We start from the raw sequence: 50,703 nt of genomic DNA, 5'->3' as shown, positions 1-50,703 counted from the left end.
TCGCGTCATCCGATGCTGGCCTCCACTCCAGCCAGCATCTTGAATCACAAAACCGACTGATCCGGAATCCCCTTCGATTCCGTCAAATCAGGAACCGCTCTAGCCATTTGAAATCGCGACGCCGGCCGGAGCGGCAATGACATTATGGTCCAGGGGCACCGTCTGCTTGCAACCTGGGTTTTCCGGTCGGCCGTTCCCGCATAGTATTGGCGGACGGCCCGCTTGACGCTTGACCCCGCTTGACGCTTGACCCCGCTTGACGCTTGACCCCGCTTGACGCTTGACCTTGTCGCCGAGCGTGGGATAGGCCGGGGACTGGCCCGACCACCTCCCACCGGAGTCCCACGAAAGACCTGCCATGACCGACGCGATCATAAGAGACAGCAATGGCACGGCGCTGCACGAGGGCGACTCCGTGACCCTGATCAAGGATCTCAAGGTCAAAGGCACGTCGGAGACGATCAAGCGCGGCACGTTGGTGAAGAATATTCGCCTCACCGGCAATCCCGGCGAGATCGAATGCAGCACCAGGCAGGTGAAGGGCCTGGTGCTGAAGACCGAGTTTTTGAAAAAGGCGTGATCGCCTCGGCACCCTTCGCTTCGCTTCCATATCAGTGGCTCTCGAATCGCTCGTGTGAGTGAACCGCCCACGCGAGGAACTGGAGGAGCCGCGCCCTCCCCCTATGTTGCACTGCGTTAGATTTGTTGCATTGCAATATCGTCGCATCGGGTCGAGCCTCTGCGAGGTGGGCATTCCTTGCATGAGGTGATTGTGTCGGCATCATTTCGGCCTGACATCGAAGGGCTGCGCGCGCTGGCGGTGGCGGGTGTCATCGCCTTCCATTTTGGTCTGTCCGGCCTGCCCGGCGGCTTTGCCGGCGTCGACATCTTCTTCGTCATCTCCGGCTATCTGATCACCCGCCACCTGGTTACGGAAATTACCGAGACCGGGCGGCTGAACCTCTGGCGCTTCTACGCCCGGCGCGCCCGGCGCCTGTTGCCGGCGGCACTGTTCGTCATCCTCGCCACGCTGTTCGCGGGTTACTTCATCCTGTCGCCGGAGGAACAGGCGCTTTATTCGAAAGGCGCCATGTTCGCCTCCGCCTACATGATCAACCTTTGGCTGATCCGCTGGTCGTTCGACTATTTCGCCGCCGACGCCACCAACAACCCGTTCATCCACTTCTGGTCGCTCTCGGTCGAGGAACAGTTCTATTTGGCATGGCCGGCGCTGCTTCTTGCCGCCGCCTGGCTGCGTCCCGGCAAGCGCGCCGCTATAATCGTCATCGGCGTCGCCGGCGCGGCCTCCTTCGCCGCCTGCGCCTGGCTGACGGAAGTGTCGCAGCCCTGGGCCTTCTATTTCTCGCCGCTCAGGGCCTGGGAATTCGCCGCCGGCGGCCTCGCGACCATGGCGCCGGCAAAGATCTGGCGCGACCGGCCGCTGCTGGCCACGCTCCAGGCATGCCTCGGTCTGGCGCTGATCGCCTGGGCCTATCTGATGCTGGACGAAGACTCGCCGTTTCCCGGGGTGAATGCGCTGGCGCCTGTTGCCGGCACCGTGCTGCTGCTGCTCAGCGGCAGCGGCGGCCGCAATCTGCCGAGCGCCGTGCTGGCGCTGCCGCCCATGCAATGGTTGGGCCGGCTGTCCTATTCGCTCTATCTCTGGCACTGGCCGGTCATCGTCTATGCGGCGATGGTGGTTCCCGGTCTGTCTATCCTGGACCGCCTTGCCTGCGCGGCGCTGACGCTGCTTCTGTCGATGTTCACCTATCATTTCATCGAGAACCCGATCCGCCGCAACGGCTGGCTGATGGCCGGAGCAGCGCGGGCGCTGGTGCCCGCCGTCGCGCTGACCGGCGCCGGCGTGGTCGCGGCCTATGGCAATGCGCGCTTTGCCGAGCACAATCTCAGCCCCGAACAGCACGTCATCGCCGACAGCGCCGCGCAGCTCTCTACTGTGCGCGCGAGCAATGGCGGCTGCGTGCTCGATTTCGAGACCGTCAAGCCAAAACCCTGCATGTTCGGCCGCAAGGATGCCCAGCGCTCGGTCGTGCTGTTCGGCGACTCGCATGCCGACCATTGGTCGACGCCGCTGATCAAGGCGGCCGAGAAGAACAATTTTCGCGTCGTCACCTTTCTCAAATCCTCCTGCCGGGCTTCGCGGGTGACGACCTGGAACTGGCGGCTGAAGCGCGACTACACCGAATGCGACCAATGGCGCGAGCAGTCGGTCAAGGACATCATCGCGCTCCACCCCCAACTGGTGGTGATCTCGGAGTTCTCGATCGGCAATGTGATGAAGGAATCGCCCGAGGAGTTGAGGCACGCCGATTGGCAAGCGCAGTGGCGGACGGGCCTCACCTGGACGCTTCAGGCCTTCAGCCAGGCCGGCATCAAGGTCGCGGTCATCAGGGACGTTCCCTACAATGCAAGCTACGCCGACAAATGCGTGGCGCGGGCGCTGTGGCGGGGCCAGACGCCCGCGACATGCGACACGCCGAGGATCATGGCGGCAAACGACGACATCGCCACCATCGAGCGCGATATCGTGCGCTCGACACCGAACGCTGCTTACATCGACATGACCGACCGCTTTTGCGACCAGACCACCTGCCACGTCTTCATCGACGGCAAACTAGCCTTCCGCGACCGCCACCACCTGGCGACGCCCTTCGCCGAAACGCTGGAACCGGCGGTGGAGCGGGCGCTGTTTTCGGATGTGATGGCGGCGGCTGTAAAGTAACGGTTCCGGATCTTGTCGGATCACGACTCAGCCTCTCGGCAAGCAACCATGCGGGGTCAGCTAAGGATGAGACCCGCCAGGAAAACGGTAAGGAGAAGCGACAGCGGAACTGCAAGAAGGCAGCACAACTCGAAAGTATTGGCTCGCCAAGAAGTCATTGGGCGCTTTTCCATGTTGGCCTTCTCCCTCAACGGCCAGACCGAAACGGCAGTTCCGCTTAAATGTCAGGGTGCTCGTCCGCACCGCTCTTTATGCTACTGGCGCAACTCGTTCCGCTTCCTGGTCATCCATCGTGCACGCGCCAGATGTGTCGCCCACGCCCGGAAAGCCCTCTCCGGCTCCCGCTCCGGATCAAGATGCAGGACGATGCGGGCGACCTCGCGCCAGTCCGTTCCTTCCGCCGAAGCGTCGAGCAGCCGGATATAAGTAAGCATGCGATCTTCGTCATAACCGGTCAGCACCGAAGACGTCGGCGCTGCGTTCGCGATATGAGAGTTTGGCTGCTTTGGCATTGCGACCTACCAGCAATGGCGCATCGTAGCAGCCTATGAAGAAGCCCGCGCCCTTTGATCGGAGGATGCGGATCGCGATTCGCCCCGACAGTCGACAAATGCGAACCTCGGGCGGCGGTTCCCCGCCCAGCTGGGCTCACGCCTCACCACGTCGTGATCGGGTCGAGGCAATCTATATATTTTAGTGGAACCTAATTTAGTCAACGCAATTATGCGTGCGTGAGAAAGCGTGAAATCCAGACCGTCACTGAAAGCCGGCTATCGCGGGATCAGTTGGCCGATGATCCAGTGATTGCAGTCGATTTGACGGAACGGATATTGCAGGCGGCCGACAACGACAGGATTGTCTGCCTCGTCATGGCAACGGAGGAGTTGGAAACCGACCGCATTGAGAAAGCAGAGCCTAAGGAGACCAGGATTGCCGCAAGCTTCGTCCGGGACTTTGAGGTGATGCTGCTTGTTCTTTATGCGGCCTACGCCCTCGCTGTGCTGGGTGCGACCGCGTTCGTTTTGCTGGAACTGGGCCATGTTCTGTAGGCAGACGTCGGCAAAAGACGGGACTGACGCGCGATTGCCGCTGTTTGATTGAGAGGAGCGGCCACGCTGCGTCGACGATCCGACCCCGGCGCAGCCAGCGGCGTTTTCGCGCCAGCAGGCGCTAAACTTCGGGCCCGTCCGTTCGTTACATCTTGCCAATCTATGGAACGAGGCTGCCCCTCGGGGGTTTTTCTATTAGAGGGACGTTAAAGAAGGAGGTAGCTATGAAGAAGCTCCTGCTTGCCTCGGTGATCGCCATCGCATCGGCGGCTTCCGTGATCGGCCCGGCGAATGCCGGCGGCAGCGTCACGATCGGCATCGGCAACGGCTATGACGACGACGACTATTACTATCGCCACCATCGGTATTCCGATTACGACGATGAGTACGTTCCCCGTTACCGCTATGATGTCTATAACGAGGACTACGCGCCGCGCTACCGGTACCGGTACCACCGGCGCTGCCACACCGAAGTCATCAGGCACTGGCGTCATCACCACCGGATTATCGAAAGAATCCGTGTCTGCCGTCGTTGACGGATCGATCCGGCCGGTAGTGCCGGCCGGATCGGCGGGGCTTCTCACCTCGGCTTGCGCATCAGCATCATGCCGTAATGCACGGCCAATATGTCGAGCCCGATCTTGAGTAGTTTCACCACCACGTCGCGCGGCTCGCCGGCCTGTTCGGCCAGGCTCTTGACCGTTGCGTCGGCACAGCAGACCTTTTGCACGATGCCGGCGATCTCCCAGTGGGCAAGCGCCCTGGTGGCCTCGGCATGGTCGCGGCCGGCGGACAGGATGTGTTCGGCGACGCCGCTGCCGGTGCGGCCGCCGTCGACGCGCTCGGCCCAGGCCATCGGCTTGGCGGTTGCCTCGGACGAGTTGCGGAAATCCTGGCGGTAGCGCATGCCCGCCTCGCGCTGCTGGCGCGAAAGCGAGGTGAGGCCGCTCAGCGGGTCGACGTTGCGCACCCGCACGATGCCGCCGGCCGCTGTGTGGCCGTCATTGGAGACCTCATAGAGGCGCGCTCCTTCCTGCGTCCCCTTCGCCAGCCGCTTGCGGCCGAACCGGTCGTCTTTCAGTGCGAAATCATGGCCGATCTCCTTGCGGATGCGCACCTGCTCGGCCTCGCCTTTCGGCAATCTCGGTGGCCTGGCTTTGGCCTTTTGGGCGGTTTTGGTGCTCATCGGCTCGGTCCTCCTGGGTTTTGGTCGTCGGGCTCTGGCGAACTTCCAGCCTCATTGCAGCGGGCTCAAATCGCTTCGGCCGGCAGCGTGCGCAGGAAGCGCGCAGCGTGATAGGCGCAGTAGCTTTTCGATGGGTTCGTGCGCATTCCGCAGCACAGCATGTCCAAACCTGGCCGGCTGCCGGGAGCGTCGTTTTCCGCATCCTCCTGCGGCGTCGTGTCGAGCGGCGCGCGGCAGCGCTCGAACAGGCAATCGATGAAGCGCATGGCAACGAAATGCGGCTGGCGGCCGCCGGCGGCGATCGGGCGCGGCGCCGGCATTTCGAGCGGTGCGCCATCGGTCCCGGTGATCCGAGCAGGACCCGGCTGCCAGGCCGGCGGCGCCAGCCTGGCCGACAGCCTTGCCGGGCGGCAGCGTGGCTCGGCCTTCGGAGCCGACGCCGCTTGATCAGCAGTGCTTGATGGCTCAGGCGCCGAATTTCCGAGCCGGCCGCCAGAGCGTCCGCCACACCAGCCCTTGGATCTGGCAAGGCCGATGGTGCGCAAACGGGCGGTGCGGTGGACGATGCCGATGATGGCTGCACGCGAGGCCGGGCGGCCGCGCAGCGCGGTCAACCGGGTGGCGATCTTCGCGGCCGACAGTCCGCTCGTCAGCCAGGTCTCGATTTGTTCCAGTTCCGAGGCGGAATAGCGGGCGGCCATGATGTTTCATTCCCTGCAAAAATGGTTGTGTGCGGCGCCGGCTTCGCCGGTCTCAGGCTCGAAAGCCGGTCAGCCTTCGCGTGGTCTGCTGCGATCGCGCTTCATCTCGGCCGCCTGCCTTGTTGCGCCGGACACTGCCTTGTCCGTCCGCTCGTCGAAGGCGATGACCGTGCCGTCTTCGGTGCGGATGCAGGCAGCCGCGGCTTCCGCATTGCCGGCCGGCAGGCAATTCGTGGCCGGAGCCGTGAGGGGAACGGCTCCGGCCGTTCCGGCCGCTTGCGCTGCCGGATCCGAGGCGCGAGCCTCGGGCATCGTCCCGGCCGGGGAGGAGGACAGCCGCGACGAAGGGGAAAGGGTTGGCACATGCATGGCCCCGGCGATCGGTTGCGCTACCGCCTCCAGGCGAGCGCTGCCGGCGCGCTGAACGGCGGATTCAAGGACCGAAAGCTGGCGAAGCGACTTGTGCATGCCTATATAAGAGTATAACTCAAATCGTAATGCAAGCGATTCTTGCATAGACGAAACCGAATCTTATGCCTCAGATGGAGCCATGGCGAAAACTGCACTGTCGATCAAGGTCGGAGCGGCGATCCGCCGGGCGCGCAAGCAGCGCGGCCTGGTGATGCGTCACATTGCCGAGCACAACGACACCGACGTCGCTGCCGTCGGCAATTGGGAGACCGGGCGCAACCTGCCCAAGACCGAGAACCTTTTGAAGACCGCCGCTTTCCTGCGCGTCGACCCGGTGGCGCTCGGCAAGGGCGAGGTCGTTTTCCTCGAAGATGCCGGACCGGTTGCCGATGCCGAGATCGTCACCGATCCCGGCCCCCTGCCCGCCGGGCCGGTGGACATCCAGCTTCTCGGTACCGCCGTCGGCGGCGACGATGGCGACTTCACCTTCAACGGCCAGCCGGCCGGCTATGTCCAGCGGCCGCCGGGGATCCGGCATCTGCGCAATGTGTTTGCGCTGCACGTGCTGAGCGATTCGATGGTGCCGCGCTACGAGCCCGGCGAGATGATCTATTGCGGCGGCCGCGAAGCGTTGCCCGGCGACCATGTGGTGATCGAGACCCTGCCCGAGGAGAACGAGCAAAACGGCAAGGCCTTCATCAAGAAGCTGGTCAAGCGCACCGCCGCCGAGCTGATCGTCGAACAGTACAACCCGCCCAAGACGCTGTCCTTCAACCGCTACGCCATCAAGAACGTCTTCCGCGTCATCCCGCTCAAGGAACTGCTGGGGTATTGAGGCGGGAGCTTTCCCTTCTCCCCTTGTGGGAGAAGGTGGATCGGCGCACAGCGCCGAGCCGGATGAGGGGTGCTGGAAGGAACGCGGCGTTTAAAAATATTTGGATGATTCTAGTCTAAATCCCTACGTCTTCAACTCCGCGATCCGTCCAACACCCCTCATCCGACCGAGCTTCGCTCGGCCACCTTCTCCCACAAGGGGAGAAGGAAGAACACCGTCCCCGTCCCCCTCAAGCCCGCCTCGACTGCAGCTCTCGACCGTTGAGCAGGCGCGCCTCGGCGCGGGTCCGTTGCCGGTCGTCGATGAAGGCGGCCTGGATCGAGACGGCGGCGCCCGGCAGGCCGTCGGCCCGGCAGGCCTTGCAGATCAGGCGCCCCGAAAGTGCGGCCAGCGGTGTCTCCGGCATCACCCCATGCCGCTTGAGCTCGGCCGGCTTCCACCACCTGTTGCGGCCGCAGTCGATGCATTCGACGGCAATCGAGACAACATCGGCGATCGTCGCTTCCTTGCCTGCCAATGCCATGGTTATCCCCATCATTGTTCCTGCTTTGTTCGCAACATTATCGGATTTTGGAGCGGAGTCGAGTCGGTTCCGCTTACATCAACGTGAAAGTTTCACTTGTTCGCCTATTTGAGTTATGCTTATACGTGTGAGCAACAGAACCGCAGCCGGCCGGCAGCAAGGGAATGACGATGGACCCAGCCCAGTTCGCCCATGCCTGCGGCTATAGCGGCGACAGCCCGGCCATGCTTGCCGCTTTCGCGGCCATCCGCCAGGACGGCATCCGCAAGGCACGCCAGGGTCATCGCCAGCGCAAGGCGGCGATTGACCGGATGAAGCCGAGCCGCGCTCTGTTCCTGGCGGCGATCCGCCCGGCACAGTCGGCCGAGGAGGCACTCGAGGATACCGCACGCTTCCTGTCGATGTTCCGCAACATGCCGCACTGGCGACAGGAAAGGCGCGCCGCCGACCTCACCCGCGCCAGGCAGCAGCGCCTCTTCGCCCGCTTCTTCCGCCGCCACGGCCACCGCCTCTGGGCGCTCGAGGCGACCTGAAGGCGCGCGGGCCTCCCTTGCAAAACGGATGTTGCGATCGCCGACACCGCGCCGTATGTCTCCGCGCGATGAGCGAGATCGAATTCCGTCGCGCGCAGGCGCCCGACCTGCCGGCGATCGTTGCAATGCTTGCCGACGATGTGCTCGGCGCAGACCGGGAAGACCCGTCCACGCCGCTTGCGCCATCCTATCTCGATGCCTTCAGCGCAATCGATACCGATCCCAACCAGTTGCTGGCCGTCGCGGTCAACGCCGGGCAAGTGGTCGGAACGCTGCAGCTCAGCTTCCTTCCAGGCATTTCGAGAAAAGGCGCCTGGCGCGGCCAGATCGAAGGCGTTCGCGTCGCCCGGCAATGGCGCTCGCGCGGCGTCGGCAAGCTGTTGATCGAATGGGCGATTGAAACATGCCGTTCGCGCAATTGCAGCTTCGTCCAGCTCACCACGGACAAAGGTCGACGGGAGGCGCACGCTTTTTACGAGCGCCTCGGCTTCACCGCCAGTCATCTCGGCTACAAGATGGCGCTGTAGATCAGCATTTCATCGCATTCAGCGCCGACCGCTCATCTTCGCTACCCACTCTGGATGGAGCATTGACAAGCCGGCCTTTCGCCCTGCTCCATCCGCCCATGATTTACGACCGAACCTGGCTTGAGAAAACCTTTCGCGCAAAGCCCCGGCAGAAGTTCCTGTTCTTCTGGGGCCATCAGCCGTCTAAGGACGGCCGAATAAGCACGTCGTGCTTCAGCCAGTGGTGGCATGCGCCTTTTACCGTCGATGGCCTGAGCTATCCGACTGCCGAACACTGGATGATGGCCGAGAAGGCACGACTGTTCGGTGATGCTCCGACGGCAACACAAATCCTCAGGGCGGCGAGCCCCAAGCAGGCAAAGCAGCTTGGCCGCCAGGTGAGCGGCTTCGATGGCACCAAATGGGATGCAGACAAATATCGCATCGTGACTGAAGGGAGCTTTCAGAAGTTCCGTCAGAACGCGGCGCTGCGCGAATATCTGTTGTCGACGCATGACCGGGTGCTGGTCGAGGCGAGCCCTGTCGACCGGGTGTGGGGTATCGGCCTTGCGGCGGATGACGAGAGGGCGGTGAACCCGCTGCTGTGGCGCGGCGAGAACCTGTTGGGATTCGCGCTGATGCAGGCCCGCGATCGGCTGTGCGGCTGAACATTGCCGTGCGCTCGTCAGCTGCGGCGGCCTCCGCGCTGCTTGACAAACCACCCACAATGTTCTCTTTATGTTCTCACCACAACTCGAGACAATGCGGCGTTCGAACCGCCGCGGGCGAACGGGCCGGATGGAAGCCAACATCCTCCACGCGGATCTGGATGCCTTCTATGCCTCGGTCGAACAGTTGCTCGACCCGGCCTTGCGCGGCAAGCCGATTGCCGTCGGCGGCGGGGTAGTGCTTGCCGCATCCTATGAAGCCAAGGCGTTCGGCGTGCGCGGCGGTATGCCGGGACGGCGGGCGCGGGAACTCTGCCCGCAACTCATCTTCGTCGGCGGCCATTTCAAGGACTATCAGCGGCTGGGCGATGCGGCAATCAAGGTGCTCGGCGATTTCACGCCGGTGGTCGAGCGGATTTCGATCGACGAGGCCTTTGCCGACGTCGCCGGCTGCACCCATTTGTTCGGCTCGCCGGCCGAGATCGCCGGCAAGATCCGCCGCCGCGTGCGGGCCGAGCTCGGCCTGCCGATCTCGGTCGGCGTAGCCCGCACCAAGCATCTGGCCAAGATCGCCTCACAGGTCGCAAAACCGGACGGGCTGGTGGTGGTCGATCCGCGCCACGAGCTGGAGTTCCTGCACCACCTGCCGGTCGAGCTGATGTGGGGCGTCGGCCCGGTCACCAGGCAGCGGCTGGCCGGCATCGGCGTCAACACCATCGGCGAGCTGGCGAAGACCAATGGTGGGGCGCTTGAGCGCCTGCTCGGGCCGGCGGCGGGAGAGAAACTCAACGCGCTGGCGTGGAACCGCGATCCGCGCAAGCTCGAGACGCAGCGCCGGGCGCGCTCGGCGGGTGCGCAATCGGCGCTTGGCCGAAAACCGGCCGAGGAGCAGGTCTTCGTGCCCGCTTTGCTGCATCTGGCCGACAGGGTCGCCACCAGATTGCGGGCGAAATCGCGGCCCGGTCGCACGGTGACGGTTCGCGTCCGCTTTGCCGATTTGCGCTCGGTGACGCGCTCGATCACGCTCGACCAGCCGATTTCGGCAACCGCCATGCTGGCCGAGATCGCCGAGGGGCTGGTGCGCAAGGTGCTCATCGACCATCCGCACGAAAAGACAATCTCGCTGCTGGCGATCGCCGTATCGCATCTGGAGCAGCATGCCGGCCTGCAACTGGAACTGCCGCTCGGGCTTAACGACGACCGCCGCCACCCCGGCACCAGCAAGGGCGCGGCGCGCTGGACCGCGGATCGCGCCGTCGACAAGATCCGCGACCGCTTCGGCTGGGAGGCGGTGGGCTACGCCTCCGTCGCGCTCGGGCTACAGCGGTCGGTTCCCGACGCGTTTCGCGAGCTGGCCGAAAAGGAACTGTGAGCCTCGATTACACTTTGGTTGCCAAGTCGCCGGAATGACGTTGAAGGCTGCGCCGTTGTGAATTTATCTTGGACCAGTTCGTCGTGCACCCGTTTGGGTATTAACCAGACAGGGTAGCACCCGCTCGCAAATCCTTCCGCCCTCACTTCGAACGACAGGAGATCGGCATGGGACAGAACGCCGGATATTTCGCACTCATCGTTGCCGGACTGGTGACCAATGCAACGACGCTGGCCAAGCCGCTCAACCCGGACCGGGCGATTCCATCCCTGGGCGATATCAACTCGCCGCTGGCCAGCCCGCTGTTCAAGCAGGTCAAGGCCGGGCCGCTGGCGATAAAGCTTGAGGAAACCACGCTTGCCGATGTCGAAAAAGCCTTCGGCGGAGCGATGCACGATGAAGGCGACGCCGGAGATTCACGCCACTGGCTTTGCTATGCCGGCCCCGACGCCGGCGGATCGCCGTCGATCTTCTGGTTCGTCTCCGGCGAGATGGGCGGCTCCGACCACGGTGTCCTGTCCGTCGCCCTGCAGCCGAACCCGGAAGGCAAGGTGCCGGAAGGATGCGCCGGCGCACCTGCCAGCCTGACAGCAATTGAACTCGATACGCCCGGCGTCGGAGCGCCGCTGAGCGACGTGGCCGCGAAATTTGGCGCCGCCAAGCCCGATCGTTACGGCCATTTCGGCTTCGCCGCCTCTTATCCTGCTTCGTCTCCCGACCAGAAGGACGCCACGGTCACGCAGACGCTCACCTACACAGCCGGGAACGGCAGGATAACCGGCGTGGCGGTGACGCAAGTCACCACCAACTAGGGCGTCCCCGCTCGGTTGGCGAATGGTTCACGTGTGATTGATTCTGCCGCGCCCGAGCCGGGCGGCCTGCTTGCTGGCCACCTCGGTTCTGATGTGCCGCCCGGGCCCGCCTCCTCCTGCAAATGCGACATTCGAGGCGGCCCTGGTCGTCAGACCAAAAGCGTTGCGCCGCCCCAAGCGACCAGGGCGGTGCCGGCCGCACGGCCAACCCATGGGCCGGCAGGAAACACCGGTTCGACGAGAACCTGCGAAAGTCCGGAAATGACCCAGAAACGGGCGTTCGGCAGCGATCCGAGCAGCAACGATTTTGGCAGGATCGGAAATCGGCATGGAATGCTGCAATCATCATCATGTCCCGTCCAAGTTGTGGACAGTTCCTTCTCAAAGGCGCACTCTTAGCATGCGAAACGCGAGCTAGCGTTTCGTGCAACGCTTCACATGCTTGACTTGCGTCGGTGATTATCTGACCTACCCGGATACTTCCGGGTCGGCAGACCTCACATTGTGTCGCCTATCCGTGATCAGGCTACGGCCTAAGGCACGTTGCAGCCCGTTCCGGATCAACTGGGAGGTAAACAACATGCCTGATTTTCAGCGCAGAGAACTTCTTGTTCAAGGAAGCGCGGCTCTTGCCGCAATTGCTGCTCTCTATACATCGCGCCGGGCTTACGCTTTTCCAACACGGCCGAACGAGGAAGTTATTCGATGGCTGGATCAGCCGACCGAAAATCCCGATCCGGTGGGTATCCAGAAGCAGCTTGTCTGGGAGGATTTGGATAGCTGGATAACGCCAAACGACAAGTTCTTCAGCATCTCGCATTTCAACCGACCAACGATCGACGAGAAGACATGGTCGATGGAGATCGGAGGCCTGGTCAAGAAGCCCCTGGAATTAACGCTCGCCGACATCAGGGCGCGACCGCGGCAGGAGGTCGTTTTCACGGTGGAATGCTCGGGCAACCACGGGTTTCCCTTTTTCACCGGCGGCATCGGCAATGCTCGCTGGGCAGGGACGCCGCTCGCCCCGATCCTTGAGGAAGCCGGCGTTCTGGAGAAGGGCATCGAGGTCGTCTTTTTCGGTACCGACACAGGCGAGATCCCGATACGCGACGTCAAGATGCAGCAGAACTTCGCTCGCAGCATGTCGCTCGCCGACGCGATGAACCCCGACAATCTCCTCTGCTATGAAATGAACGGGGCCGCCTTGCCGGCGCCCAATGGCTTCCCGGTACGGCTCATTGCGCCAGGCTGGTACGGGATCGCCAACGTCAAGTGGCTAAAGCGCATCGAGGTTCGCGATACGCGGTTCATGAGCCTTCTGATGGCCCGTGACTATGTCACCATCCGGGAGGAGGACCACAACGGCGAGACCGTATGGGCCGAGACGTCAGTCGGGCGAGCGCTGATAAAGTCCGCGCCTGCGAAGGTTACCCGGAAAGATTCAGATTACCGCATCGTTGGGGCAGCCTGGGGGGCGCCGATCGACCGGGTCGAAGTGCAAATCGATCAAGGGCCTTGGACACCAGCGACCATTGACCACAGTGAGGAGGCCGAACACGCCTGGAAAATTTGGTCCCTGGCTTGGCCAAATCCCTCTCCTGGAGAACACACGGTAACCTCGCGCGCGGTCAGCACCACGGGACAAATTCAACCGGCGATGGACGATCCCTTGATAGCCAAGAAACACACATACTGGGAAAGCAATGGCCAGGTGACGCGCCGCGTACGTATCGGCTAGAGGATTCTGCCGCCAAATGGAGTCATGTGGCGTCCGCATAAATGCGGCAAAACAGATAGTTAGAGCGAGTTACCGGTTCCAAGAGAACCGGAACCGCTCTAAGAACGTGCTGCCATGTGGCAATTGCGTTTGGGTCAAACAGCAGGAGGCTGCCTGATCGCCATTTCGCACCATTTCCAGCGCTCTCCTCACCCCTCCACGGCCCTGATCTCCGCGTCGACCAGGCACCAGGGCGCATAGCGGAAGTCGCGGATCTGGATGACCTGATCGTTCCGCCACTCGACCAGCATGAAGCCGCGCACCGCGCCGTCGGCCGCTTGCGGGTGGCGGATCAGGATCGCCGGCCTGCCGTCGACGAAGCCGAGCGACAATGTCCAGTCGCTGATACGGGCATAATTGCCGAAATAGGTCGACACCTCGGCCTTGCCGCGCAGGCGGACGCGGTTGACGACGTCGAGCCGCACGTCCTCGGCGATCAGTGCCCTGACCGCGTCGAAGTCGCGCGCGTTGAACAGGTCGACATAGCGCCGCAGCCGGCGCTCGTCATCGGCGTCGAGCCTCGGCGCCAGCGCCTGTTCGGGCTGCAGCGCCAGCAGCTTGAGCTGCGCCCGCCCGCGATGCAGCGCGGCCTTGGTGGCGGCAAGCGTCGTGCCGGTCACCTCGCAGGTCTCGTGCAGGCTGAGGCCGAGCACGTCGACCAGGATCACAGCGCTGCGCTGCGGCACCGAAAGCTGCATGAAGGAGCGCAGGCTGGTCTGGGCGGCGAGCCGGCTGTCGGCGCTGCCGGAGGGATCCTCGATGACGCTCATGTCGGCCTCGGTCATGCGCGACCTTTCCCGATTGCGCCGCCGCAGATGATCCTGCGCGGCATTGTGGGCGATGCGAAACAGCCATTGCTCGGGACGTTCGACGATCGCACCGCCGTCGATCGCCTGCAGCGCCTTGATCAGCACCTCCTGGACGATGTCCTCGCCATCGATCACCGAGCCGGCCATGCGTGCGCAGTAGCGATGCAGCCTTGGCCGCAACCCGACGAGCATCGCCTCCAAAGTCGCCCTGTTCATTTTCGGCGTAGCATCCCATTTCTGCGCGAGCGGCATGGCGGGCGCTACCCGGCTTTCTGATCCGCCAGCATACGATAGTTGCCGATGACTTTGACAGGCGATCGCATTGCCGGGGTCGAACGGCGCTGGGCGTGGTTTTCCGTAAACGCCTTGAAAGCCGCAAGCCCGGTCAGCGCCGACGAATCGCCGTCCTGGCCGACGATGTGGACGAACGAGCCGTCGTCCAGCTCGAGCACGAGATAACGCACCGTCGGCGGTGCCGCCTCGCCAAGCGCTTCGAACACTTTTTCGACCAGCGCGCGGTTATCTTCCAGGTCGGCTTGCTTCACACCGTATCGAATGAGCGCGTAGTTCATCACCGGCTGCGCTGAAAAGATTCTCCTTGCCGAAGAATCTTTTCGGTTGCCCGCATCGTCTTTCCCGCGTGGGCGGCTGCGCGGCAGCCATCAAGCAGGAGAGACGATCATGCATATCCAGTTTGCCGAGCTTCCGGTGTTCGAGCAGGACCGCGCCAAGGCGTTCTACACCAGGCATCTCGCCTGCCAGGTCATGGCCGACCAGAAGATGGGTGATGGCGGCTGGCGCTGGATCGAGCTGGCATTTCCGCATGCCGTGACGAACCTGCATTTTGTCAGGCGCGCCGACGACGCACCCGGCGCGGAGCCGGTATTGGTGCTGGTCGACGAAAATGTCGGGGCAATGATCGCGGCCATGAAAGCGGGCGGCGTCGAGATCATCACCGAAGCGCATGAGGCGCCGTGGCAGCCGGGGCGAACGGTGGCGGAGTTTCGCGACAGCGAAGGCAACCGCATGGTCCTCGCCAGCCGATAAGGCACCGGAGCCCTCTGTCCGGCGGGGCGTCGTACCTAAGTCCTACCTCCGGCCGGACCATCGGCCGTACTTCCTTCGTATTATTATTTCGTGACCTCTGCGCGCCGGAACCTTCCCTTGCATCGGGCGTTCGGGCGCTGTATCGCGATGCCTCATATTTAGGCAGGCGGAGGAAATACGAATAGGGCGGGTGGCAAAACAAACATGGGCCGGGGAGGAGCATCTTACCATGTCGAACCGTAAAATCGGAATGTCCGAAGCATTGGGGCTGCGCGTCGCTGACCTCAAATCCAGAATGCAAAGTGCCCAGATTACCGAGCATGAGATCAAGACGTTTCAAAAGGTTGCCGCCATCATGGGCGGCGCCAAAGGCTCACTGCGCCTCGATGCCGACGATCTGATTGCCGCGTCCTTCCTTGTCGATCCCTTGGAAGATCTCCCGCTCTCCAGTTGAAGGCGCCGAACGCAGGTCGAAATCCTATCGGGTTTGAACCTGCGATTGCCGCCGGCGGAGCATCCGCCAGCCCAAGCCGCATGCGAGGATGACGTTGGCCAGCGCCAGGCCGGAAAGCGCGGCCAACGTCCCGTGCGGGCCGAAGCGCTCCAGCAGCAATGCTCCGGCCGAGGGTGCCGCCGCCTGGGCTATCAGGCTCGGCATGGCGAGGCGGCCCATCAGTCTCGCGTAGCCGTTAGAGCCGAACAGCGCGAGCGGCAACGTCCCCCGCGCGATGGATTCCAGACCGATGCCTGCGCCGTAGAAGCCCAGCGCCAGCGGGATGATCGGCATGCCGGCCCAGAGCGTCGAAACGCCGATCGCCACAAACGTAACCGAGGCAAACTTGGTGAAAATCGGATGGTGGTAGCGCGCGATCATCATCTCGATCGCGCGCGCCGCCACCTGTGATGGACCAACCAGCACGCCGAGCCCGACGGCTACGGCAAGCGCCATGCCGCTGCCTTGCAGGATTGTGAGCAGATGCACCGATAGTGTCGACGAGATCACCGCTGCGAGTGTCAGGGTCGCGGCCAGAACGATCATGATCGACGGATCGGCTTGGTTGTCGAGAATGGGTGCCGCCTTCTTCACTCCCGGTTTGACTGCCGGTTGCGGCGGCTCCCGGGGCAGGATCACCAGATAGAGCGGAAGCGCAATTGCCAGCTGAAAGGCGGCGTAAACCAGGCAGGTGCCGCGCCAGCCGACCTCCCCCAGCAGCAAGGCTGACATCGGCCAGCAGATGGTGCTCGCAAGGCCGCCGAACAGCGTCAGCATGGTGATGGCGGAGCGCGCGCCGTGGCCGTAGTGGCGGCCAAGCGTTGCGAAAGCGGCATCGTAGAGCCCCGCCCCCATGCCCAGGCCGATGACCAGCCAGGCCGCGATATAGGCCGCAAGATTAGGGGCAACAGCCAGCCCGATCTGGCCGAGCCCGATGCATCCGGCGCTGAACGCCAGAACGTTGCGGCCGCCATGCCGCTCGATCGACGACCCGACGCGCGGAGAGATCAATCCTGCCGTGAGCAAGCCGAGGGACAGGCCGCCGACAACCCATGCCAGCGGCCAGCCGGTATCGGAGGAGACTGCCGGCGCGATGACCGCGGGAAGATAGTAGGAAGAACCCCACGCCATGATCTGCGTCAGGCCAAGCGCGGTGATAATCGCGCCGCGGCTGCGCAGGATGGCCGGCGAAGGCGGCGAAAGACTCATGCCGCGACGCTGCAGCCACAGCCGCCTTTGCCGACCGCCTTCGCCTTGGCGTCGGCGACACAGCACGCATCCACCGCTGCCGGCGCCGGACCGCCGCAGCACCCCTTGTCGGCCACGCCGATCCGCGGCACCGTGCAGACGCCGGTCTCGGGCAGCACAAGCTGGACATTGTCGGCCGCAATCATGTCGCCGGCGATCGCCGCCGCGACCGAGCGCACCTGCTCATACCCTGTCAGCAGCAGGAAGGTCGGTGCGCGGCCATAGCTCTTGATGCCGACCGTATAGAACCCGTGCTCGGGATGGCTGAGTTCGCGGTGGCCGTGCGGTGGCACGTCGCCGCAGGAGTGCTCGTTGGGATCGATCAACGGTCCCAATGCCTTGACGCTTTCCAGCCACGGATCGAGCTCGAGCCGAAGCTCGCGGGTCAGCGAGAGATCCGGGCGTTGTCCGGTCGCCGCGATGATGCGGTCGACCGGGCCAAGCGCCTGCAAACCGTCCCTGGTCTGGCCTTCGACGACCAGCCGGCCGTTGGCATCGCGGATCGAAACAGCCGCAAAGCCCGTCACCAGCCTGACGCCGCCGCTCTCGGCGAGTTCGCGCACTTCGGCGCCGAGTTCGCCGCGTGCCGGCAATTGGTCGGCATCACCGCCACCGTAGATGCGCACCAGGTCGGTGCCGCGCGTTGTCCAGATGAAAGCGGTGCCGGCCTCCACATTTGCCAGGCTGGCGAGATCCAGCACCGCATTGGCGGCCGAATGGCCGGAGCCGGCGACCAGCGTCGTATTGCCGGCATAAAGGCTGCGGTCGCGGCCGAGAATATCGGGTATGCCGTAGGCGATGCGGTCGGCAAACTCGGCTTCGCCTTCGGCATGAATTCCGCCGGCGCCGAGCGGGTTCGGCATCTGCCAGGTTCCCGAAGCATCGATGACGGCGCGGACGCTATCGCGCCTGGTGCCGCTGGCGGTTTCGACCACCAGCATGAACGGCCGGGTTTCGCGTTCCTTGCTCGAGACCTTGTCGGCGCCCCAGCGCGAAATGCCGACGACCCGGGCGCCGGTTTCGATCGACGGCGACAATTGCGGAAGCTTTGCCAGCGGCTCGAGATAATCCGCGACGAGGTCGTCCGCGGTTGGGAATGCCTCGGGCTCAGGCATCCGCCAGCCATGCGCCTCGAGCAGGTTTCTGGCCGCCTGATCGACGCAATAGCGCCAGGGCGTGAACACACGGACATGGCGCCAATCCCTGAGATTGGATGCAACCGCATTGCCGGCTTCGTAGACTTTGACAGGAATGCCCCGCGCGATCAGGTGGACCGCTGCCGCCAGACCGACCGGCCCGGCGCCGATCACCGCAACGGGGAGTTTTTCGATCATCTCCATGTCTTCCATCCTTCCGGTAATTTCGAATTATAGTGGCAAAAAAATCATGCCGCCGTCTTGGCCGTCGCTTCCGCCGATGCCGGCGCACAGGTGGCGTCGGCGCAGCATTCGTCCGCTAGGTATCCGATGAGCCCGTTCATGGCGGGATAGTTGGCCCTGCAGATCAGCGTCGTCGCCTGGCGCTCCTGTGTCACCAGGCCGGTGTCGACCAGCCGCTTGAGGTGATGCGACAGCGTTGAGGCAGCGATGCCCAATCTGTCCTGGATACGCCCGACCGGCAGCCCCTCATCGCCCGCCCGCACCAGCGTCCGATAGAGCTGCAACCGCGTCGGGCTGCCGAGGGCTTCAAGTTGCGAGGCTGCTTTTTCGAGTTTCATGGAAATAAGCTATTTCCAGAATCGCTGCACGTCAAGAGAATTTCGACAAAGATCGAAATAAGACGATATCTAGCCGACGCGCTTGCCGCTGACGTCGATGACGACCTCGCCGTCCTCCTTGGTGAACGGGCCGATATCCGGATTGGGCAGGATATCGAGCACCGCTTCGGAGGGTCGGGCGAGCATGGTGCCGAGCGGCGTCACCACGATCGGCCGGTTGATCAGGATCGGATGCGCCAGCATGAAATCGAGGATCTCGTCGTCGCTCCACTTCGGGTCGCCCAGGCCAAGTTCGGCATAGGGCGTGCCCTTTTCGCGCAGCAATTGGCGCGGCGTCATGCCCATCGCTGCGATCAGCTCGACGAGCTTTTCGCGCGACGGCGGATTTTTCAGATATTCGACCACCTCAGGCTCCTCGCCGGACTGCCTGATCATGGCCAGCGTGTTGCGCGAGGTGCCGCAATCGGGGTTGTGGTAGATGGTGACGGTCATTGCGCGGCCTTCATCTGTCCGGCTGGTTTCGGTTGGGCGAGCAGCCACCCTGCCAATGTCATGGCGAGCAATCGCTTTAGACCTAAAGTTGAATCAGCCCCTTACTTCACGGGTTTGCGCCGCCCCATGCCACCTTGCTGGCGTCGTTGTAGACGGAGCGAGGGACGCTGACAATTTCGCAAAGCGCCAACGTTGCAACCATAGCGCCAGCGTTGCGGCCGGGTCTATCTCCCCGTTTATGGCAGGGCTATCGCAGATGGAAAGCGGAGGCTTTCGCTCTACGCTTTCGCTCTACGAAGAACCCCTACCCCTAACCCTCCCCACAAGGGGGAGGGAGACCTCCGTCGGCGCCGACCTCGGCAAATTGCCTGCTTTTCGGCGCCAAGGGGAAGTAAAGGCACGCGGCAGCGTTCCCTCCCCCTTGTGGGGAGGGGTTAGGGGTGGGGGTCCCTTCTTCGTAAGAATCCATATGCGATTTGCCCTGCCCCTGCGGGAGATGCCAAGTGGGGCGAAGGAATACGAGTTTGCAATCGTTCTGAGCAGCGACCTCGGACGAGCAGGAATTCGGATTTTCTATCGCCACGGCGTATTTTGTTCTTGCTTTGTGCCGGCAGCTATGCTATTAATTTGGGCATGGTGCTAATTGGCTCCCAACGATCCGCCTCCGAGGCGGGTTTTTCGTTTCAGGCGTTGCAGCGTTCGGTAGGTGGGTCCGTCAAGTCCATATTCGATTGCCCTGCCGTTTACGGGGAGAAACGCCCGGCAGGGCCAGAGGGGCGGCGCCTACTTCGATAATTGGCCGTCTCCAACACCAACCTGGCGCAATCGCCCGTCCAAAGCGATTGCCCGCGCCGGCGACGGCCCACCCGGCTGATCAGCCAGGCACCGTGGCGGCAACGGCATCAGCGCGGCCAAGACCGGCAACCGCTTTTCTGACCCGCTGCAGATGCGCCTGGCGTCCGGCGGCCGAGACGCTGTCCATCCGGTAGAGCGCCAGGAATTTGGTCCGGCACAGCGGATGGCAGACGGAGCGGAAGCCGCGCAGCAGGGTCCGCCGGCCGGGCTGTCCCATGATCCACGACATCAGCGGCGTGGCGCCACATGTGGTCATTGCCATCACCCGGCGTATGTGCCGCAATTTGGGCCGCGGGCCGCGTCGTGCCGTCGGCATCTCGAAAGCGAAGCCCGGCACCAGCACACGCTCCAGCCAGCCTTTCAGCATCGCCGGCAGGCCATACCACCAGGTCGGATAGATGAAGACGACCGCCTCCGCCCAGAGCAGCTCCTGCGCATGTTCGTGCACCGGTTGCAGGTTCGCCGCCTTGTCGTGGTAACCGCGCCATTCCTGCGTGCGCATGACCGGATCGAAGCCGGCCGCATAGAGGTCGAGCAGGTGGACCTGGTGACCGCTTTCGGCAAGCGTCTCCAGCACCGTGTCGCGCACCGCGCCGCTGAAGCTGTCGGCGCAGGGATGGCAATGGACGACGAGGACCTTCATCTGGCGCTCAGACCTGTCGGTCGCGAGAGGATCGCGGGGGTGCATGCAAGCGTCGCATGCAAACAAGCCACCCGCAGACGTAGTCGATCAGCTGTTTTCATGCGAAGCCCCGCAGCCCCCGTATCAAGACGCAACACCTCCGGTCGCGTCAAGGCCCGTTCGTGCGCAGACGTGGGCTTGCTGGGGCCAAAACCCTAACGGTGCATTCGGTTTTTCGATCAGCATTGTTCCAGAATGTCCGCGCCCTAGCTTCACGGCCGGTCCAAAGCGTCAGGAGAAAAAGATGCAGACAGGAAAACTGAGCGGCAAGATCGCCTTGGTGACTGGCGCCTCTTCCGGCATCGGCGAGGCCACCGCCCTGGCGCTGGCGGCCGAGGGCGCCACGCTGGCGATTGCCGCGCGGCGCGCCGAGCGGCTGGACGATCTGGCGAAGCGGATCCGTGAGACCGGCAGCGCGGCACTGCCGATTGCCGTCGACGTCACCGACGAAACGCAAGCCACGGCGATGGTCGAGCGGGTCCAGCAGGAGTACGGCCGGCTCGACATGCTGCTTGCGGTTGCCGGGGTCGGCGTCGCCGCGCCGTTCCGCAACACGACGCCGGAAGAATACCGCCGGATGGTCGACGTCAACATCCTGGGCCTGCTTTATCCGATCCATGCGGCACTGCCGTCGATGCAGCGGCAAGGCGCCGGCCACATCGTCGTGGTCTCGTCCGGCACCGGCCGTTATATCCACCCTTCGGTGGTTTATTCCGGCACCAAGCACGCGGTGAGCGCGATGGCGGAATCGCTGCGCCGCGAGATCGGCAAGGACGGCATCCGCGTCACCTGCATCGAGCCTGGCGCCGTCAAGACCGAGTTCACCCAGAATATGCGCGCCGATGTGCGCCAGGCGGTCGAGCAGAGGCTGGGCGACATGGAGCAGCTGGAAAGCGAGGACATCGCCGCCGCCATCCTTTATGCGGTGAGCCAGCCGCCAAGGGTCAACGTCAACATCCTGACGCTCTATCCGACCGCGCAGGCGTGAGGCCGCAAGGTGGTACCCTGCGCCGCCCCCGCAGCGTCATCCGCCGGTCATCAGCGTGAACACAAGCTGCCGCAGCTTGCCGCCCGGGCCGAATTCGACCCGGTCGAAATCGCGGCTCGCCTGCCGTTGTGCCTGCGAGATTCCGGCGAGCCGTCTCGTCACTTCGATCCTGATCTTGCTGCAGCCACGGTCATCGGCGACGGTCAGGCCAATGGTGGCCGCCTCGATCTTGTGCACCATGTCGACGATGCTGGCGCCGTGCACCTTCTCGTGGGCGGCGAGGCCGGCTGCGAAAACCTCCCAGTTCTTCTGGATTGCGCCCGGCAGCCGCGCGGCCGGCTTCGGCAAGGTGTAGGTAATGATCAGCTTCGGTCGCGCCGACACCAGCACGCAGGCGTCGCCTTGCGGCTGGTAGTCCCTCACCCAGGTCAGCTTGAAATTGGTATGCGCGATGACGCGGCGTTCGCCGTGCAGCGGTCCGCGCCCGCCGATCGAGGCATAGAGCTCCGGGCCGGATTGCCCTGAGATGGCATAGGTCTCGACCTTTTCGACTGCCTGCCAGCCGGCATGCGCCGGCGATGTCGGCAACAAGGCGAGCAGCAGGCAAAGGCGAATGGCTGTTTTCATGCAAGTCCTCGCAGCCGCTGCGCACGACGCAAACGATATGCAGTTCCCTTCCGTGGACATAGCCGGCGGCCGGCTATAGTGGGATGCTCGTATACAAGAATCCACAGGCAACATCATGTCGCCGCGACCGAACATTGCCCGGCAACGCCCTGCCCCCGGGGCCCAGCCTCCCGGCGTCAGCCTCTGTCGCGCGCTGTCGAAGCTTGGCCTGTGCTCGCGCAAGCAGGCCGAGCTTCTGGTTGCCGAGGGGCGCGTGCGGGTCGCCGGCAAGATCGTGCGCAACGGCTCGATTCGCGTCGATCCAGGCCGCGATCGCATCGAGGTCGACGGCCGCCGCGTCGCCGCCGAGCGCAAGGTCTATCTGATGCTCAACAAGCCGCGCGGGCTGGTCACCACCCGTGACGACCCGCAGGACCGCGGCACCGTCTATGATTGCCTGGCAGGCCTCGACCTGCCTTTCGTCTCGCCGGTCGGCCGCCTCGACAAGGCCAGCGAAGGCCTGCTGTTGATGACCAACGACACGCGCTTCGCGCAGCGCCTGCTCGATCCCGCCTCGCATGTCGCCAAGACCTATCACGTGCAGATCGGCGCGCTGCCCGACGAGGCCATGCTGGCGCGGTTGCGCGCCGGCGCGACCGTCGACGGAGAATTGCTGGCGGCCCGCTCGATCGAGTTGCTGCGCGGCGGCACCAGCACCGCCTGGCTGGAGATCGTGCTCGACGAGGGCCGCAACCGCCATATCCGCCGGCTGCTCGCCGCCCACGATATCGAGGTGCTGCGCCTGGTACGGATCGCGATCGGATCTCTGCAACTCGGCGACCTTGCCAAAGGCAAGGCACGCCATCTGAGCGCGGAAGAGCAGGCGCTGCTTCAGGCCTGAACTGCTGGCGGCGACTCGACAGTCAGCCAGCTGCCAGTCGAAGCCCAAGTAACGCAACAAGCAGCGCGGCGGATATCAATCTCTGTCGGTATTACATCCGTCAGCACACCACAGATCGCAGCCGGCGGCTTTGATTTTCTGCATAAAAATCTTGAGCGATTCTTGGGCGGGCATGGGAGCTGGCCAACCGACGGGACAAACAAATCGATCAAAGCCTGGCGATGGTCTCGCGTGATTCAAACCGAAATGTGAGGGGTTCATCAATCTTCATTGTCGGAAGGAGCCTTGGCTTTGCCGCACTGGGCCAGCACCTTGCCGATGGCGGCGGATGAGCCGGCAAGCGGAAAGCTGTTCTCGCCATATTTGCCCGAGGCGACCGTGACCTTGAGCGCAGCAGGGCCAACAGCGGGTCGGTGCTGCTCAATTCCACGGTGAAGGTGTTGTACATTTCTTCGAGTTGAAGCGTCTTGGTCACCGCCTTGCCGCCGGCCTTGAACGCGAACGAAGCGATGCGGGTTCCAGTTGCGGACCGCTGTCGCCCAAATCATAGCTCAGCGTCGGCTTGCCGAAACAGGCCAGCGTCAGCTGGGCGCCGCCATTCGATCCGCCGCAGACCGACGCCATCAGCACTTTGCCGCCCTCCTCTTCCTCCAGTTTCGCCGTCCAGCCGCACGGCGCGGCAAACGCCGGCTGCGCCGCTTGCAGGACGACCTGAGCGGCGACGCAACCCGCCACGACGAATTTCGCCAATCCGCTTCGCATGATCTTCCCTTCCCAAGTCATCGAACCATCGTCGGCCACGTGGCATCAAGGACTATACAAAACAAATTGTCCCGTGGCATTACCGGCGACAGGGCGCTGTAGCAATTCAGGCGATTGATTTTCGATCGAGTGGAAGCGGCACCAGCACCGCCTGGCTGGAGATCGTGCTCGACGAGGGCCGCAACCGCCACATCCGCCGGCTGCTCGCCACCCACCATATCGAGGTGCTGCGCCTGGTGCGGGTGGCGATCGGCCAATTGCAGCTCGGCGAGCTTGCCAAAGGCAAGGCACGCCATCTGAGCGCCGAAGAGCTGGCGCTGCTTCAGGCCTGAAGTGCTGGCTCCAGGGCCTTCGCACCGAACGGGTGATTGACATTAACATTCCTGTTTCATATTTTCCTTTTATGAAACCGAAATGCGACAGCGCAATTGAAGGGCTGGTCCGACGCGAAGTGGCTCGGCAGCCGGAGAGAAAAGCATGAGCACGGCATTGCGGGCGGTCCCCAGGTTCCTGGACGAATTGGGTACGTTTGGCGGCCTCAAGGGAACCGATATTGCAAACATCACCGACGTGTCCAAGGCCACGGTTTCGAGGTGGAAGGCCGGCGACATCAAGCCCCAGCCGCGCAGCGAGCTCATTCTGTCGGACCTGCACTATATCGTCGGCCGACTGCAGGAATTCTACGAGCCAAGCGATATCCGCACCTGGCTTTACGCTCGCCACCCGCAATTGAACGGTGAAAGGGCGATAGATCTCATTCACGACGACCGCGCCCTCGACGTGCTCAAAGTCATCGACCGGCTTGAGAACGAGGTCTTTCTGTAATTGGCGATCGCCGGGCGGATGAGACGAGACAGTCGGCTCATCGATGCTATCGAGGAAATGGTTCCGGTCGAATACTCCGGGACGGTTTGGCGTGTGGTGCGCCAGGGCCGCAGCCCGATCCAGTGCTCGAGCTCCGGCGGCCGTTGGGACGATGGAACGTTCGACGTGCTCTACACCTCGCAAGAGCGCGAAGGTGCCTTGAGCGAGATGAGATTCCACCTGACGCGGGGGCAGCCAGTGATCCCTTCGCGCGTCAGATACAATCTCTTCGAGATCGATCTTGCTTTGGACCGGACGCTCAGACTGCTCGACCTGGCAGCCTTGCAGACCCTTGGCCTCGACACCGCGCGCTACGGGCAGCTTTCGTATCAGGAAAAGCACGCCGAATATCCGAGGTCGCAAGACATCGGCGAGGCCGCGCATTTCCTCGATTATGACGGTCTGATCGTGCCCAGCGCGCGATATGATTGCCTGAACGTCGTCGCGTTTTGTGATCGGCTGCCGGCCGGAGCGATGACGATCAGAACCGATCACGGGGAAATTGCCTGGGCTAGCGGCGGCCCCGCTGCCATCCATCCCCCGCACGGGTGATGCGGCCAACGGAAGTGGCGCGCTAACATTGCCTCCAAGTGCAGAGGTCTAACGCGCAAGGGAGGATCCATGCGTATGCTCCGACTGATACCGACGCTGCTGGCGCTGCTGGCCGTCTTGCCATTGAACGCTGAAGCGACCACGAAGAAGTACCCTAAGGGCCACGGCACGAATTGCGCCGAGAAGGACCAGGCGTGCCAGAAGAAATGCCAGGCTGTGCCGATCGACTACAACAGCGTCAAATCCATCCAGGGGCGCAACGAATGTCTGAATAATTGCACCATCGGCTACGATCAGTGTCTCGGGGCACCCGCCCGAATCCAGGAACAGACAATCCAGGAGGACGCCGCGCAATAGAAGCCCGCCAGAGATGGCTCCAATGCGCAAAACATAGGTGTGATCGAATGACGGCGACAGCCCGCCGGTCGCCTTCATGTGCGGCCGCCGACTTCGTCGACATGGCGCAGCATGTCGTCGGGATCTTCATAGACGCGGAACGTGCCCGATTGGCGGAGCTTCTACGGTGCCGTAGCCGCCGCTGAGCAGGCCGACATCCAGTAGGACCGTGCGATGCGTCACCCGCCGCGCGCCGCGTCATGGATTTCGGCAAAATCCAGCCCATATTCCTAGATGTGGAGCTTTGAGCGTGAAACTCGCGCGTGCGGTCCTGCTTGCCGCGGCTTTCGTGGCTGTTGCGGCCGTTTGTCCCTCTTCCGCAACCGGAGAGGCGGACGGCCGGGAGAAAATTGTGTTGCGCGTCGAGATAGACGGCGCCATCGGTCCGGCGAGTGCCAGGCAGCTCGAGGAAGCACTGGCGGTGGCCGCGGACCGAAATGCCCAGGCTCTCATCCTGCAGATGGACACGCCCGGCGGGCTGGTCACCAGCATGCGCGAGATGATCGCCGGCATTCTCGCCTCGCCGGTTCCCGTCATCGGCTATGTCGCGCCCGCCGGCGGGCACGCGGCGAGCGCCGGAACCTACATCCTCTACGCCACCCATCTGGCGGCGATGGCGCCCGGCACCAATCTGGGCGCGGCAACGCCGATCGAGATGGGCGGGCCGCTGCCATCGTTTCCCGGTGGCAAGAACGATGGCCCGGAGGCGGACAAGGACAAGAAGAACGCACCCGCGGGCGATGCGATGATCGCCAAGGCGACGAACGATGCCGTTGCCCTGATCCGCAGCCTGGCTGAATTGCGCGGGCGCAATGCCGAATGGGGAGAAAAGGCCGTGCGCGAGGCGGCCAGCCTGTCGGCCGGCGCGGCGCTGCAGCAGCATGTCATCGACTTCGTCGCCCGCGACACCACCGAACTGCTTCAACTGGCCGACGGCCGGACAGTCGAGATCGTCGGCAAAAAAGAGGCAATGGCGACGAAAGGACTGCCGGTCGAAACGCTCGAGCCAGGCTGGCTCATCCGGCTTCTCGCCGTGATCACGGACCCGAACATCGCCGTCATCCTGATGCTGGTCGGCGTCTATGGCCTCGTCTTCGAATTCACGAGCCCGGGCGCGGTCGCGCCCGGCGTGATCGGCACGATTTGCCTTCTGCTCGGACTCTATGCGCTCAATCTCCTGCCGATCAGCTATGCCGGCCTTGCCTTGATGCTGCTTGGCATCATCTTCCTGGTCGTCGAAGCCTTGAACCCGACTGTGGTCCTTGGGCTGGGAGGCGTGGCTGCGTTTCTGCTGGGCGCTGCAATGTTGCTCAGGATCGAGGGGCCCGGCTTCGAGATGTCGTGGGCCGTTATCGGCACCGCCGCCGTCCTGACGCTCGGCCTGGCGCTGTTGACCGGCAGCTATCTGTGGGCGGCCCGCAAGAACGTTCCGCGTGTTGGCGCACAGGCCATGCAGGGGCTGCCGGCGGAGGTCCTCGACTGGCAGGGCAGCGAGGGCCACGTGCTCGCCCGGGGCGAGCGCTGGCGGGCAAAAGCCGACGAACCGCTTGCAGTGGGCGACAGCGTCGAGGTGGCCGATGTCAGGGATCTTGTGCTGACGATACGGCGCCGCAATGTGAGAAGCGATGGAGCAAGGCAATGATCATCGGTTATGTGGCCTATCTGGCAGCAGCGCTCGTCGTGGTCATGTTCCTATCCGCGGCCATTCGCATCCTGCGGGAATATGAGCGCGGCGTGGTCTTCACGCTCGGCCGCTTCACCGGGGTCAAGGGCCCCGGCCTTATCATCCTCATCCCCTTCGTGCAGCAGATGGTGAAGGTCGACCTGCGAGTGGTGGTCCAGGACGTCCCGCCGCAGGACGTGATCTCGCGCGACAACGTCTCGGTGAAGGTCAACGCGGTGCTGTACTTTCGTATCGTCGACGCCGAGCGGGCGGTGATCCAGGTTGAAGACTTCATGACCGCCACCAACCAGCTGGCACAGACCACGTTGCGGTCGGTGCTCGGCAAGCATGAGCTCGATGAAATGCTGGCCGAACGTGACAAGCTCAACAGCGATATCCAGGAGATTCTCGACCAGCGCACCGATGCCTGGGGCATCAAGGTCTCCGATGTCGAGATCAAGCATGTCGACCTCAACGAGAACATGGTCCGCGCCATCGCCAAGCAGGCCGAGGCGGAACGGCTGCGGCGTGCGAAAGTGATCAATGCCGACGGCGAACAGCAGGCGGCGGCAAAGCTCGTCGAGGCCGGCAAGATGCTGGCCGAAGCACCGCAGGCCATGCAGCTACGCTATTTCGAGGCTCTCCATGACATCGCCGGTGAGCGCTCGTCGACGGTCGTGTTTCCGGTGCCGATGGATCTGCTCGGTCATTTCATCAAGCAGGGTGGTGGAGGCGGAGGCGGCTGAGCGCGTAATCTCCCCCCTCGAGGGGGAGATGGCCGCGAAGCGGCCAGAGGGGGTCGTCTCACATAGATCGCCGACGCCTTCCTCTACGAGAGACGGCGCTGACGCTCCACGCGCCGCGACCCACCCTCACCTCCGCCACGGCGGGACCGGCGCAAAGCGTTTGCCGATCCAGTCGGCGAAGGCACGTGTCTTGGCGGCTTGCCCCTTGGCCGAAGGCATGACGACATAGACCGCGCCTTCGTCGGCAAGCGTCCAGTCCTCCAGCACTGGCACCAGCCGGCCGTCGGCGAGCTCGCGTCCGACCAGCCAATCCGTGCTCATCATCAGCCCGACGCCCTGCACGGCGGCTTCGACCAGTACCTCGGCATCGTCGGTGACCAGCGGCCCGGAGACCTCGATACTGACGCGCCGGCCCGAACTGTCGGTCATCTCCCAGGCCGGAAAGGTCTGGAAACCCGAGAAGCCCAGGCAGCTGTGTTCCAGCAGCGCCTCCGGCGCAGTCGGCGTGCCCCGGCGGGCGAGGTAGGACGGCGCGGCGCACAGCAGCCGCCGCCGTGTCGCGACCTTGCGCGCCACCAGCCGCGAATCCTCCAGCGCGCCGAGACGCACGGCGACATCGAAATTCTCGGCGACGAGATCGACGAAACGGTTGGAGAACTCGGCCTCGATACGGACTTCGGGAAATTCGGTGAGAAACTGCGGCAGCAGCGGGCCGATCCACATGCGCCCGAACGAGCCGGGCAGCGCCAGCCGCAGCACGCCGCGCGGCCCGCCGCCGGCATGCGCCGACGCGGCAGCCTCGGCCTCGTCGACCGCAGCCAGGATGGCGCGGACCCGGATGAGAAATTCCGAACCCGCCTCGGTCAGCGACACGCTTCGTGTCGTCCGGTGCAGCAGGCGCACGCCCAACCGCTCTTCCAGCGAGGCAAGGCGCCGCGACAGGATCGTCGCGTCGCGGCCGATGCGAGCAGCCGCCCTGGTGAAGGAGCGTGCTTCAGCGATTGCCGCGAAGGCGGCCATTTCGACCAATGCTGCCGGTTCGTGCGATTGCTGCATCAGGTGCAGAGCTCATATGTAAAAGCCAAGGATTATATACCAATAGCGCAGCAGCTAGTTTCACTCAATCCCGGCCCGTCAATCGGCCATCAACCGGAGTGAGACATGAAAGCGATCGAACTGACTGCCCCGAGACTGGACGCGTTTCGCGCGGCCACCGTTCCCACGCCTGAACCGCAACGCGGCGAAGTGCTGATCCGCCTGCGCGCCGCAAGCCTCAATTTTGTCGATGTCGCGATAGCGAGCGGCAACTATCCAGGTCCGAGCTTTCCGCTCATTCCCGTCGTCGACGGCGCCGGCGAGATCGTCGGCATTGGCGAGGGCGTGTCGAGGCTCGCCATCAACGACCGCGTCATCGCCCATGCAAAACCGCGCTGGATCGGCGGCCGTCCGCGGCCTTATGAGACCAGAGAGATGCGCGGGCTGACACTGCCCGGCTCGCTCGCCGAATATGTCGCGCTGCCGGCCAATGCCGTCGTGCCGATGCCGGCGCATCTGTCCTTCGAAGCGGCAGCGACGCTGCCGATCGCCGGCACCACCGCGTGGAATGCGCTTCGCGCCGCCGATGCCGGGCCGGGGTCGGTCGTCGTCCTGCTCGGTACCGGCGGTGTCTCGATCCTGACCCTGCAGCTGGCCAAGGCAGCCGGCGCCACGGTCATCATCACCTCCTCGTCTGACGAAAAGCTGGCGCGCGCCAAGGCCTTGGGTGCGGATCATCTCATTAATTATCGTGAGACGCCGGACTGGGACGCCAAGGTGCTCGAGTTGACCGACGGGCTCGGCGCCGATCTGATCGTCGAAACCGGCGGCGCGGCGACCTTCGCCCGCTCCATCAATGCCGCGGCGCCCGGCGGCACGGTGTTCGCCATCGGCTTCGTCACCGGCGCCGAGGCCACCACGAACCTGCTGCCGATCATCATCAAGGCACTCAAGGTGGTGGGCAACAACACCGGTTCGGTATCCGACCTGCGCGACGCGGCGCGGGCCATCGGCGCCGCCCGTATCGATCCGGTCATCGACACTGTCTACAGCCAGCATCAGGCGACCGAGGCCTACGCCCATATGGCGGCCGGCGGCCGGCATTTCGGCAAGCTTGCATTCAGTCTGTCGTGGTGAGCCTGAAAAAGGCAAAGCGTCGAAGCTGCCGATCTCCCCTCTGGCGGGCCTCTGGCGGGGAGATCGGTCGTCACCTCGGCTTTTGACAATCGCCAATGCGCCGACAGTCCCAACCTCCGCCTAAATCAGCTTCTCCAGCGTGATCGGCAGGTCCCGCACCCTTTTCCCGGTGGCGTGGAATACCGCGTTGGCGATCGCCGGCGCCACGCCGACAATGCCCAGCTCGCCGACCCCCTTGCCGCCAAGCGCCGAGGAATGCGGATCGGGAATACCGACCGAGATCACCTCGATGTCGGGAATGTCGGCATTGGTGGCGATGAGATAGTCGGCGAAATTGTCGTTGACGATGCGCCCATGCCGGCGGTCGACGATGCCCTCCTCGAGCAGCGCCTGGCCGATGCCCATGATGATGCCGCCCTTCCATTGGCTTTCGGCGAGCTTGGGATTGTAGAGCCGGCCCGAATCCAGCGCCGACACCACGCGGGAAACGCGAACCGTGCCAAAGTCCTCGTCGACGCGGACTTCGATGAAATGCGCGCACCAGCTGTGGCGGGAATAGTCGCCCTCGGTGTGTGGCAGCGCCATGGCTATGGTGGTGTAGTTCTTGTAGCGGTCCTCGACCGTCGAATTGGCCGGCATGGTGTCGCCCTTCGCCTCGATATGCTCGCGCCCGACGCTGCTGAGCAGTTCGGCGATCGAAACCTCAGGGCCGTTGCCGCGCGGCGAGGCGATGCGGCCATTGGCGACGACGAGCGTGTTGGCCTGCAGCGCATGGAACGGCGAAGCCGGATCGCTGATGGCGAGCCCGATCAGCTGGTCGAGCGCGGCACTCGCCGCCTTGTGGACGGCGCCGGTCATCACCCCGGCCAGCCGCGAACCGCCGGTGACGCCGGCACGGGCATAGCGGGAATCGCCAAGTTTGACGACGACGTTTTCCGCCGGCACGCCCACCACCTCGGCGGCGGTCTGCGCCAGGATCGTGTAGGTGCCCTGCCCCATGTCGATCGATGAGCTTTCGACCTCGACCGAGCCGTCGGCGAGAATACGCACGACCGCCTCGCCATAGGCGCGCCGCACCGGGTAGGTGCCTGCCGCGACACCCCAGCCGATCAGCTGGTTGCCGTCGCGCATCGAACGCGGCCGGGGGTTCCGCTTCGACCAGCCAAAGGCTTCGGCGCCGGCCGCAAAGGCCTCACGCAGCTGCCGTGTCGACCACGGCTTCTTCGCATGCGGGTCCTGCTCGGCATAGTTCCTGAGCCGGATTTCCAGCGGATCGATACCGACCTCATAGGCGAGCTCGTCGATGGCGCTTTCGATGCCGAAGGCGCTCGGGTTCTCGCCCGGCGCGCGCAATGCCCCCGGCACCACCGTGTTGACCCGCACGACGTTCTGCCGCGACGAGAAATTCGGCGTCGCGTACATGACCGAGGTGACCGAGCCGAGCGGCTCGACCCACATGCCGTCGACCGAGGTCTCGTTGACGCCGCGATGCACGACCGACTGGATCTGGCCCTCCGCGTTGGCGCCGAGCGCCACGGTCTGGCGCGTCGCCGCCCGTCCGCCATAGGCGGTGAAGGTCTGCGGCCTGGTGACCGCCAGCTTCACCGGCCGTCCCAGCATTTTCGCGGCGACTGCCGCTACAGCGCCGTAGCCATAGGCAAACGCCTTGGAGCCGAAGCCGCCGCCAATATAAGGCGAGACCAGTCGTACATTCTCGAACGGCACGCCGAACCATTCGGCATAGGTCCGCGCCATGCCGTCGAGCCATTGGCTCGGCTCCCAGACCGTCAGCTGGTCGCCCTGCCACTTTGCGATCAGGCCATGCGGCTCCATCGGCGCTTGGTATTCGCGCGGCGTGTTGTAGGCGTTGCAGATCCTGACCGGAGCCGAGGCGAACGCTGTCTCCGCCTCGCCCCATTCCTTGGTCATCGCATCGACGGGGATGCCGTCGCCGGCCTTTGGATCGCTGAGGTCGACGATCGCCGGCGCCTCGTCATAGGCGATCTTGACCAGCGCCGCGGCGGCGACCGCCTGCTCGAAACTCTCGGCCACCACCGCCGCGACATGCTGGCCGCTGAAGGTGATGTCGCGCGCCAGCGGGCAATAAGCGACGTCCGGCGGCGGCGTGCCCAGCCAGTCCGTTGCGGTTCTCAGCGGCAGGATATTGTCGGGCGTCAGCACCAGCAGCACGCCGGGCGACGCCTTGGCCGCGGCCGTGTCGATCGAACGCACCCGGCCGGCGGCAATGGTGCTCTCGACCAGCACCGCATGGGTAAGCCCCTCGAGCTGCTGCTCGACGGCGTATTTGGCGGCACCGGTGATCTTGGCCGGGCCGTCGACGCGCGACAGCCGGCCGCCGACCTGGTCGGCGAGGACGGCACCGTCCGAAGCGTCGCCGCGTTTGGCATCGCCGGGTCTTGTTCTCAACTCGTGAACGGTCATGCCGTTTCTCCCATTTTGAGGATGGCGCGGGCGACGACGCGCGGCGCCAGTTCGATCTTGTAGTGGTTGGCGCCATGGTCGACGGCGGCCTCGACGGCGAGCAGGCTGGCTTGCCTGACGACCTCCGGCTCGAGCACTTTGCCTTTCAGCGCCTCTTCGACGGCAAGGGCGCGCCATGGCTTGGTGGCGACGCCGCCAAGTGCCACGCGCAGATCGCGGATCGTCCGTCCGTCAGCCTCGAATTCGATGCCGACCGCGGCACTTGCCGCGGCGAATTCATAGGACTGGCGGTCGCGGACCTTGAGATAGGTCGAGCGTCGGGCGGCGGCGGAAGCCGGAATGCCGATCGCGGTGATCATCTCGCCGGGCTCGATCGCATGTTCCTTGTCGGGCGTGTTGCCCGGCAGCAGGAAAAAATCATCGACGGCAATCTGGCGGTCACCGAGATGGACGGTCGCGTCGAAGGCGACGAGCGCAACGGCCAGGTCGCCGGGATAGGTGGCGACGCAGGCCTCGCTGGTGCCGAGCACGGCATGGCCGCGGGTGACCCCGCCAATCGCCGAGCAGCCGCTGCCGGGCGAGCGCTTGTTGCAAGCGGGGAAATTTGCCGGATCGCGGAAATAGGGGCAGCGTGTACGCTGCATCAGATTGCCGCCGATCGTCGCCATGTTGCGCAGCTGCGCCGATGCCGCCTGCCACAATGCTTCCGAGACTGCGGGGAACCGGCTCTTGATATCGGCATGGTCGGCGACGCGGCTCATCCTGGCCAGCGCGCCGATCGTGGCGCCCCGGTCATCAACGGCAATCGTGTCCAGTCCTTTGAGATGGGTGATGTCGACCACGGTCTCGGGTTCGGCAACGCCGCATTTCGCGAGATCGACAAGCGTCGTGCCGCCGGCCAGAAGCATGGCGCCGGGAAGTGCTGCTGCCTCACGGGCTGCATCGACGGAGCCGGCGCGGAGATACGAAAAGTCCCTCATGACGCGGCCTCCATGGCCGCCTGGCGCACGGCGGCGACGATATGCGGATAGGCGCCGCAGCGGCAGAGATTGCCGGCCATGTATTCGCGGATCTCCTCATCCGAGCCGGCATGGCCTTCGCGAATGCAGGCGACCGCCGACATGATCTGGCCCGGCGTGCAATAGCCGCACTGGAAGGCATCCTGTTCGAGGAAGGCGGCCTGCACCGCATGCAGCGTGCCATCCTCCCCGGCAAGCCCTTCGATGGTGGTGATGTCCCTGCTTTCAGCCTGAGTGGCAAGCGTCAGGCAGGCCAGCACGCGCTGGCCGTCGATATGAACGGTGCAGGCGCCGCACTGGCCCTGGTCGCAGCCCTTCTTGGTGCCGGTCAGCCCGAGATGGTCGCGCAAGGCGTCGAGCAGAGTAACGCGCGGTTCGACCTCCAGCTCATGTCGATGTCCGTTGATTCGAAGTTGGATTGGAGTTCGGGTTTTGCTTGTCATGGGGCGTCTGGCTCCAGTTGCTTGACGCGGGAGGGGATGATCTGGTGCCCGGCCGGCGAGCGGCAAGATCAGCTTATGGCTAGGTGAGCTAATCTCCCCCCTTGCGGGGGAGATGCCCGGCAGGGCAGAGGGGGTCGGTTCGACTTGGCGCGAGCTCCGGGAGGGCTGCGGCTTGGGAGGTCGAAAGACGTGACATACCCGATCCCGTGATTACATGAGAAAGGCGCTCCACAATCGGAGGCGCCTCCGTTTGTTACCTAAGGGCCTGCTCCGCCCTGTTCAAGCCCCGGATCGAAAATGATCAAAATTGGAGGAAATTGGCAGGGCAGCCGGCCGTCATGTCTGGAGACAAAAAAGCACCACCGGCCCAAGCCGGTGGTGCTCTCTGAACTGTCTGTAGGGGCAGGACAGTCCAATGATCCTGAGGGGATCGTGCTCAACATGGGCTCATTTTTGCCCCACGGCATCGGCCGAACAGATGACGAGTGCCGGCCGCGAGGAAATATCCTCCGTCGTCATCCACCGGACGTCATCCACGGGCCGTGCACCGGAGGCGGGCAAGATGCCTCGCCTGCCGGAACGCCGGCCCAGACTCGATCCTGTGATTATATTTACTTGCGATTATATTTGTCGGAGACGTAACGAAGGTGGAAGCGTCTGCGTTCTTGAAACGGGGCCTGCCTATCCGGGTATGCTTCGGATCAGCACTGGAGAAAAAATTGGCCGCGGAGCCGCCCGTCATTTCTGGAGACAAAACCGAAGCCGCCGTTGCAAAGCCGCTGCGCGCCGACGCGCAGCGCAACCGCGATGCTCTGGTCGAGGTCGCGGCAAAAGCCTTTGCCGCGCAAGGCGTCGATGCCTCGCTGGAGGAGATTGCGCGCCAGGCCGGCGTCGGCATCGGCACGCTCTACCGGCATTTCCCAACCCGCGAGCACCTGGTCGAGGTGGTTTATCGGCGCGAAGTGGAAGGACTGTGCCAGGCGGCCGACGAACTCGCCCGCGATCATGCGCCCGACATGGCGCTCGAACAATGGATGCAGCGCTTCGTCGACTACATCGCCACCAAGCGCGGGCTGTCGACAAGCCTGCGCATCCTGCTCACGACCAACTCAACCCTGTTCTCCGACGTTTCCGGCAGGGTGACGCTCGCCTTGCGGCGGCTGATCGATGCTGCGGTCGCCGACGGCTCGATCCGCGGCGATGTCGATGCCTCCGACGTGCTGCATGCGCTGGGCGGCATCTATTCGGCCCCGGACACCAAGGACTGGCGCGACCGCTCGCGCCGATTGGTGTCGCTGCTGATGGATGGGTTGCGGTTTGGAGCGGCCAAATCCGGCCCATCCAAGGAATAACGAATGCAGTGACTGTCCTTATTTCAGCGAGATGCTCATACCGCTGAGATCGGCATTGACTTGCAGGCCTACCTGCCTGCCCGTGAGTTCGAGTTGGGCACCCTTGTCATTGGTCATGACGATCACCTGGGCTCCTTTGCCGAGCGCGCCGCCACCGCCCGCTGCACCGTACACCCCCGTCACATCCCGGGCGCGGCGTATGTGGCGCACGGTACCTTTGAAATAGGTCTTGGAGGCGCCGAAGGCGAGGCCGCCCGAGATGCCGCCGACCGAGATGGGATATCGGCGACCATGGAAGGTCAGTGTGCCCTCGCCTCCGGAGCCGCCGATGAAAAAGGCCGCCTTGTGGACGGCGAAGCGGATCGTACCGCTGTCGGCATGCGCGACGCTGGCAAAGCTAACTGCCGCCGCAGCGATGACGGCAACTGCGACTGAACGAAATCTGGACGAAATCTTCATGATGAGAACTCCTCAAGATCGCCGCAAGCCCAGCCGGCCGGGCACGTCGGCATCGTATCAAAGTCATAGCTGAACAGTCTCGCCCGTCATTGGTTCCAAGCACGCGGCCTGAATCCGGCTGCGAGAAGACCGCCACGAAACGAGGCGGATGGCGAGCGTAGTCCTGGCAGTAAGAACAGTGGCCGAATGGTGGGGATGATCGTAGGTGTTGAGGCGGAATGGTATTAGTCTGCGCTGTCTGGGGTTTCGGGAGCGCGGCAAAGGAATGGACTTCAACTCACGCCATGGCTACGTGCTGATCGGCGGCCTGATCCTGGTCGGTGCCGGGCTCCTGGTCGTTTCGCTGATCGTCAATCTTCGCGTGGCGCACAGTGTGCGTGACGACGTACGCCATCGTGAAAAGCTGCTGGAATATTATCGCAATATCTTTTCGCAGCTGGGCGTGATCCTGATCGGGATTGGCGTGTCCCTGTTCATCTTCTTTTTCCAGCAGAATTATCAGGACCAGCGCAAACGCGAAACGGAGCTCCAGCAGGTTCTCGCCAAACTGGCGGCGCGTGTTGCCCGTGGCAGCGCTGTCGTGGAGGCCCTCGGCGAATTCGACGCGCTGCTGGATGATGGCGGTGCCTATGTCAGTCCGGAACACGGCGGTGACAACGCCGCTGTCAGCGCCCAGGGAACGGGGCTCGCCAAGCAGGTTTCCCAGATCCTTCTGGTCGAGCGCGACGTCGATGTTCAGGGGTTCGATATTCTCAATCTGTCACGCGATTTCGAAGCATCGTTCGTTGTCAACGAGCTCAACCCAACGCTATGGTTCAACATCGTCCGGGACGAGAGCGACATCAAATATGCCACCACCCAGATCGCCCTGGATTACAAGGACCTGCAGGATGCAATCGGCGGCGAGCCGATCGAGGTTGCGATCGCCAATCCCGAAAAGGAACGGAAGATCAAGCAGGAGGTGCTCGACGTCTTTTATGATGCCGACCTCCTGCGCCAGCGCAGCAGGCGGTTTCTCGGCCGCGCGTGCTGGCTTTTCAGCAACGGGCGCGGCTTCGTCAAGCTTGCACCGGCCAATGAAATCGAAGCCGATGCGAGATCGCACCAGGAATGGCTCGACCGGTCGAAACCCTTCCTGACGCAGTTGAAGTTGGGAAGCGGCGATTGCTTCAAATTGCTCCAGTTCGGCCCGGCGTCTTTGAGTTGAGAACGAGCCAAACACTCAACGACCAGGTTCGACCCCATTGCGGACGATCAGTCAAGCGCCACAAACGCGTATGACTTCATCAGATCAAGTGTTGTCTCGGCGCGTACAGAAGGTTGTCTGGCACCTCGATCCGAACGAGTAAAATGTCTGTTCCTTGATCAATTCCGAACAAAGCGGCAATCGGTCGGGGACCATCGAAATGGCACGATGCCCATCGCTGTGGAGATGCATCTGTATCGGTTTCTTTGAGCTCGTCTTCGAGAATCCTACGCAATCCGACATCAAGGGCCTCGCCAGCCATGTGACCGAGTTCATCGATCAGCGGGTTCCAATTAACTAGCCAGACCCAATTCTGCACCCAGGCCACCTGCTGGTCTCCAATTTGGGACGAAAGCCGACTGATCTCGTTAGTCGGTCTTTGCATGATTTGTCGAATCCGCTATCGGCGATCCCTACCATAATAAGCTTGACTGCTTTTTGACCATCTCGGCTGTTGGCGGCAGCCAGCTGATTGAATTTTGACCTAAAGCGGTTCAGCTTTTGATAGTCGCTGACCCGCTCCAAATATCTGTTTTTACGCAATTATGGACGGAAAGCCGCTCCGGACTTTCCTGGAAGTGCTCTAATCTCCCACGCGTTGCAGCGTGCCGAGATGATTGTCGTCGAGAAATTCGACGGTGATGGCCGACGCCTTGCCGTCGGGGCCGACGGCAAAGCTGACGGCCGAGGGCCTGTCCGGCATCTCGGCATCGGGGAAGGTCACGAAGAGGTCGCGGTCGAAATGCTTCAGCGAATAGGACCGCGCGCCGGCAGGCCCGACCTTGAGGACAAGAGTGTCTCCTTCGCCCGATACAATAGCATCGCCGAAGAAATCGTTGAAGTAACGGCCTGCATAGGCACTGGCCGGCTCGGCCGGACTTGCTGGAGAGGGCGGCGCGGCATAGGTGGCCTCGGCCGCCGCAATCACCGGGCCGAACATGCTCGCATAGATATTATTCCATGCCTTTACCTTATCCTTCCCCAGCGTTCCGTCGAAAACGAGATCGGCGAAGCTGTCGGACAGCCCCTCCGGCACGCCTGTCGGAAAGGCGTTGGCGATGACGACGATGCCAAGCTTCTCCTCGGGGAAGAGCATCACCAGGCTGCGTGCGCCGGTGCTGAAGGCGCCCGCGTGACCCCAGATCAGCCCGTGCCGGCCGAATTCGATATTCCAGCCGAGGCCGTAGAAGGCCTCGCCTCCTGAGACGGGATTCTTGCCGCGAGCCGTCAAGGGAATATGTGTCTGTTCCAGCGCATCGGCGGCAATGAGTCTCTTGCCGGCATAGACCCCGTTGCCGAGCACAAGGCGCATCCATTGCGAGAGGTCGCGTGCGGTGGAACTGACGCCGCCTGCTGGCGCCTGCGCATCCGGATAGCGCTGGACTTTCGCGGTCCAGGCGCCATCGATTTTGGCGTGAAGCTCGGCGCGGTTGGCGTGCTTGATGAAGTCCGAATGACGGGAGCTGGTCGAGGCCATTCCAAGCGGACGGTAGAGCTTCTCTTCGGCGACCTCTTCCCATGATTTACCCGTCGGCTTCGCGGCCGCGACGGCACCCTCGGTCAGTCCGAAATTGCTGTAGGAATAGCCCGCACGAAAGCTCGATGACGGCGACACGAACCGCAGCCGGCGCAGGATCTCCGCGCGGTCATAGCCGATGTCCTCGAGGTCGTCGCCGGCGGTGCCGGGAAGCCCGCTGCGGTGCGCAAACAGGTCGCGGACCGTGAGTTCGCTGGTCGGATAGGGCTGGGCGAGCCGGAAAGCCGGATCGAGGTCGGCGATCTTCGAATCCCACGAAGCGATCCCCCCGCTGACCAGCGCCGCCACGACCGTGGCGGAGACAGGCTTGGAGAGCGAGGCGATCTGGAACACCGTGTCGGCGTCGACGGCCTCCGGCTTGCCGGCCTCGCGATTCCCAAAACCCTTGAGGAAGATCACCTCGTCGCCGTGCACGACACCGATGGCGAGACCAGGTACGCTACCATCCGCGACGACGCCTTCGGCCAGTAATTCGAGCTTCGCAATGGCCGCGGCGATCCTGTCGGGTGTAATGGTGTCGGCCGACGCCGCTTTCGGCGAAAGCGTAATGACGGCGATGAAGGCCAACATCCTCCACCGGAGGTGATTCCGGTTTGTGAATAGCCGCATGCTCAGCCCCCTCCGCCTCACCGGCGTGCACTATTGCAGCCTGACGCAGGGGAGGCCAGCCCCAAGGATCGCTTCCATCGACGGATGTTCGCTTCGCACCAGTCGAACTTCAGACAGCCGCGCCTGAGCTACGAAGCAGCGCGCAGGCGGAGGCGCCGCCTGCTGGCGCGGGCCTTCTCCGCCACCGCGGCGGTGATCTCGACCACGCCGTCTTCACGCGGTCTGGCGTTGGTGGCCTTGTGGAGCCGCTCATAGGGCAACAGGTCCTTGACCCGGGCTTGAAGCGACGCGACTTCGGCTCGCAGATCCTCGCATTCCTGCCGCTGGACGTCGAACTGTATCTGTTCGGATGCCTGCTGCAGGGAAAGCTGCGAAAAATTCGCGCTGACCGCGGAAAGATTCATCTTGTCGTTTTCGCTCTCCTTCGTGAGGGCGGACAATTTTTGCTCGACAATTTGCTTTTCCGCCACCGCGTCGCTCGCTTGGGCTTTGAGCCTGGCGATCTCGCTGGCGGCTTCGCTGTTGTGGTTGGAGGCGGCCTCCAGTCGCGATCGAAGATCCTCGATTTCAGAACGCAAGCCGGTCATCTCCGCGACACTGCGTGCAAGTTCGGCTTCCCTGTCACCGTCCCTGATGCGGGCCGCTTCCGTTATTTCCGATAGCTTTGCCTGCGCCATATCGAGCGATTTCTGCAGCCGCATCTCCTCTTTCTCGCTCTTGCCAAGCGCGGCCAGCAGTTCCGAAAGCTGCGCGGCATCATTGGCATGGACAGTCGAGAGTTCGTCCAGCCTGTGCCGGGCCTCGGCCTCCCGTTTCAGCGCCTTGTCGAGGTCGATCGACAGGCTGACATGTTTCTCCCGCAGCATCTCGTTCTCGCGCGAGCGTCTGTTGGCCTCGACGGCTCTGGCCGAGAGTGTTTTGACAAGCTCGCCGAACTCGGCCTCGCGTTTTGCGCTCGCATTGCCTGCGACGACGAGTTCCAGCCTTGCCGCAGCCAGCGCGCCGCGGAGTGCTTCCTTGTCCTCGACCAGGCTCGCCTCGTGCTGCTGCAGGGCCTCGATAGCGCTGTCGCGCTCGCGCTGCTTTCTGGTTGCATCGTGGAGCTGTTCGGACAGCACCCTTTGCTGCGCGGTCAGGCCGGTATTTGCCAGCTCCAATTCGTTGGCGCGAAGAATGTCGCCGTGAAGCAGTTTCAGGAATTCGCCCGTCAGATGATGCGAGGTCGCGATCTCCGACAGTTTCGCATTGATCTCCCCCAGATACTCCTGCGCGTCGTGAAAGAGCCCATCGACCGCATTTAAGGCAGCCAGCCGGGTTTGCGTATGGGGGGACAGCCGTCGTGCGGTCTCGAAGGCGTCCGCATTGGCTTCGAGCTGCGAGCTGTCATCCGTTGTCGCGAGATTCTCATCCGATACCGTCTCATCCGGCACAGTGACGTCGTTCAACGGCGACTGATCGTCCACATTGAGACATTCGCTAAACGCATCCGCCAAATCGGTTTCGAGCTCCTTGAACGCTCTCTCCACTGTCTCGGCACGCTTGATCAAACCTTTGAAATTCATGACCGAATATCCCTCTCGTGCAGCGCCGGCAAGGAGCGGATTTTCAATACTTGACCCTCGCCTCCCCCGAATGCGGGTTCATCTCCTGACGTGCGCTCTGGCCGACGCACGCTAGGGACAGGCTTGGCCACTGTCCTCGTGTGTTTGAATGACGCAAACCGTGTTCTGCCGCGCTCCATACCCGAGGCGTTGGCACCGCTCGCAAAACGCCTACTCATTTCACCCGAAACGGATATGAAGCGGCGCAAGCCTGAGGATCGCCTGGTGATTGTCTTAAGGACCGGCCGAGCCCTCGGTGTTCTGCAGCAGCTACAAGGTCACGGCCTAAGACGACGCGTGTCACTGCCGGGAGGCCTGACCTAATAGATGCCTGACCTAATAAATGATTGTGTTGAATACGTTTCGCTGATTAGCTGCTGTGCATAGACCAGGGACAAGACCGATAAAATGTTGTCCCGGGAGGACCGCGATGCCGGTGCTTGAGGTTCGCCACGTCTCCAAGAATTTCGGGGCTATCCAGGCCCTGACCGACGTTAGCTTCCAGGTGGAGCGAGGCGAAGTCGTTGGTCTGATGGGGGACAACGGCGCCGGCAAGTCGACGATAGTCAAGACTGTGGCCGGGAATTTTCCTCCGAGCGACGGCGAAATTGTAGTCGAGGGCGAGGTGTGCCACTTCCACCAGCCCGTGCAGGCCCGCGCCAAGGGGATCGAAGTTGTTTATCAGGACCTGGCGCTCGCCGATAATCTGACGGCCGCGCAGAACGTCTTTCTGGGGCGCGAGATCAAGAAGGGCTTCTGGCCGATCAGGATTCTTGACAAGCAGGCGATGATCGATCGCTCGGCAGCGCTGTTCAAGGAACTCAAATCGGAAACCCGGCCGCGCGACCTCGTCAGGAAGATGTCGGGTGGGCAGCGCCAGGCGGTCGCCATCGCGCGGACCCGGCTTTCAAATGCCAAGCTGGTGCTGATGGACGAACCAACGGCCGCCATCTCGGTGCGCCAGGTGGCGGAAGTACTCGAACTGATCCGACGCCTCAAAGCACAAGGAGTCGGCGTCATGCTGATCAGTCACCGAATGCCTGACGTGTTCGCCGTGGCAGATCGCATTATCGTCCTCAGGCGGGGCTCGAAAGTTGCCGACAAGCCAGCCGACAAAACATCGCCCGAGGAAATCACCGGACTGATAACGGGGGCCATCCGTGGCGAATAGTGTTCAGGAGTCAGTTGGCGTTCAGGGCTCAGTCGAAGAACATGGCAGGCCGGCCATGTCGGATTTCGTCCCGACCAAGGAAAAAACAGTTCTCCAACGTGTGATTTCAAGTCAGCCCTTCTGGGTGATGATCGCGCTCATCGCGCTCGTCATGTTGATGACTGCGATGGAGCCGAGCTTCGGCACCTCTGAAAACGTCGCCAATGTGACGCGCAACTTCGCACCTTTCGGCATCATGGCACTTGGCATGACGATCGTCATCATCACCGGCGGTATCGATCTGTCGGTCGGCTCCGTCATGGGTCTCGTGGTCATCGTCGCCGGCCTGTTCCTCACCTGGCATTATCCCTGGTACGTCGCCTTCGCCATGGGCCTTTTCTCCGGTCTGGCCTGTGGCGCGGTCAACGGATTCTTTGTCGCCTATGTCGGGATGCCGTCCTTTGTGGTCACCCTCGGCATGCTGTCCGTCGCGCGCTCGCTGGCGGTGGTATTCTCGGCCAACCAGATGCTCTACCAGTTCGGGCCCGATGCTCCGATCGTGAAGGCAATCGGTCAGTGGAAATGGCCGCGGCATGGTCCGAACGACTGGGCACCGCATTGGATACCAGAACTGTCGTCACAGTTCTGGACCATGGTGATCCTGGCCCTGATTGTCGGCTTCGTATTCAACTTCACAGCCTGGGCCCGGCATCTCTTCGCCATCGGCGGCAATGAGGAGGCGGCACGGCTCACCGGCGTTCCGGTCAACTGGATTAAATTCGAGGCCTATGTCTTCTCGGCTTTCACCGCCGCGCTCGCCTCGCTCCTGCTCCTCGGCTATAACGGTTCGGCTATAAATGCCATGGGCCAGGGCTACGAACTGCGCGTTATCGCCGCGACAGTCATTGGCGGCGCCAGCCTCATGGGCGGCGCCGGCACGGCCTTCGGTGCGATCATCGGTTCGGCCTTCCTCGAGGTGATCAGGAATGCGCTGCTGATGGCCGGCATCGATTCAAACTGGCAGGGTGCCTTCGTCGGCGCCTTCATCGTTCTTGCGGTTCTCTTGGGCATGCAAACGGGCGGCAAATCGATTCTCGCCGCGTCGCTGGCAGTCTTGATGCCCAAAAAACGCCGCTAGAAACCCGCCGGCGGGAGGCTTGCGGGACATCACACCAAGGAGGAGAACGTCACATGAAAAAACATCTGCTGACGGCCGCCGTCGCGCTTGGCGCAATGGTGCTTGCCGTTTCCGGCGCCCAGGCGAAATACACCTTCGCCCTGGTGCCGAAGAACATGAACAATCCTTTCTTCGACCAGGCACGCGACGGCTGCAAGAAAGCCGAGGCCGAATCCAATGGCGCCGTGGAGTGCATGTATATCGGCCCCGGCGAGCATGGTGGTGGCGACGAGCAGGTGCAGATCGTGCAGGATCTCGTGGCCAAGAAGGTGGACGGCATCGCCGTGTCGCCGTCGAACGCCGCCGCGATGGCGGTTGCGCTGCAGGCCGCCAAGGAAGCCGGCATCCCGGTCCTCACCTGGGACTCCGATCTCCTGCCCGAAAACAAGGATTTGCGCGTTGCCTATATCGGCACGCACAATTATGAGATCGGCGAGAACCTCGCCAAGCTTGTCATGCAGATCAAGCCCAAAGGCGGCACGATCTGCATCCAGTCCGGCGGCGCCGCGGCGGCCAACCACAACGAGCGCATGCAGGGCATTCGCGATACGCTTTCGGGCACCAAATCGGCGGCCTCGCCCGGGGATCGGCTGACGGGCCAGAACGGCTGGACCGAAATCGAAGGCTGTCCGCTCTACACCAACGATGATTTCCCGCTTTCGGTGCAACAGTTCGAGGATATCATGGCGAAAAACCCGAACCTCGACGCATTCGTCCCAACCGGTGGCTTCCCGCAGTTCATTCCCGACGCCAACCGCGCCGCGGTCGCACCGTACAAGGACAAGATCGCCTCGAAAGCCCTGGCCCTTGTCGTTGCCGACACGCTTCCGGTACAGATCGACCAGATGAAGGAAGGTTTCTCCCTTGGCCAGGTCGGTCAGCGGCCGTTCGAGATGGGCTACAAGACGATGATGGCGCTGAAGGACATGAAGGAGGGCAAGGCTCCGCCGGCCGACCCGACCTACACGGGCCTCGATGTCTGCACTCCGGAGACAGCCGACACCTGCGTCGCCAAATAGCGCTTTGGGCGGGAGGAAACTCCCGCCCTTTTCATAGGGGATCTCAATGCCGGAATTGTTCTCGCTCAAGGGCCGTGTCGCATTGGTCACGGGTGCCTCGCGTGGTCTTGGTTTTGCCATGGCCAAGGCACTTGCCGAAAACGGTGCGACGGTGATCGTCAATGCCCGCGACGTGGCCGCCCTTTCCGTGGCGGCCGAAAGGATCGGTGCAGAAGCCCTGCCGTTCGATGTCACCGACGCGGCGATCTCAAGGGCGTCGCTCGAAGGAATCGTCGAACGCCACGGCCGCCTCGATATTCTGGTCAACAACGCCGGCATCCAGCATCGGAAACCGCTGGTCGAATGGCAGGACGAGGATTTCAACCATGTGGTTGCCGTCAATCTGTCGGCTTGCTTCCGCATGATGCGCGACGCGGTGCGCCTGATGCTGCCAAACAAGTTCGGGCGCATAATAAACACCGGATCGGTCGCAGCGATCCTTGGCCGCCCCACCATTCACGCCTATGTGGCGGCAAAGGCGGGCCTGCACGGGCTGACACGCTCCACTGCCGCTGAGCTGGGCCGTCACGGCATCACCGTCAACGCCATCGCCCCCGGCTATTTCGCCACCGAGCTCAACACCGCACTTATGCACGACGAGGCCTTCACCAAATGGGTCGAGGCACGAACCCCCGCGGGCCGCTGGGCCCAGCCTGAGGAGCTCGGCGGAGCCGTGGTGTTTCTCGCCTCCGACGCTGCCGCTTACGTCAACGGGCACGTGCTGGCGGTTGACGGCGGGCTATCGGTTTCCCTGTGATTTCAACCGGCGGCACCGTGCCGGCAGGGCGTGCCTGCTAGCCGCCTGAAATGACGACTTGATGCATGCGCTGCTGGCCCGGTCCCCTGCGCGGACGCCGACGCCACACGATTGGATGCCGCGCCGCATTGCAGCCGCCGACTTTCGATTCGCAACAGGTTATTTCGACGTCTGGCGGCATCGATGCTTGATGCCGCCAATATTTCATTCCACACACCGGTCACAATGAGAGACGACATACGGGATCAGCGCCGGGTATTCGGGTGGGCCTTGCCTGCCTCCGCGGTCGTGCATTTGCTCGCCGCCGCGCTTCTTTTGTCCGCACTGCCGCTGTCGCCCCCGCAGCCGCAGAAGGAGCAGCCCATCGCAGTTGATATCGTGCCGCCGCCTAAACCGCCGGAAAAAACCAAACCTCCGTCCCCCGCTGAACCGCCCAAGCCGGAAAAGCAGCCGGAAGCCAAGGTCGAGACGCCGACGAGCCGTGAGGTCACCGCGCAGAGACCTGTCTTCCAATTCGGTGAGAAGGACGCCGGTCCTCGCAAGTCTCTGGACGGCAACAGTGCGGAGGATGGTTCGGAACAACCGCCAGCGCCGCAAGTTCCCAGTAACCAGGATCTTGCACAGCCACCTGCCGTGACAGCGGTCGAGGGGAAAGACCAGGCTCCGTCGCCTGGCGCATCACCGCCGCCGAAGCCCAAGCCAGCGGATGTCGCCAAAGTGCAAAGGCCCTTGAAGCTTCAGGAAGCGAAGAGATTGTTCTCGAAATCAGCAACCGGTGATCCGGTGGCGACAACCGCGATGAAAAATGTGCCGCGCGCCGTGCGGATCGGTCAGCTCTGCAACACGGAACTCGCACAGCAATTGGTGCACGCGTCGCCCCCTATTTCCCAAACAGCCTGCTTGAGTATCGGCTGAAGGCCGGCACGGTCATGAACGTCGCCAGTGCGCCGTTCCCTGCAAACGGGCAGTGGTACGATCTGAGCTTTCGCTGCGAGGTCGATCCGGACGCGACGAGAGTCGTGTCGTTTGCCTTTCGTGTTGGAAATCCGGTGCCGCGCAGCGAATGGAAGCGCCGCGGGTTGCCCGCCGAATAGGTGGTCGAGGCCACGGAGGCTGGCTGGCCGGCGCCATCAAATCCGGCCGGCGATGTCTTCGCGCGCTCCGGGCTGCCGAACCAACACGCGCCAAAAGTGCCTTTCGTCAGCGGCTGCCGAAGTCTAGCATACGGCTTTGGGAGGAGGCTTCGATGACTTCAAGTTTCAACGTTCACCATGCTGCCGGCTATGAGCAGCTCATGGGCCGCTGGAGCCAAAAGCTCGCGCCGCTGTTCATCGGCTTCGCGGGCCTCAAGGACGGCGAAAATATCCTCGACGTCGGATGCGGCACCGGCAGTCTGACCTTCGCGCTCGTCAAGGCCGCTGACCTCGGTGAGGTCGCGGCGATCGACTTTTCGGCCGTTTTCGTCGAGGAGGCAATCCGGCGCAACACCGATCCGCGGATAAAAATCCGTCAGGCGGATGCCTGCGCCCTGCCCTTTGAGGATGGCGCGTTCGACCGTGCCCTGGCCCTGCTCGTGCTCCATTTCGTGCCCGAAGCCGGCAAGGCAGTCGCCGAGATGCGCCGCGTCGTGCGGCCGGGCGGCGTCGTCGCGGCGACGGTATGGGACCATCTCGGCGGCATGCCGGGGATGCGCATGATGATCGACACGGTGGCGGTGCTCAGTGAAGGCGGACGCCAGCTGCGTGCCCGCTATTGCACGCAGCCGATGATGCAGCCGGGTGAAATGAAACGGACCTTTGTCGAACAGGGTCTCCGCGACGTTACGGAAACCCAGTTGATGATCCGCATGGACTACCAAAATTTCGATGATTACTGGGCGCCGATTGCCGCCGGCGAAGGGCCGCTCGGCAAGTATGTGGCCGCGCTCGACCCGGAAGAGCGGGCGCGCACCGACGCCGCCATGCGCGACGCCTACGAGGCCGGCGGGCCCGACGGCCCGAGGTCCTTTGCCAATGTCGCCTTGGCCTGCCGCGGCGTCGTTGCCTGACCCTTGGCGCTAATGCATGCCGCGCAAAAAGCGCGTCGCATGAGGCCGATCGAACGCGACGCGCTTTAGCCGATCCCATAGACCAGCCCGACGCGGCCGTCCGAAAGCTGTTCGACCTTGCGCAGTTCGAGCCCACGACGATTTTTCACCGTCCCAAACAGCGGCTTTCCGTCACCGGCGAGCAGCGGATAGACGATCAGCCTGAGCTCATCGACCAGCCCGGCATCGATAAGGCCCGCGGTAATTCGGGCGCCGCCCATAAGGTAGATGTCGTTGCCGGGCTGCTGTTTCAGCGCAGCGATATCCTCGAAATTCCGCACGAAGCGCGTCTTTGGCCAGGCCGCCGAAGTCATTGTGTTCGACAGCACATAATGCGGCGTCTGCGCGGCGAAGCGGGCCCATTCTAGCTCGGCCGGCTTCGGCAATTTGCCGGTCATCGGCAGCGGCTTGTCGGGCTCGTTCTGGATGGCGCTCCAGTAGCGCTCGTAGCCGGCATACATGACGCTGCCAAGCAGGCAGGCATCGATTTGCGGCGTCAGGCCGTATTCGTCCGACCACGCGTCGACCCAATCGGCGTAACCCTCGGGCCCCTCCATCTTGCCATCGACGGAAATCTTCATTCCAGCGATCAATTTGCGCATGACTTCCTCCATCAGGCTTGCGGGATGCAAGCACGTTTCATCGGTTCAGCGTTGCTTCGTGTTGCTGGCGGCGACCTCAGGGATAGCCGCCGCGAGTTACATCAGGCCGGCAGACGGCGGTCGTATTCTTCCCGCAGGCGGCTCCAGCCGTCCCAGAACGAGGTCGGCGTCTTGCCCGCCAGGCGGGCGGCCAGCAGGTCGAGGTGTATGTGCCAGCCGGCGGTGATGTTGAGCTGGATTGCACGTTCCGGCAGGCGGCGATGAACGACGGTGAGCAGCACATCGCTACCCTTCGCCTCCAGCAAGAAGGAGACGCCGCCGGTGTTTCCCCAGGTGATGGAAAGCTTGCGCGGCGGATCGAGTTCGGTGATCCGGCCCTCCATACGATGCTCTTCGGGAAAGCCCGCGGGGCGCTGGCCAGGCGGGTCCGTCAGCTCGTCGTTACGCCAGACCAATTCGAACGAGCTGCCGGCCTTCATTTCCATCCGGCCCGCGGCCATCCATTGCCGGCGCAAGTCACTCTCGGTGAGATAGGCCCAGACGCGTTCGATGGGTCCGGGCAAAAGGCGCTGGATGGTGAACGTGGCGGCCTCGCTCAGCGCGCCATAGGCGTCGATGCTTCTCATCTGGTTCATTGCTCGTCTCCTTCTTTCGGGTTGGGCGATTTCCTGGACTCATTCTGGGCTTTGCGTGCGTCCTCTTCGCGAAGAAGGCGTTCGAGAACATCGAGACGACCGGTCCAGAAGCGCTCGTAGAAGCTGAGCCACTGATGGGCGCTGGCCAGCGGTCCAGGGGCTAGTCGGCACAGATGCGTGCGGCCCCTCACCTCTCGACGAATAAGCCCTGCGTTCTCCAGCGCCTTGATGTGCTTGGAAGCCGCCGCGAGCGACATCACGAAGGGTTCCGCCAGCTGGCTTACCGTTTTCTCGCCATCGGCGAGATCGCGAAGCATGTGCCGCCGGGTGGCGTCGCCAAGGGCGTGAAAAACCGCGTCCATCTGGGGTGTCTCTAATTCAACCATGTAGTTGAATATAGATGCACGCTTTGAGATAGTCAACCATTTGGTTGAATAATTTATGCGAAGCGCCGCGGGGCCGTTTGCGCCATCGAGCGCGTCGACGTGACGGGAGATGCGGACGCGCCCCGCGACAATAAGGGCGAGGCCCTTATTTGCCGTCGAAGAAACTGTGGATCGCGGCTTCCAGCTTTTCGATAAGCTGAGGGTTGTGGCAGCTGCCAGCCCAGATCAGGGCGTTTAGCCTCATCTCTTTGTTGATAAAGCTCACTTTCCCAGAATCCAGCAGGTATTCCGCGATCTCGTAGTGCCGCCCCTTGATAGCCTCGATGAGCGCGTTGTTTCTCCCCGTCTTGTCGGTCAGATTTACTTCCGCGTCATTCTCCACGAGCAACTTGACGACTTCGAGATGCCCGTTCTTCGCCGCCTCGATAAGGGCCGTTCTGCCGTAGTAGTCAGCTCGAGCGTTGATCTCTATTTGGGGGTGTCTCACGAGGACAGAGATACACGCGTAATGTCCCTTGGCCGCCGCAAGGCTCAAGGGCGTGCTCTTCCACTTGTTTCTGGAATTCACGTCGATTTCCGGGTCTTCGATCAGCGCCTCCACCACAGCTGTGCGGTCATTGAGGGCTGAAAGGTGAAGTGCAGACCAGCCGCCGTCGTCCGACTGATTGATGTCGGCGCCAGCCGCCAATTCCGATCGAACCGCCTCCGCATCGCCTTGTTCTGCCGCGACCAGCAGGGGCGACCAGTCTCTTGCCCCTTCGGCTTCCAAGCTGTTGGTCAACGCAGTCGCCTCCTCGGATAGTCCACAGAATACCACAGAATCCGCGATAGTGGGGTCGTCCTGTATAGAGTTCCCTGGAGTCCGTGGGTCACAGAGAGCTGTCGGCCCGAAGCGGAGGATCAGCGCTTCACGTCCGTCTCCTCACATTCTCCTGATATCGACTGGCTTTGGCGGCCATTCAGACTAGATAGAGCCTGCGCCGGGCGGAACGATGCAGAAGGACCTGAACATGCCTGAACAGATTACCCTGAATAGACCTGAACAAATCAGATTGAACGACGGCTCCGCCATTCCGCAAATCGGCCTCGGCGTGTGGCAGGTCGATCCAGCCATCACCGCCAAGGTGGTGCGCTGGGGAATCGAGGCCGGCTACAGGCTGATCGACACCGCCGAAGGCTATCAGAACGAGGAAGGTGTCGGGCAGGCGATCCGCTCGGCCGGCGTGCCGAGAAGCGAGTTGTTCATCACCTCGAAACTGCGCAACGGCGCGCATCAGCGCGACGCCACCTTGCGCGCCTTCGACGAGACGATGAGCAAGCTCGGCATCGAACAGATCGACCTGTTCCTGATCCACTGGCCGGTGCCCAGCCAGGACAGATATGTCGAGGCCTGGAAGACGCTGATCGAACTCAGGCAATCAGGCCGGATCAAGTCGATCGGCGTTTCGAACTTCAACCAGGACCACCTCGAACGGATCATCGGCGAGACCGGCGTCACGCCGACCGTCAACCAGATCGAGCTCCACCCCCGCTTCCAGCAGCGTGACAAACGTGAATTCCACGACAGGCACAACATCCGCATCGAGAGCTGGAGCCCACTGGGCAGCGGCCGGCTGTTGAGCGATCCGACGCTTGAAAGCATCGCCAGGAAACACGGCAAGTCGGTGGCGCAGACGATCGTCAGGTGGCACCTTCAGGAAGGGCTGATCGTCATTCCAAAGTCGATCCACCAGGACCGCATCGCCGCCAATTTCGATGTCTTCGATTTCGAGTTGGAAGCGAAGGACCTCGAGCTTATCCGGGGCATGGATTCGCCCGACGGCCGCACCGGCCCGAACCCCGCCACGGCCGCATTCCTGTTCTAACGAGGCGGGCCAACCGGGACGTTGGCATTCCTTCACACCCCCCTCTGTCCTACCGGACATCTCCCCTTCAAGGGCAGGGGAATCGCATATGGCGATTTTGGGGTTGAGTTTAGGCTGAGAAAGGATTCTTTGGAGAGGCAGTTGAGCGAAGGAGCGACTGCCATTTCCTG

At 63.1% G+C, this 50,703-nt stretch carries 57 protein-coding genes and 2 pseudogenes; 32 read left to right on the top strand and 27 right to left on the bottom strand.

What is annotated here, in order from left to right:
- Positions 1-358 precede the first annotated feature (358 nt).
- Together NKI08_RS29275 and NKI08_RS29270 are read left to right on the top strand one after the other, a co-directional pair.
- The gene (locus NKI08_RS29275; protein WP_023675660.1) at positions 359-580 is read left to right on the top strand and encodes an alkylphosphonate utilization protein; all 222 of its coding nucleotides are present in this window, start codon (positions 359-361) and stop codon (positions 578-580) included.
- Positions 581-772: 192 nt separating this feature from the next.
- Positions 773-2,743, top strand: coding sequence for an acyltransferase family protein (locus NKI08_RS29270; protein WP_352774437.1), 1,971 nt, complete (start codon positions 773-775; stop codon positions 2,741-2,743).
- A gap of 254 nt (positions 2,744-2,997) precedes the next feature.
- Here NKI08_RS29270 and NKI08_RS29265 read toward each other — a convergent pair whose 3' ends face one another.
- Entirely contained in the window at positions 2,998-3,255 is a 258-nt protein-coding gene (locus tag NKI08_RS29265; protein ID WP_352774435.1) for a hypothetical protein, read from the bottom strand.
- A 219-nt stretch (positions 3,256-3,474) separates the two neighbouring features.
- On the opposite strand from NKI08_RS29265, the gene NKI08_RS29260 reads away from it, so the two are divergent.
- Both NKI08_RS29260 and NKI08_RS29255 read left to right on the top strand, forming a co-directional pair.
- Positions 3,475-3,792 carry a hypothetical protein gene (locus NKI08_RS29260; protein WP_352472135.1) on the top strand — a complete coding sequence of 106 codons (318 nt, stop codon included), beginning with the start codon at positions 3,475-3,477 and terminating at the stop codon, positions 3,790-3,792.
- Positions 3,793-4,016: 224 nt separating this feature from the next.
- On the top strand, positions 4,017-4,328 hold the full coding sequence (locus NKI08_RS29255; protein ID WP_352467934.1) for a hypothetical protein: 312 nt from the start codon (positions 4,017-4,019) through the stop codon (positions 4,326-4,328).
- Positions 4,329-4,372: 44 nt separating this feature from the next.
- Here the strand turns inward: NKI08_RS29255 and NKI08_RS29250 are convergent, their stop codons facing one another.
- The 3 genes from NKI08_RS29250 to NKI08_RS29240 all read right to left on the bottom strand — a co-directional run bounded on the left by NKI08_RS29250 (position 4,373) and on the right by NKI08_RS29240 (position 5,991).
- Positions 4,373-4,978, bottom strand: coding sequence for a DUF6456 domain-containing protein (locus tag NKI08_RS29250; RefSeq protein WP_352774432.1), 606 nt, complete (start codon positions 4,976-4,978; stop codon positions 4,373-4,375).
- Between the two features lie 65 nt (positions 4,979-5,043).
- A complete protein-coding gene (locus NKI08_RS29245) occupies positions 5,044-5,679 on the bottom strand; it encodes a high mobility group family protein (protein ID WP_352774431.1) in 636 nt (211 codons plus the stop codon).
- Between the two features lie 69 nt (positions 5,680-5,748).
- Positions 5,749-5,991 (bottom strand): hypothetical protein, encoded by a 243-nt coding sequence (locus NKI08_RS29240; RefSeq protein ID WP_352774429.1) that lies wholly within the window; start codon positions 5,989-5,991, stop codon positions 5,749-5,751.
- A 238-nt stretch (positions 5,992-6,229) separates the two neighbouring features.
- Here NKI08_RS29240 and NKI08_RS29235 point away from each other — a divergent pair, with 238 nt between their 5' ends.
- Positions 6,230-6,925: an XRE family transcriptional regulator gene (locus NKI08_RS29235; RefSeq protein WP_352774427.1), complete on the top strand. Its 696-nt coding sequence runs from the start codon at positions 6,230-6,232 to the stop codon at positions 6,923-6,925.
- A 229-nt stretch (positions 6,926-7,154) separates the two neighbouring features.
- Here the strand turns inward: NKI08_RS29235 and NKI08_RS29230 are convergent, their stop codons facing one another.
- On the bottom strand, positions 7,155-7,463 hold the full coding sequence (locus NKI08_RS29230) for a hypothetical protein (RefSeq protein ID WP_352774426.1): 309 nt from the start codon (positions 7,461-7,463) through the stop codon (positions 7,155-7,157).
- Positions 7,464-7,612: 149 nt separating this feature from the next.
- Between NKI08_RS29230 and NKI08_RS29225 the strand changes: the two genes are divergently transcribed.
- The 6 genes from NKI08_RS29225 (at position 7,613) to NKI08_RS29200 (ending at position 13,077) form a co-directional block, all read left to right on the top strand.
- Positions 7,613-7,981, top strand: coding sequence for a hypothetical protein (locus NKI08_RS29225; RefSeq protein WP_352774424.1), 369 nt, complete (start codon positions 7,613-7,615; stop codon positions 7,979-7,981).
- Between the two features lie 68 nt (positions 7,982-8,049).
- Positions 8,050-8,508 carry a GNAT family N-acetyltransferase gene (locus NKI08_RS29220; RefSeq protein WP_352774422.1) on the top strand — a complete coding sequence of 153 codons (459 nt, stop codon included), beginning with the start codon at positions 8,050-8,052 and terminating at the stop codon, positions 8,506-8,508.
- Between the two features lie 98 nt (positions 8,509-8,606).
- Positions 8,607-9,155, top strand: coding sequence for a riboflavin biosynthesis intermediates N-glycosidase (gene ybiA, locus NKI08_RS29215; protein ID WP_352774420.1), 549 nt, complete (start codon positions 8,607-8,609; stop codon positions 9,153-9,155).
- A gap of 130 nt (positions 9,156-9,285) precedes the next feature.
- Positions 9,286-10,527 (top strand): DNA polymerase IV, encoded by a 1,242-nt coding sequence (gene dinB / locus NKI08_RS29210; protein WP_352774419.1) that lies wholly within the window; start codon positions 9,286-9,288, stop codon positions 10,525-10,527.
- 167 nt (positions 10,528-10,694) lie between these two features.
- Positions 10,695-11,339: a hypothetical protein gene (locus NKI08_RS29205; RefSeq protein WP_352774417.1), complete on the top strand. Its 645-nt coding sequence runs from the start codon at positions 10,695-10,697 to the stop codon at positions 11,337-11,339.
- A gap of 580 nt (positions 11,340-11,919) precedes the next feature.
- Positions 11,920-13,077 carry a sulfite oxidase gene (locus NKI08_RS29200; protein WP_352541179.1) on the top strand — a complete coding sequence of 386 codons (1,158 nt, stop codon included), beginning with the start codon at positions 11,920-11,922 and terminating at the stop codon, positions 13,075-13,077.
- Between the two features lie 188 nt (positions 13,078-13,265).
- Here NKI08_RS29200 and NKI08_RS29195 read toward each other — a convergent pair whose 3' ends face one another.
- Positions 13,266-14,141 carry a sigma-70 family RNA polymerase sigma factor gene (locus NKI08_RS29195; RefSeq protein WP_352774415.1) on the bottom strand — a complete coding sequence of 292 codons (876 nt, stop codon included), beginning with the start codon at positions 14,139-14,141 and terminating at the stop codon, positions 13,266-13,268.
- 44 nt (positions 14,142-14,185) lie between these two features.
- Positions 14,186-14,497, bottom strand: a complete 312-nt coding sequence (locus NKI08_RS29190; protein ID WP_031213092.1) for a hypothetical protein — start codon at positions 14,495-14,497, stop codon at positions 14,186-14,188.
- A gap of 109 nt (positions 14,498-14,606) precedes the next feature.
- Between NKI08_RS29190 and NKI08_RS29185 the strand changes: the two genes are divergently transcribed.
- On the top strand, positions 14,607-14,972 hold the full coding sequence (locus NKI08_RS29185) for a VOC family protein (protein WP_023680367.1): 366 nt from the start codon (positions 14,607-14,609) through the stop codon (positions 14,970-14,972).
- Between the two features lie 229 nt (positions 14,973-15,201).
- Positions 15,202-15,426 (top strand): hypothetical protein, encoded by a 225-nt coding sequence (locus tag NKI08_RS29180; protein WP_352774442.1) that lies wholly within the window; start codon positions 15,202-15,204, stop codon positions 15,424-15,426.
- 24 nt (positions 15,427-15,450) lie between these two features.
- Here the strand turns inward: NKI08_RS29180 and NKI08_RS29175 are convergent, their stop codons facing one another.
- The 5 genes from NKI08_RS29175 to NKI08_RS29155 form a co-directional block, all read right to left on the bottom strand.
- Entirely contained in the window at positions 15,451-16,674 is a 1,224-nt protein-coding gene (locus NKI08_RS29175; RefSeq protein ID WP_352774412.1) for an MFS transporter, read from the bottom strand.
- A complete protein-coding gene (locus NKI08_RS29170) occupies positions 16,671-18,047 on the bottom strand; it encodes an FAD-dependent oxidoreductase (protein WP_352774410.1) in 1,377 nt (458 codons plus the stop codon). The genes NKI08_RS29175 and NKI08_RS29170 overlap by 4 nt, the downstream gene beginning before the upstream one ends.
- Before the next feature lie 50 nt (positions 18,048-18,097).
- Positions 18,098-18,430, bottom strand: a complete 333-nt coding sequence (locus tag NKI08_RS29165; protein ID WP_352744163.1) for an ArsR/SmtB family transcription factor — start codon at positions 18,428-18,430, stop codon at positions 18,098-18,100.
- Positions 18,431-18,499: 69 nt separating this feature from the next.
- Complete coding sequence (arsC, locus tag NKI08_RS29160) at positions 18,500-18,922, bottom strand: arsenate reductase (glutaredoxin) (RefSeq protein WP_352774408.1); 423 nt, start codon at positions 18,920-18,922, stop codon at positions 18,500-18,502.
- 874 nt (positions 18,923-19,796) lie between these two features.
- Positions 19,797-20,420, bottom strand: a complete 624-nt coding sequence (locus tag NKI08_RS29155; protein WP_352774406.1) for an NAD(P)H-dependent oxidoreductase — start codon at positions 20,418-20,420, stop codon at positions 19,797-19,799.
- Between the two features lie 283 nt (positions 20,421-20,703).
- Here NKI08_RS29155 and NKI08_RS29150 point away from each other — a divergent pair, with 283 nt between their 5' ends.
- Entirely contained in the window at positions 20,704-21,447 is a 744-nt protein-coding gene (locus tag NKI08_RS29150; RefSeq protein WP_352501239.1) for an SDR family oxidoreductase, read from the top strand.
- 36 nt (positions 21,448-21,483) lie between these two features.
- Here NKI08_RS29150 and NKI08_RS29145 read toward each other — a convergent pair whose 3' ends face one another.
- Positions 21,484-22,074, bottom strand: coding sequence for a DUF922 domain-containing Zn-dependent protease (locus tag NKI08_RS29145; RefSeq protein ID WP_352774403.1), 591 nt, complete (start codon positions 22,072-22,074; stop codon positions 21,484-21,486).
- Between the two features lie 115 nt (positions 22,075-22,189).
- Between NKI08_RS29145 and NKI08_RS29140 the strand changes: the two genes are divergently transcribed.
- Complete coding sequence (locus NKI08_RS29140; protein WP_352774402.1) at positions 22,190-22,954, top strand: pseudouridine synthase; 765 nt, start codon at positions 22,190-22,192, stop codon at positions 22,952-22,954.
- Positions 22,955-23,425: 471 nt separating this feature from the next.
- On the opposite strand, the gene NKI08_RS29135 is transcribed toward NKI08_RS29140, so the two are convergent.
- A complete protein-coding gene (locus NKI08_RS29135; protein ID WP_352774400.1) occupies positions 23,426-23,716 on the bottom strand; it encodes a hypothetical protein in 291 nt (96 codons plus the stop codon).
- Between the two features lie 134 nt (positions 23,717-23,850).
- Here NKI08_RS29135 and NKI08_RS29130 point away from each other — a divergent pair.
- The 4 genes and pseudogenes from NKI08_RS29130 to NKI08_RS29115 form a co-directional block, all read left to right on the top strand.
- Positions 23,851-24,048 (top strand): annotated as a pseudogene (locus tag NKI08_RS29130) (pseudouridine synthase); the annotation flags it as partial.
- Between the two features lie 145 nt (positions 24,049-24,193).
- A complete protein-coding gene (locus NKI08_RS29125; protein ID WP_023680350.1) occupies positions 24,194-24,541 on the top strand; it encodes an antitoxin Xre/MbcA/ParS toxin-binding domain-containing protein in 348 nt (115 codons plus the stop codon).
- Positions 24,542-25,132, top strand: coding sequence for an RES family NAD+ phosphorylase (locus NKI08_RS29120; RefSeq protein ID WP_352579470.1), 591 nt, complete (start codon positions 24,542-24,544; stop codon positions 25,130-25,132).
- 69 nt (positions 25,133-25,201) lie between these two features.
- Positions 25,202-25,489, top strand: coding sequence for a hypothetical protein (locus NKI08_RS29115; RefSeq protein WP_352472174.1), 288 nt, complete (start codon positions 25,202-25,204; stop codon positions 25,487-25,489).
- Positions 25,490-25,563: 74 nt separating this feature from the next.
- Here NKI08_RS29115 and NKI08_RS29110 read toward each other — a convergent pair.
- Positions 25,564-25,690, bottom strand: a pseudogene (locus NKI08_RS29110) (HAD family hydrolase); the annotation flags it as partial.
- An 88-nt stretch (positions 25,691-25,778) separates the two neighbouring features.
- Here NKI08_RS29110 and NKI08_RS29105 point away from each other — a divergent pair.
- Both NKI08_RS29105 and NKI08_RS29100 read left to right on the top strand, forming a co-directional pair.
- Entirely contained in the window at positions 25,779-27,170 is a 1,392-nt protein-coding gene (locus NKI08_RS29105) for an NfeD family protein (RefSeq protein ID WP_352451433.1), read from the top strand.
- Positions 27,167-27,937 carry a slipin family protein gene (locus NKI08_RS29100; RefSeq protein ID WP_023680344.1) on the top strand — a complete coding sequence of 257 codons (771 nt, stop codon included), beginning with the start codon at positions 27,167-27,169 and terminating at the stop codon, positions 27,935-27,937. The genes NKI08_RS29105 and NKI08_RS29100 overlap by 4 nt, the downstream gene beginning before the upstream one ends.
- Before the next feature lie 126 nt (positions 27,938-28,063).
- Here NKI08_RS29100 and NKI08_RS29095 read toward each other — a convergent pair whose 3' ends face one another.
- Entirely contained in the window at positions 28,064-28,993 is a 930-nt protein-coding gene (locus NKI08_RS29095; protein WP_352774397.1) for a LysR family transcriptional regulator, read from the bottom strand.
- A gap of 105 nt (positions 28,994-29,098) precedes the next feature.
- Here NKI08_RS29095 and NKI08_RS29090 point away from each other — a divergent pair, with 105 nt between their 5' ends.
- A complete protein-coding gene (locus NKI08_RS29090; protein ID WP_352774396.1) occupies positions 29,099-30,109 on the top strand; it encodes a zinc-dependent alcohol dehydrogenase family protein in 1,011 nt (336 codons plus the stop codon).
- A 120-nt stretch (positions 30,110-30,229) separates the two neighbouring features.
- Here the strand turns inward: NKI08_RS29090 and NKI08_RS29085 are convergent, their stop codons facing one another.
- The 3 genes from NKI08_RS29085 to NKI08_RS29075 are packed head-to-tail and all read right to left on the bottom strand — an operon-like array spanning position 30,230 to position 34,013.
- The gene (locus NKI08_RS29085) at positions 30,230-32,551 is read right to left on the bottom strand and encodes a xanthine dehydrogenase family protein molybdopterin-binding subunit (RefSeq protein WP_352774394.1); all 2,322 of its coding nucleotides are present in this window, start codon (positions 32,549-32,551) and stop codon (positions 30,230-30,232) included.
- Entirely contained in the window at positions 32,548-33,531 is a 984-nt protein-coding gene (locus NKI08_RS29080) for an FAD binding domain-containing protein (protein WP_352774392.1), read from the bottom strand. The genes NKI08_RS29085 and NKI08_RS29080 overlap by 4 nt, the downstream gene beginning before the upstream one ends.
- Positions 33,528-34,013 carry a (2Fe-2S)-binding protein gene (locus tag NKI08_RS29075; protein ID WP_352451438.1) on the bottom strand — a complete coding sequence of 162 codons (486 nt, stop codon included), beginning with the start codon at positions 34,011-34,013 and terminating at the stop codon, positions 33,528-33,530. Before NKI08_RS29075 ends, NKI08_RS29080 begins: the two co-directional genes overlap by 4 nt.
- Before the next feature lie 719 nt (positions 34,014-34,732).
- Here NKI08_RS29075 and NKI08_RS29070 point away from each other — a divergent pair.
- The gene (locus NKI08_RS29070; RefSeq protein ID WP_023677324.1) at positions 34,733-35,365 is read left to right on the top strand and encodes a TetR/AcrR family transcriptional regulator; all 633 of its coding nucleotides are present in this window, start codon (positions 34,733-34,735) and stop codon (positions 35,363-35,365) included.
- A gap of 18 nt (positions 35,366-35,383) precedes the next feature.
- On the opposite strand, the gene NKI08_RS29065 is transcribed toward NKI08_RS29070, so the two are convergent.
- Complete coding sequence (locus tag NKI08_RS29065; protein ID WP_352774390.1) at positions 35,384-35,824, bottom strand: lipid-binding SYLF domain-containing protein; 441 nt, start codon at positions 35,822-35,824, stop codon at positions 35,384-35,386.
- A gap of 265 nt (positions 35,825-36,089) precedes the next feature.
- Between NKI08_RS29065 and NKI08_RS29060 the strand changes: the two genes are divergently transcribed.
- The gene (locus tag NKI08_RS29060) at positions 36,090-37,031 is read left to right on the top strand and encodes a hypothetical protein (RefSeq protein WP_352774388.1); all 942 of its coding nucleotides are present in this window, start codon (positions 36,090-36,092) and stop codon (positions 37,029-37,031) included.
- A 79-nt stretch (positions 37,032-37,110) separates the two neighbouring features.
- On the opposite strand, the gene NKI08_RS29055 is transcribed toward NKI08_RS29060, so the two are convergent.
- The 3 genes from NKI08_RS29055 to NKI08_RS29045 form a co-directional block, all read right to left on the bottom strand.
- On the bottom strand, positions 37,111-37,398 hold the full coding sequence (locus NKI08_RS29055; protein WP_352774387.1) for a hypothetical protein: 288 nt from the start codon (positions 37,396-37,398) through the stop codon (positions 37,111-37,113).
- Between the two features lie 255 nt (positions 37,399-37,653).
- Entirely contained in the window at positions 37,654-39,216 is a 1,563-nt protein-coding gene (locus NKI08_RS29050) for a serine hydrolase (protein WP_352706346.1), read from the bottom strand.
- 128 nt (positions 39,217-39,344) lie between these two features.
- On the bottom strand, positions 39,345-40,778 hold the full coding sequence (locus NKI08_RS29045; RefSeq protein ID WP_352706344.1) for a coiled-coil domain-containing protein: 1,434 nt from the start codon (positions 40,776-40,778) through the stop codon (positions 39,345-39,347).
- A gap of 469 nt (positions 40,779-41,247) precedes the next feature.
- Between NKI08_RS29045 and NKI08_RS29040 the strand changes: the two genes are divergently transcribed.
- The 7 genes from NKI08_RS29040 (at position 41,248) to NKI08_RS29010 (ending at position 47,006) form a co-directional block, all read left to right on the top strand.
- Positions 41,248-41,988, top strand: coding sequence for an ATP-binding cassette domain-containing protein (locus tag NKI08_RS29040; RefSeq protein ID WP_254819718.1), 741 nt, complete (start codon positions 41,248-41,250; stop codon positions 41,986-41,988).
- 55 nt (positions 41,989-42,043) lie between these two features.
- Positions 42,044-43,105: an ABC transporter permease gene (locus NKI08_RS29035; RefSeq protein ID WP_352489990.1), complete on the top strand. Its 1,062-nt coding sequence runs from the start codon at positions 42,044-42,046 to the stop codon at positions 43,103-43,105.
- 53 nt (positions 43,106-43,158) lie between these two features.
- A complete protein-coding gene (locus NKI08_RS29030; protein ID WP_352489989.1) occupies positions 43,159-44,163 on the top strand; it encodes a sugar-binding protein in 1,005 nt (334 codons plus the stop codon).
- A 46-nt stretch (positions 44,164-44,209) separates the two neighbouring features.
- Positions 44,210-44,959, top strand: a complete 750-nt coding sequence (locus NKI08_RS29025) for a glucose 1-dehydrogenase (RefSeq protein WP_352489988.1) — start codon at positions 44,210-44,212, stop codon at positions 44,957-44,959.
- Between the two features lie 183 nt (positions 44,960-45,142).
- Positions 45,143-45,874: a hypothetical protein gene (locus tag NKI08_RS29020; protein ID WP_352774385.1), complete on the top strand. Its 732-nt coding sequence runs from the start codon at positions 45,143-45,145 to the stop codon at positions 45,872-45,874.
- The gene (locus NKI08_RS29015; RefSeq protein WP_352774440.1) at positions 45,796-46,053 is read left to right on the top strand and encodes a DUF930 domain-containing protein; all 258 of its coding nucleotides are present in this window, start codon (positions 45,796-45,798) and stop codon (positions 46,051-46,053) included. The genes NKI08_RS29020 and NKI08_RS29015 overlap by 79 nt, the downstream gene beginning before the upstream one ends.
- 152 nt (positions 46,054-46,205) lie before the next feature.
- A complete protein-coding gene (locus NKI08_RS29010) occupies positions 46,206-47,006 on the top strand; it encodes a class I SAM-dependent methyltransferase (protein ID WP_352774384.1) in 801 nt (266 codons plus the stop codon).
- 65 nt (positions 47,007-47,071) lie between these two features.
- Here NKI08_RS29010 and NKI08_RS29005 read toward each other — a convergent pair whose 3' ends face one another.
- The 4 genes from NKI08_RS29005 to NKI08_RS28990 form a co-directional block, all read right to left on the bottom strand.
- Complete coding sequence (locus NKI08_RS29005; RefSeq protein ID WP_352774382.1) at positions 47,072-47,647, bottom strand: dihydrofolate reductase family protein; 576 nt, start codon at positions 47,645-47,647, stop codon at positions 47,072-47,074.
- Positions 47,648-47,748: 101 nt separating this feature from the next.
- Positions 47,749-48,282, bottom strand: a complete 534-nt coding sequence (locus NKI08_RS29000) for an SRPBCC family protein (protein ID WP_352774380.1) — start codon at positions 48,280-48,282, stop codon at positions 47,749-47,751.
- Positions 48,279-48,668: an ArsR/SmtB family transcription factor gene (locus NKI08_RS28995; protein ID WP_352774438.1), complete on the bottom strand. Its 390-nt coding sequence runs from the start codon at positions 48,666-48,668 to the stop codon at positions 48,279-48,281. Before NKI08_RS28995 ends, NKI08_RS29000 begins: the two co-directional genes overlap by 4 nt.
- 145 nt (positions 48,669-48,813) lie before the next feature.
- The gene (locus NKI08_RS28990) at positions 48,814-49,449 is read right to left on the bottom strand and encodes an ankyrin repeat domain-containing protein (protein ID WP_352774377.1); all 636 of its coding nucleotides are present in this window, start codon (positions 49,447-49,449) and stop codon (positions 48,814-48,816) included.
- Positions 49,450-49,678: 229 nt separating this feature from the next.
- Here NKI08_RS28990 and NKI08_RS28985 point away from each other — a divergent pair, with 229 nt between their 5' ends.
- Positions 49,679-50,533, top strand: a complete 855-nt coding sequence (locus NKI08_RS28985; protein ID WP_352774375.1) for an aldo/keto reductase — start codon at positions 49,679-49,681, stop codon at positions 50,531-50,533.
- Positions 50,534-50,703 lie beyond the last annotated feature (170 nt).

The organism is Mesorhizobium sp. M0768, assembly GCF_040320195.1.
Lineage (GTDB): Bacteria > Pseudomonadota > Alphaproteobacteria > Rhizobiales > Rhizobiaceae > Mesorhizobium.
This window is presented reverse-complemented; position numbering and strand designations above follow the sequence as displayed.

What these genes read in the sequence shown, in the direction of transcription:
- NKI08_RS29275 (WP_023675660.1), top strand. Translation starts at nt 359, where the DNA reads ATGACCGACGCGATCATAAGAGACAGCAATGGCACGGCGCTGCACGAG.
- NKI08_RS29265 (WP_352774435.1), bottom strand. Translation starts at nt 3,255, where the DNA reads ATGCCAAAGCAGCCAAACTCTCATATCGCGAACGCAGCGCCGACGTCT.
- NKI08_RS29255 (WP_352467934.1), top strand. Translation starts at nt 4,017, where the DNA reads ATGAAGAAGCTCCTGCTTGCCTCGGTGATCGCCATCGCATCGGCGGCT.
- NKI08_RS29250 (WP_352774432.1), bottom strand. Translation starts at nt 4,978, where the DNA reads ATGAGCACCAAAACCGCCCAAAAGGCCAAAGCCAGGCCACCGAGATTG.
- NKI08_RS29245 (WP_352774431.1), bottom strand. Translation starts at nt 5,679, where the DNA reads ATGGCCGCCCGCTATTCCGCCTCGGAACTGGAACAAATCGAGACCTGG.
- NKI08_RS29240 (WP_352774429.1), bottom strand. Translation starts at nt 5,991, where the DNA reads ATGCCCGAGGCTCGCGCCTCGGATCCGGCAGCGCAAGCGGCCGGAACG.
- NKI08_RS29235 (WP_352774427.1), top strand. Translation starts at nt 6,230, where the DNA reads ATGGCGAAAACTGCACTGTCGATCAAGGTCGGAGCGGCGATCCGCCGG.
- NKI08_RS29230 (WP_352774426.1), bottom strand. Translation starts at nt 7,463, where the DNA reads ATGATGGGGATAACCATGGCATTGGCAGGCAAGGAAGCGACGATCGCC.
- NKI08_RS29225 (WP_352774424.1), top strand. Translation starts at nt 7,613, where the DNA reads ATGACGATGGACCCAGCCCAGTTCGCCCATGCCTGCGGCTATAGCGGC.
- NKI08_RS29220 (WP_352774422.1), top strand. Translation starts at nt 8,050, where the DNA reads ATGAGCGAGATCGAATTCCGTCGCGCGCAGGCGCCCGACCTGCCGGCG.
- ybiA (WP_352774420.1), top strand. Translation starts at nt 8,607, where the DNA reads ATGATTTACGACCGAACCTGGCTTGAGAAAACCTTTCGCGCAAAGCCC.
- dinB (WP_352774419.1), top strand. Translation starts at nt 9,286, where the DNA reads ATGGAAGCCAACATCCTCCACGCGGATCTGGATGCCTTCTATGCCTCG.
- NKI08_RS29205 (WP_352774417.1), top strand. Translation starts at nt 10,695, where the DNA reads ATGGGACAGAACGCCGGATATTTCGCACTCATCGTTGCCGGACTGGTG.
- NKI08_RS29200 (WP_352541179.1), top strand. Translation starts at nt 11,920, where the DNA reads ATGCCTGATTTTCAGCGCAGAGAACTTCTTGTTCAAGGAAGCGCGGCT.
- NKI08_RS29195 (WP_352774415.1), bottom strand. Translation starts at nt 14,141, where the DNA reads ATGAACAGGGCGACTTTGGAGGCGATGCTCGTCGGGTTGCGGCCAAGG.
- NKI08_RS29190 (WP_031213092.1), bottom strand. Translation starts at nt 14,497, where the DNA reads ATGAACTACGCGCTCATTCGATACGGTGTGAAGCAAGCCGACCTGGAA.
- NKI08_RS29185 (WP_023680367.1), top strand. Translation starts at nt 14,607, where the DNA reads ATGCATATCCAGTTTGCCGAGCTTCCGGTGTTCGAGCAGGACCGCGCC.
- NKI08_RS29180 (WP_352774442.1), top strand. Translation starts at nt 15,202, where the DNA reads ATGTCGAACCGTAAAATCGGAATGTCCGAAGCATTGGGGCTGCGCGTC.
- NKI08_RS29175 (WP_352774412.1), bottom strand. Translation starts at nt 16,674, where the DNA reads ATGAGTCTTTCGCCGCCTTCGCCGGCCATCCTGCGCAGCCGCGGCGCG.
- NKI08_RS29170 (WP_352774410.1), bottom strand. Translation starts at nt 18,047, where the DNA reads ATGATCGAAAAACTCCCCGTTGCGGTGATCGGCGCCGGGCCGGTCGGT.
- NKI08_RS29165 (WP_352744163.1), bottom strand. Translation starts at nt 18,430, where the DNA reads ATGAAACTCGAAAAAGCAGCCTCGCAACTTGAAGCCCTCGGCAGCCCG.
- arsC (WP_352774408.1), bottom strand. Translation starts at nt 18,922, where the DNA reads ATGACCGTCACCATCTACCACAACCCCGATTGCGGCACCTCGCGCAAC.
- NKI08_RS29155 (WP_352774406.1), bottom strand. Translation starts at nt 20,420, where the DNA reads ATGAAGGTCCTCGTCGTCCATTGCCATCCCTGCGCCGACAGCTTCAGC.
- NKI08_RS29150 (WP_352501239.1), top strand. Translation starts at nt 20,704, where the DNA reads ATGCAGACAGGAAAACTGAGCGGCAAGATCGCCTTGGTGACTGGCGCC.
- NKI08_RS29145 (WP_352774403.1), bottom strand. Translation starts at nt 22,074, where the DNA reads ATGAAAACAGCCATTCGCCTTTGCCTGCTGCTCGCCTTGTTGCCGACA.
- NKI08_RS29140 (WP_352774402.1), top strand. Translation starts at nt 22,190, where the DNA reads ATGTCGCCGCGACCGAACATTGCCCGGCAACGCCCTGCCCCCGGGGCC.
- NKI08_RS29135 (WP_352774400.1), bottom strand. Translation starts at nt 23,716, where the DNA reads ATGCGAAGCGGATTGGCGAAATTCGTCGTGGCGGGTTGCGTCGCCGCT.
- NKI08_RS29125 (WP_023680350.1), top strand. Translation starts at nt 24,194, where the DNA reads ATGAGCACGGCATTGCGGGCGGTCCCCAGGTTCCTGGACGAATTGGGT.
- NKI08_RS29115 (WP_352472174.1), top strand. Translation starts at nt 25,202, where the DNA reads ATGCGTATGCTCCGACTGATACCGACGCTGCTGGCGCTGCTGGCCGTC.
- NKI08_RS29100 (WP_023680344.1), top strand. Translation starts at nt 27,167, where the DNA reads ATGATCATCGGTTATGTGGCCTATCTGGCAGCAGCGCTCGTCGTGGTC.
- NKI08_RS29095 (WP_352774397.1), bottom strand. Translation starts at nt 28,993, where the DNA reads ATGCAGCAATCGCACGAACCGGCAGCATTGGTCGAAATGGCCGCCTTC.
- NKI08_RS29090 (WP_352774396.1), top strand. Translation starts at nt 29,099, where the DNA reads ATGAAAGCGATCGAACTGACTGCCCCGAGACTGGACGCGTTTCGCGCG.
- NKI08_RS29085 (WP_352774394.1), bottom strand. Translation starts at nt 32,551, where the DNA reads ATGACCGTTCACGAGTTGAGAACAAGACCCGGCGATGCCAAACGCGGC.
- NKI08_RS29080 (WP_352774392.1), bottom strand. Translation starts at nt 33,531, where the DNA reads ATGAGGGACTTTTCGTATCTCCGCGCCGGCTCCGTCGATGCAGCCCGT.
- NKI08_RS29075 (WP_352451438.1), bottom strand. Translation starts at nt 34,013, where the DNA reads ATGACAAGCAAAACCCGAACTCCAATCCAACTTCGAATCAACGGACAT.
- NKI08_RS29065 (WP_352774390.1), bottom strand. Translation starts at nt 35,824, where the DNA reads ATGAAGATTTCGTCCAGATTTCGTTCAGTCGCAGTTGCCGTCATCGCT.
- NKI08_RS29060 (WP_352774388.1), top strand. Translation starts at nt 36,090, where the DNA reads ATGGACTTCAACTCACGCCATGGCTACGTGCTGATCGGCGGCCTGATC.
- NKI08_RS29050 (WP_352706346.1), bottom strand. Translation starts at nt 39,216, where the DNA reads ATGCGGCTATTCACAAACCGGAATCACCTCCGGTGGAGGATGTTGGCC.
- NKI08_RS29045 (WP_352706344.1), bottom strand. Translation starts at nt 40,778, where the DNA reads ATGAATTTCAAAGGTTTGATCAAGCGTGCCGAGACAGTGGAGAGAGCG.
- NKI08_RS29040 (WP_254819718.1), top strand. Translation starts at nt 41,248, where the DNA reads ATGCCGGTGCTTGAGGTTCGCCACGTCTCCAAGAATTTCGGGGCTATC.
- NKI08_RS29035 (WP_352489990.1), top strand. Translation starts at nt 42,044, where the DNA reads ATGTCGGATTTCGTCCCGACCAAGGAAAAAACAGTTCTCCAACGTGTG.
- NKI08_RS29030 (WP_352489989.1), top strand. Translation starts at nt 43,159, where the DNA reads ATGAAAAAACATCTGCTGACGGCCGCCGTCGCGCTTGGCGCAATGGTG.
- NKI08_RS29025 (WP_352489988.1), top strand. Translation starts at nt 44,210, where the DNA reads ATGCCGGAATTGTTCTCGCTCAAGGGCCGTGTCGCATTGGTCACGGGT.
- NKI08_RS29020 (WP_352774385.1), top strand. Translation starts at nt 45,143, where the DNA reads ATGCTTGATGCCGCCAATATTTCATTCCACACACCGGTCACAATGAGA.
- NKI08_RS29010 (WP_352774384.1), top strand. Translation starts at nt 46,206, where the DNA reads ATGACTTCAAGTTTCAACGTTCACCATGCTGCCGGCTATGAGCAGCTC.
- NKI08_RS29005 (WP_352774382.1), bottom strand. Translation starts at nt 47,647, where the DNA reads ATGCGCAAATTGATCGCTGGAATGAAGATTTCCGTCGATGGCAAGATG.
- NKI08_RS29000 (WP_352774380.1), bottom strand. Translation starts at nt 48,282, where the DNA reads ATGAACCAGATGAGAAGCATCGACGCCTATGGCGCGCTGAGCGAGGCC.
- NKI08_RS28995 (WP_352774438.1), bottom strand. Translation starts at nt 48,668, where the DNA reads ATGGTTGAATTAGAGACACCCCAGATGGACGCGGTTTTTCACGCCCTT.
- NKI08_RS28985 (WP_352774375.1), top strand. Translation starts at nt 49,679, where the DNA reads ATGCCTGAACAGATTACCCTGAATAGACCTGAACAAATCAGATTGAAC.